The 57671-nt window shown below is 36.4% G+C and carries 56 protein-coding genes, 1 pseudogene and 1 riboswitch (2 of these 58 cut by a window edge); of the genes and pseudogenes, 40 read left to right on the top strand and 17 right to left on the bottom strand.

The window, feature by feature from the left end:
• From AC1PU0_RS13725 to AC1PU0_RS13685, 9 genes are all read right to left on the bottom strand, one after another.
• A protein-coding gene (locus AC1PU0_RS13725) for an ISL3 family transposase (protein WP_479998486.1) crosses the window boundary here: on the bottom strand, positions 1-859 show its 5' portion. It extends 419 nt beyond the left edge of the window; only the first 859 of its 1278 coding nucleotides appear in the window; it begins with the start codon at positions 857-859; the stop codon falls past the left edge of the window.
• Between the two features lie 266 nt (positions 860-1125).
• Positions 1126-2172 (bottom strand): type 2 isopentenyl-diphosphate Delta-isomerase, encoded by a 1047-nt coding sequence (gene fni, locus AC1PU0_RS13720; RefSeq protein ID WP_206837854.1) that lies wholly within the window; start codon positions 2170-2172, stop codon positions 1126-1128.
• Entirely contained in the window at positions 2156-3253 is a 1098-nt protein-coding gene (locus tag AC1PU0_RS13715) for a phosphomevalonate kinase (RefSeq protein WP_206850614.1), read from the bottom strand. The genes fni and AC1PU0_RS13715 overlap by 17 nt, the downstream gene beginning before the upstream one ends.
• A complete protein-coding gene (gene mvaD / locus AC1PU0_RS13710) occupies positions 3250-4248 on the bottom strand; it encodes a diphosphomevalonate decarboxylase (protein ID WP_069653827.1) in 999 nt (332 codons plus the stop codon). Before mvaD ends, AC1PU0_RS13715 begins: the two co-directional genes overlap by 4 nt.
• Complete coding sequence (mvk, locus tag AC1PU0_RS13705; protein ID WP_111248552.1) at positions 4248-5192, bottom strand: mevalonate kinase; 945 nt, start codon at positions 5190-5192, stop codon at positions 4248-4250. The genes mvaD and mvk overlap by 1 nt, the downstream gene beginning before the upstream one ends.
• A 16-nt stretch (positions 5193-5208) precedes the next feature.
• Entirely contained in the window at positions 5209-6567 is a 1359-nt protein-coding gene (locus tag AC1PU0_RS13700) for a tripartite tricarboxylate transporter permease (RefSeq protein ID WP_206850615.1), read from the bottom strand.
• Entirely contained in the window at positions 6567-6794 is a 228-nt protein-coding gene (locus AC1PU0_RS13695; protein WP_069653824.1) for a hypothetical protein, read from the bottom strand. The genes AC1PU0_RS13700 and AC1PU0_RS13695 overlap by 1 nt, the downstream gene beginning before the upstream one ends.
• 207 nt (positions 6795-7001) lie before the next feature.
• Positions 7002-7637, bottom strand: coding sequence for a pentapeptide repeat-containing protein (locus AC1PU0_RS13690; protein ID WP_069653823.1), 636 nt, complete (start codon positions 7635-7637; stop codon positions 7002-7004).
• Between the two features lie 40 nt (positions 7638-7677).
• Positions 7678-8736 carry an FUSC family protein gene (locus tag AC1PU0_RS13685; RefSeq protein WP_069653822.1) on the bottom strand — a complete coding sequence of 353 codons (1059 nt, stop codon included), beginning with the start codon at positions 8734-8736 and terminating at the stop codon, positions 7678-7680.
• Positions 8737-9065: 329 nt separating this feature from the next.
• On the opposite strand from AC1PU0_RS13685, the gene AC1PU0_RS13680 reads away from it, so the two are divergent.
• Positions 9066-10742 carry a peptide ABC transporter substrate-binding protein gene (locus AC1PU0_RS13680; RefSeq protein ID WP_206850616.1) on the top strand — a complete coding sequence of 559 codons (1677 nt, stop codon included), beginning with the start codon at positions 9066-9068 and terminating at the stop codon, positions 10740-10742.
• Positions 10743-10968: 226 nt separating this feature from the next.
• Here the strand turns inward: AC1PU0_RS13680 and AC1PU0_RS13675 are convergent, their stop codons facing one another.
• A complete protein-coding gene (locus tag AC1PU0_RS13675) occupies positions 10969-11316 on the bottom strand; it encodes a DUF3899 domain-containing protein (RefSeq protein WP_069653820.1) in 348 nt (115 codons plus the stop codon).
• 81 nt (positions 11317-11397) lie between these two features.
• Here AC1PU0_RS13675 and opp1B point away from each other — a divergent pair, with 81 nt between their 5' ends.
• The 13 genes from opp1B to psiE all read left to right on the top strand — a co-directional run bounded on the left by opp1B (position 11398) and on the right by psiE (position 22987).
• On the top strand, positions 11398-12339 hold the full coding sequence (opp1B, locus tag AC1PU0_RS13670; protein WP_069646331.1) for an oligopeptide ABC transporter permease Opp1B: 942 nt from the start codon (positions 11398-11400) through the stop codon (positions 12337-12339).
• A complete protein-coding gene (gene opp3C / locus AC1PU0_RS13665; RefSeq protein WP_206850618.1) occupies positions 12339-13391 on the top strand; it encodes an oligopeptide ABC transporter permease in 1053 nt (350 codons plus the stop codon). Before opp1B ends, opp3C begins: the two co-directional genes overlap by 1 nt.
• Before the next feature lie 5 nt (positions 13392-13396).
• On the top strand, positions 13397-14458 hold the full coding sequence (opp1D, locus tag AC1PU0_RS13660) for an oligopeptide ABC transporter ATP-binding protein Opp1D (protein ID WP_010771135.1): 1062 nt from the start codon (positions 13397-13399) through the stop codon (positions 14456-14458).
• Positions 14458-15417, top strand: a complete 960-nt coding sequence (locus AC1PU0_RS13655; protein ID WP_206850622.1) for an ABC transporter ATP-binding protein — start codon at positions 14458-14460, stop codon at positions 15415-15417. The genes opp1D and AC1PU0_RS13655 overlap by 1 nt, the downstream gene beginning before the upstream one ends.
• 241 nt (positions 15418-15658) lie before the next feature.
• Entirely contained in the window at positions 15659-16783 is a 1125-nt protein-coding gene (locus tag AC1PU0_RS13650) for an RNA-guided endonuclease TnpB family protein (RefSeq protein ID WP_206850623.1), read from the top strand.
• 272 nt (positions 16784-17055) lie between these two features.
• Positions 17056-17841: a Cof-type HAD-IIB family hydrolase gene (locus AC1PU0_RS13645; protein ID WP_206850624.1), complete on the top strand. Its 786-nt coding sequence runs from the start codon at positions 17056-17058 to the stop codon at positions 17839-17841.
• Positions 17842-17855: 14 nt separating this feature from the next.
• Complete coding sequence (locus tag AC1PU0_RS13640) at positions 17856-18656, top strand: Cof-type HAD-IIB family hydrolase (RefSeq protein WP_069653815.1); 801 nt, start codon at positions 17856-17858, stop codon at positions 18654-18656.
• 312 nt (positions 18657-18968) lie between these two features.
• Positions 18969-19490 carry a translation initiation factor IF-3 gene (infC, locus tag AC1PU0_RS13635; RefSeq protein ID WP_206850625.1) on the top strand — a complete coding sequence of 174 codons (522 nt, stop codon included), beginning with the start codon at positions 18969-18971 and terminating at the stop codon, positions 19488-19490.
• A 111-nt stretch (positions 19491-19601) separates the two neighbouring features.
• Complete coding sequence (gene rpmI, locus AC1PU0_RS13630) at positions 19602-19802, top strand: 50S ribosomal protein L35 (protein WP_010762697.1); 201 nt, start codon at positions 19602-19604, stop codon at positions 19800-19802.
• A 222-nt stretch (positions 19803-20024) separates the two neighbouring features.
• On the top strand, positions 20025-20384 hold the full coding sequence (gene rplT, locus AC1PU0_RS13625) for a 50S ribosomal protein L20 (RefSeq protein WP_069653814.1): 360 nt from the start codon (positions 20025-20027) through the stop codon (positions 20382-20384).
• 156 nt (positions 20385-20540) lie between these two features.
• The gene (locus AC1PU0_RS13620) at positions 20541-21263 is read left to right on the top strand and encodes a hypothetical protein (RefSeq protein ID WP_069653813.1); all 723 of its coding nucleotides are present in this window, start codon (positions 20541-20543) and stop codon (positions 21261-21263) included.
• 100 nt (positions 21264-21363) lie between these two features.
• Positions 21364-22032 carry a CPBP family intramembrane glutamic endopeptidase gene (locus tag AC1PU0_RS13615; RefSeq protein WP_206850626.1) on the top strand — a complete coding sequence of 223 codons (669 nt, stop codon included), beginning with the start codon at positions 21364-21366 and terminating at the stop codon, positions 22030-22032.
• 502 nt (positions 22033-22534) lie between these two features.
• Positions 22535-22987, top strand: a complete 453-nt coding sequence (gene psiE / locus AC1PU0_RS13610; RefSeq protein WP_069653811.1) for a phosphate-starvation-inducible protein PsiE — start codon at positions 22535-22537, stop codon at positions 22985-22987.
• 52 nt (positions 22988-23039) lie between these two features.
• Here the strand turns inward: psiE and AC1PU0_RS13605 are convergent, their stop codons facing one another.
• A complete protein-coding gene (locus AC1PU0_RS13605; RefSeq protein ID WP_206850627.1) occupies positions 23040-24086 on the bottom strand; it encodes a YeiH family protein in 1047 nt (348 codons plus the stop codon).
• Between the two features lie 106 nt (positions 24087-24192).
• On the opposite strand from AC1PU0_RS13605, the gene AC1PU0_RS13600 reads away from it, so the two are divergent.
• The 4 genes from AC1PU0_RS13600 (at position 24193) to AC1PU0_RS13585 (ending at position 26586) form a co-directional block, all read left to right on the top strand.
• On the top strand, positions 24193-25011 hold the full coding sequence (locus AC1PU0_RS13600; RefSeq protein ID WP_206850628.1) for a LysR family transcriptional regulator: 819 nt from the start codon (positions 24193-24195) through the stop codon (positions 25009-25011).
• Positions 25012-25202: 191 nt separating this feature from the next.
• Positions 25203-25559: a DUF7006 family protein gene (locus tag AC1PU0_RS13595; RefSeq protein ID WP_206850629.1), complete on the top strand. Its 357-nt coding sequence runs from the start codon at positions 25203-25205 to the stop codon at positions 25557-25559.
• Between the two features lie 224 nt (positions 25560-25783).
• A complete protein-coding gene (locus AC1PU0_RS13590; RefSeq protein WP_206838671.1) occupies positions 25784-26272 on the top strand; it encodes a MepB family protein in 489 nt (162 codons plus the stop codon).
• A gap of 29 nt (positions 26273-26301) precedes the next feature.
• On the top strand, positions 26302-26586 hold the full coding sequence (locus AC1PU0_RS13585; RefSeq protein ID WP_069654397.1) for a putative quinol monooxygenase: 285 nt from the start codon (positions 26302-26304) through the stop codon (positions 26584-26586).
• Positions 26587-27378: 792 nt separating this feature from the next.
• Here AC1PU0_RS13585 and AC1PU0_RS13580 read toward each other — a convergent pair.
• Positions 27379-27708, bottom strand: coding sequence for a nucleotide pyrophosphohydrolase (locus AC1PU0_RS13580; RefSeq protein WP_069654398.1), 330 nt, complete (start codon positions 27706-27708; stop codon positions 27379-27381).
• A gap of 164 nt (positions 27709-27872) precedes the next feature.
• Between AC1PU0_RS13580 and AC1PU0_RS13575 the strand changes: the two genes are divergently transcribed.
• The 9 genes and pseudogenes from AC1PU0_RS13575 (at position 27873) to AC1PU0_RS13535 (ending at position 38198) form a co-directional block, all read left to right on the top strand.
• Positions 27873-28079, top strand: coding sequence for a hypothetical protein (locus AC1PU0_RS13575; protein ID WP_206850645.1), 207 nt, complete (start codon positions 27873-27875; stop codon positions 28077-28079).
• Positions 28080-28211: 132 nt separating this feature from the next.
• A complete protein-coding gene (gene sapR, locus AC1PU0_RS13570; protein ID WP_069654400.1) occupies positions 28212-28886 on the top strand; it encodes a two-component system response regulator SapR in 675 nt (224 codons plus the stop codon).
• A 14-nt stretch (positions 28887-28900) separates the two neighbouring features.
• Positions 28901-29926 carry a two-component system sensor histidine kinase SapS gene (sapS, locus tag AC1PU0_RS13565; protein ID WP_069654401.1) on the top strand — a complete coding sequence of 342 codons (1026 nt, stop codon included), beginning with the start codon at positions 28901-28903 and terminating at the stop codon, positions 29924-29926.
• 285 nt (positions 29927-30211) lie between these two features.
• Positions 30212-30370, top strand: a complete 159-nt coding sequence (locus AC1PU0_RS13560; protein WP_340689597.1) for a GRP family sugar transporter — start codon at positions 30212-30214, stop codon at positions 30368-30370.
• 83 nt (positions 30371-30453) lie between these two features.
• Entirely contained in the window at positions 30454-31842 is a 1389-nt protein-coding gene (locus tag AC1PU0_RS13555; protein ID WP_206850630.1) for an amino acid permease, read from the top strand.
• A gap of 132 nt (positions 31843-31974) precedes the next feature.
• The gene (fumC, locus tag AC1PU0_RS13550; RefSeq protein WP_206850632.1) at positions 31975-33339 is read left to right on the top strand and encodes a class II fumarate hydratase; all 1365 of its coding nucleotides are present in this window, start codon (positions 31975-31977) and stop codon (positions 33337-33339) included.
• A gap of 32 nt (positions 33340-33371) precedes the next feature.
• Positions 33372-34543, top strand: a pseudogene (locus tag AC1PU0_RS13545) (NAD(P)-dependent malic enzyme).
• Positions 34544-34710: 167 nt separating this feature from the next.
• Positions 34711-36720 (top strand): methionine--tRNA ligase, encoded by a 2010-nt coding sequence (gene metG, locus AC1PU0_RS13540; protein WP_206835732.1) that lies wholly within the window; start codon positions 34711-34713, stop codon positions 36718-36720.
• Positions 36721-36953: 233 nt separating this feature from the next.
• Complete coding sequence (locus tag AC1PU0_RS13535) at positions 36954-38198, top strand: hypothetical protein (RefSeq protein WP_206850635.1); 1245 nt, start codon at positions 36954-36956, stop codon at positions 38196-38198.
• Positions 38199-38397: 199 nt separating this feature from the next.
• Here AC1PU0_RS13535 and AC1PU0_RS13530 read toward each other — a convergent pair whose 3' ends face one another.
• Entirely contained in the window at positions 38398-38988 is a 591-nt protein-coding gene (locus AC1PU0_RS13530) for a hypothetical protein (RefSeq protein WP_111248666.1), read from the bottom strand.
• Positions 38989-39120: 132 nt separating this feature from the next.
• Positions 39121-41295: a HelD family protein gene (locus tag AC1PU0_RS13525; protein WP_206850637.1), complete on the bottom strand. Its 2175-nt coding sequence runs from the start codon at positions 41293-41295 to the stop codon at positions 39121-39123.
• 152 nt (positions 41296-41447) lie between these two features.
• On the opposite strand from AC1PU0_RS13525, the gene AC1PU0_RS13520 reads away from it, so the two are divergent.
• The 10 genes from AC1PU0_RS13520 to AC1PU0_RS13475 all read left to right on the top strand — a co-directional run bounded on the left by AC1PU0_RS13520 (position 41448) and on the right by AC1PU0_RS13475 (position 51199).
• Positions 41448-42218 (top strand): TatD family hydrolase, encoded by a 771-nt coding sequence (locus tag AC1PU0_RS13520; RefSeq protein ID WP_206850640.1) that lies wholly within the window; start codon positions 41448-41450, stop codon positions 42216-42218.
• Complete coding sequence (gene rnmV / locus AC1PU0_RS13515) at positions 42215-42811, top strand: ribonuclease M5 (RefSeq protein ID WP_206850641.1); 597 nt, start codon at positions 42215-42217, stop codon at positions 42809-42811. The genes AC1PU0_RS13520 and rnmV overlap by 4 nt, the downstream gene beginning before the upstream one ends.
• Positions 42808-43689 carry a 16S rRNA (adenine(1518)-N(6)/adenine(1519)-N(6))-dimethyltransferase RsmA gene (gene rsmA, locus AC1PU0_RS13510; protein ID WP_206850643.1) on the top strand — a complete coding sequence of 294 codons (882 nt, stop codon included), beginning with the start codon at positions 42808-42810 and terminating at the stop codon, positions 43687-43689. Before rnmV ends, rsmA begins: the two co-directional genes overlap by 4 nt.
• A gap of 230 nt (positions 43690-43919) precedes the next feature.
• Entirely contained in the window at positions 43920-44450 is a 531-nt protein-coding gene (locus tag AC1PU0_RS13505; protein ID WP_479998306.1) for a transposase, read from the top strand.
• Positions 44357-45331, top strand: a complete 975-nt coding sequence (locus tag AC1PU0_RS13500; protein ID WP_479998485.1) for an IS3 family transposase — start codon at positions 44357-44359, stop codon at positions 45329-45331. The genes AC1PU0_RS13505 and AC1PU0_RS13500 overlap by 94 nt, the downstream gene beginning before the upstream one ends.
• A gap of 334 nt (positions 45332-45665) precedes the next feature.
• Positions 45666-46862 (top strand): M20 metallopeptidase family protein, encoded by a 1197-nt coding sequence (locus tag AC1PU0_RS13495; protein ID WP_206835746.1) that lies wholly within the window; start codon positions 45666-45668, stop codon positions 46860-46862.
• Between the two features lie 40 nt (positions 46863-46902).
• Entirely contained in the window at positions 46903-48567 is a 1665-nt protein-coding gene (locus tag AC1PU0_RS13490) for a formate--tetrahydrofolate ligase (protein ID WP_206849626.1), read from the top strand.
• 443 nt (positions 48568-49010) lie between these two features.
• Positions 49011-49637: a hypothetical protein gene (locus AC1PU0_RS13485; RefSeq protein ID WP_206835751.1), complete on the top strand. Its 627-nt coding sequence runs from the start codon at positions 49011-49013 to the stop codon at positions 49635-49637.
• A 177-nt stretch (positions 49638-49814) separates the two neighbouring features.
• Positions 49815-50003: a hypothetical protein gene (locus AC1PU0_RS13480; RefSeq protein WP_479998484.1), complete on the top strand. Its 189-nt coding sequence runs from the start codon at positions 49815-49817 to the stop codon at positions 50001-50003.
• Entirely contained in the window at positions 49985-51199 is a 1215-nt protein-coding gene (locus AC1PU0_RS13475) for a hypothetical protein (RefSeq protein WP_479998483.1), read from the top strand. The genes AC1PU0_RS13480 and AC1PU0_RS13475 overlap by 19 nt, the downstream gene beginning before the upstream one ends.
• Positions 51200-51272: 73 nt before the next feature.
• Here AC1PU0_RS13475 and AC1PU0_RS13470 read toward each other — a convergent pair whose 3' ends face one another.
• Positions 51273-52382, bottom strand: coding sequence for an ABC transporter ATP-binding protein (locus tag AC1PU0_RS13470; RefSeq protein WP_206849628.1), 1110 nt, complete (start codon positions 52380-52382; stop codon positions 51273-51275).
• Between the two features lie 186 nt (positions 52383-52568).
• Here AC1PU0_RS13470 and mgsA point away from each other — a divergent pair, with 186 nt between their 5' ends.
• Positions 52569-52991, top strand: coding sequence for a methylglyoxal synthase (gene mgsA / locus AC1PU0_RS13465; protein WP_069654448.1), 423 nt, complete (start codon positions 52569-52571; stop codon positions 52989-52991).
• Positions 52992-53064: 73 nt separating this feature from the next.
• Positions 53065-53200, top strand: a riboswitch (THF riboswitch).
• A gap of 161 nt (positions 53201-53361) precedes the next feature.
• A complete protein-coding gene (locus AC1PU0_RS13460) occupies positions 53362-53898 on the top strand; it encodes a folate family ECF transporter S component (RefSeq protein ID WP_083241783.1) in 537 nt (178 codons plus the stop codon).
• 65 nt (positions 53899-53963) lie between these two features.
• Here AC1PU0_RS13460 and AC1PU0_RS13455 read toward each other — a convergent pair whose 3' ends face one another.
• Both AC1PU0_RS13455 and AC1PU0_RS13450 read right to left on the bottom strand, forming a co-directional pair.
• Positions 53964-55727, bottom strand: a complete 1764-nt coding sequence (locus tag AC1PU0_RS13455; protein WP_206849629.1) for an ABC transporter ATP-binding protein — start codon at positions 55725-55727, stop codon at positions 53964-53966.
• On the bottom strand, positions 55724-57448 hold the full coding sequence (locus tag AC1PU0_RS13450) for an ABC transporter ATP-binding protein (RefSeq protein ID WP_206849630.1): 1725 nt from the start codon (positions 57446-57448) through the stop codon (positions 55724-55726). The genes AC1PU0_RS13455 and AC1PU0_RS13450 overlap by 4 nt, the downstream gene beginning before the upstream one ends.
• A gap of 198 nt (positions 57449-57646) precedes the next feature.
• Here AC1PU0_RS13450 and AC1PU0_RS13445 point away from each other — a divergent pair, with 198 nt between their 5' ends.
• On the top strand, positions 57647-57671 hold the beginning of the coding sequence (locus AC1PU0_RS13445) for a putative ABC transporter permease (protein ID WP_206849631.1). Its footprint extends 821 nt past the window's final position; 25 of the gene's 846 nt are visible here — the first part of the coding sequence; it begins with the start codon at positions 57647-57649; the stop codon falls past the right edge of the window.

Here is a 57671-nt window from a genome sequence, read left to right as displayed (position 1 = left end):
TCAATAGTAGCTTCCAATAGCGTTTTAAACGACGGTATTGTTTTGGTTCAGAACTTTTCAAACGGTTCATCGTTTGAATTCGCAGTTGGTTCAACGTACGATTCATTTGTTGGACGATATGAAAGCGATCCGTCACTAATTGAGCATTCGGAAAGACCGTTCGAAGAAGTTGATGGTAACTAGCGTTCATATCGGTTACGAGATACGCTACATGTAACCGAGCTTCACGTGTAAAGCGCATGAAATGAGCGGTCAATTTGTGTAATCGTCTATCTTCCAGCACTTCTAACAACTGATTCCGTTCTCCATCCACACAAATAAAGCTCATACTTCCTTGGCAAGATTTCATGGATTTAAATTCATCGATACATAGAATTTTAGGGAGGAAGTTCCAGTTTGTTCGATAATTTTTTGATAGTCTCTCCATCATTCTAAGGACTGTTATGTCTGAAACAAAGTGTTTTTGAGCAATCAATTTTCTTGAAACATTCTTTTTCAAGTCAAGCATAATTTGGTATTGAAGCTGTTTAGATAAGTGATGATGTTCTTCAATCAGCTCTGTATGAGCGTGGAAAGTAGCACCGCATTCATGACAAAGAAAACGTGTCCGTTTTAGTTCTAATAGAGTGAAGCGCTCATTAAATACAGGCAATTGAGCTGTTGTTGTATGACTGCCATTTTTGATGATTTGTCCATGATTGAGGCTCCCACATTTCTCGCAATGAGCAGGTGAATAAATCAGCTTGGCTTTAATCACTTGAGCTTGCACTCCTTTTACTGGTCTTTGTTCCAGCCAATTTTCTTCAAACCGGAGGTTTTTGTCTGTAAGTCCGAGCAATAATCTGGTATTTTTATCCATAGGGAACAACCTTTCTGATGATTTGTGGTTTTTGTCGATTTCATTTTATCAGTTAGTTGTTCCTTTTTTGTATTTAAATGCTCAAAAAAGTGCTGGTAGAAAATCTTTTTTGATTTCCACCAACACAATATATTATAGAGCCAATGAAATTGGGGGGCTAGATAATGACGGTAAGAGAAGCGTATGAAAAAGGAGTGGATTTCTCCACTCCTTAAACGTCTAACTTTTGGGGACACTACATAGAGTGTAAACTCAGTATGTTTTTTTTATCTACTTCTCTTAGCAAATGGCTGATAAGCAATGCCACGGCTTTCACACCACCGAATGATCTCACTAGAAAAAATAATATCTGTTGTTGTAAGGTCAGTTGTTGTTTGTTTCCCAAGTAAGGTATATAACATTTTAAGTTCATCTTCCCATTGTTGGATAAGCTCAATCGTTTCTTCAAGACCATGTGTCATCAGCTGATTTAAAATAGTTCCAGCTACACCAACACTTTTTGCACCTAAACTAAGTGATTTAATGATATCCAACGATTGTCGGGCACCACCAGAAGCTAAAACAGTAAGGTCACGTTGCCAATTTATCGATTCTAAGAGTGAGAGAACTGTTGACTGTCCCCAATCTGTCAAAAAGCCAAGTTCTCGTTTTTTGCGACGGGCATTTTCAATTTGTGTAAAACTAGTGCCGCCTTGACCACTGACGTCAACAGCTTTTACACCGCGCCAAACCAATTGTTCAATGGTTTCACTACTCATGCCAAAACCAACTTCTTTAACAATGACTGGAACAGACAAGTGAGAAACAATATCTTCAATGTTATCTAGCCAACCATGAAAATCACGATCCCCCTCAGGCATTACTAACTCTTGAGGGAGATTTACATGAATTTGCAATCCGTTAGCTTGAAAAAGATCAACAGCTCTTTTGGCTTCTTCTAAAGAAAGTCCAGCGCCGATATTTGCTAAAAGTACACCGTTTGGATTTTCCTTGCGTATGATTTGATAAGTGTCTGCCAAATCAGGATTTTTTAAGGCAGCATTCACCGATCCTGTCGCTACCAGGATTCCCGTTTCTTTCGCGATAATGCCTAGTTGCTGGTTGATTTCTTTTGCGCGGTCACTACCGCCTGTCATAGCATTGATGTAAAATGGTTGCTTGAAGGAGAAATCAAGAAAAGATGTTGAGATATCAACGTCATCCATCGCTATTTCTGCAAAAGAATGATGAACAAAACGGATTTGATCAAAGTCGTTTGTTTTGTCTTTATGAAAGGCTTTCGCTAAAGAGATATGTTCATCTTTTCGATTCATTTTTTTCCTTCTTTCCGTAAAAATATACATGTAATGGTAACGGAGTAATGCCTTCTTTCTCCCAAGAACTCATCAAAGGTAAAATACCTGATTTTTGCTTAAATAAGACAATTCCACAGTCACCACCACCTGCACCAGATGATTTAGCTGCACCGCCATAGGTTTGTGCTAAATTACATAGTTTTTTAAGAGCAGGGGTTTCGATCGTAACTCCTGTGATCGAGGTTAATTGTTGGAGTAATTTTCGGTTTTTTCGTATTTGCGCTTGAATCAATGAGATATTTTCTGAAGTAAAGCCTGTAATCATTGTTTCAACACACGTTTTACTGTCATCTAAAAATCGTTGGTATGCTATTTCTTGTACTTCTTTTGACTGGTTGACTTGATCAACTAAATCAGAAGTAGAAGCAGGGCTGCCAGTCCAGCCGATCAATAGACGTAATTTTTTAGGAACAGTCAAAGGTTGGATCATTAATTTTGGCCATGTTGTTTGGAGTAATGTGGTCAGCGTTTGCTTTTGAGCTTGTTCGTTGACCCATTGATGATCAAACGTTGAAAAAGCAATCCAACCGCCATAGCAGCTTGCTGCAATATCTCCACAAGAACCATTTCCTTGAACTTCTAAATGAGCCAGTGCAGAGAGTTTGAATATTTCTTCTTCGTTCAATTCTAAACTATAAAACAGACTCAGAGCTTTTACAGTTGCGACTGTTACAGCACCGCTCGAGCCTAATCCATATTTACGTCCGTTTGAATTGTCTAACTCACTAGTGACTTTCAAGTGGTAAAAAGATAATTCTTTGTGTTGTTCTTGTGCATATTTTTCAGTTAAGCGAATTGCTGCAAGTACATAATGAAAGGGATTTTCCCGAATATCTAGAACCAGTTCATTGTTTCTTCTCGTCCAACGAACAGGTAGTGAACTAAACTGAGCTGATTGGATACTGCCGACGTTTTCTGCTGTTTCGAGAGTAACAGTTACAAATTGATCCACTGCAACGATGATTGCCGGATGTCCAGGTTCAACAACGGCATATTCACCAGCAATAAATAGCTTGCCTGGTGTGGAAACTTCTATCATAATTCTTCCGACCTTTCTATAGGAATCATTTCTATTCCTGGTCCTGCGTATGCGGCAATTAGCTGATGTTCAGCAAAATGCTTTCCTAAAAATTCTTTTAACGCAGATAAATTTTTCTTTTCTACTAAAATCTTCACATTCGGCCCAGCGTCCATTGTGAAGTAACAAGGTAGACCTTCTTTTCTGGCTAAACGCACTAACTGCATGACGTTTAAGCTTTCAGGTGACCAATAAGTAAAAGGAGGTACGGCAGCTAAGGTGGTTCCGTGCATGCGTAAGCCGTTTGCTTCAGTGACTTGACCAAGCTTATTAAAATCTTTTTCGGTGATTGCTTGTTTGGCTGTAGCCAAATCTGTTTCGACATTTTCTAACCAACCAGGATAAAAGCTTGATGTTTCTACCGTTCGTTTCATACCATCACGACTGGAAATATCTTTTATACCATCATCGACTAAAACGAAAAGCATTGCTAAATCATCTTCCCATTTATCAGAAGGAATAACGTGTGCAAAGGATGTCTGATCAGAATCCCCTTTTTGCCACTCAGCAAATCCGCCGAAAATACTACGACAGGCTGAGCCAGAGCCGAGTCTAGCTAAGCGGGACAATTCTGTTTCGGTCAATTGTAAATTCAACGCTTCACTACAGGCACCAGCCAGAGCGGCTAACCCACTAGCAGATGAAGCTAAACCAGCAGCTGTCGGAACAAAGTTTTGGCTGTCAACTTTTGCAAATAAAGTCAACTGTTGTTTTTGACGAATAAGGTCTAAGAATTTAGAAATTTTGGCTGTTTGTTTTAAATCTTGTTTTTTTCCATCTAAAAAGAAAACATCCTCAGTTAATGTTTCATCAAAAGATACGCTAGTTTCGGTATAAAATGCATCCAATGTTAAAGATAGACTGCTGTTCATAGGTAGTATTAAGCGCTCATCTTTTTTTCCCCAATATTTTATCAACGCTATATTCGTATAAGCTCGTGCTTTTCCAGCATACATTAATTTTTCACTCCTAATGATTGAATCCAAGTGGCTTTTGCACCTGCTGCTTCTATTGCTGTAGCAATTTTTACCGCTTGCTCTTTAGAATCTGCTAAGGCAATCATACAACCGCCCCGACCACCGCCGGTTAATTTTGCCCCTAAGGCGCCATTTTCCCGAGCCGTAACGACTAATTGATCTAATTGGTCATTGCTAACGGTCAATGCTTTAAGCTGAACTTGTGCTTGATTCATGATTTTGCCTAATAAATAAACATCATCTGTTAAAATAGCTTGTTTTGCAAGCTTAGTCAAGTGGCCTAACTCAGTAATATGTTGTGAAACGCGTTGTTTATTTTGCTCAAAAAGATGTGCAACGTCACTTACAGCAGCTCTGGTTTGCCCTTTGATGCCAGTATCAGCCACTATTAAATAAGCATTAGAAACATTCATTGGAAACGATTCTATTGGTTGACCTTTTATGAAAAATAGCGAATCGTTTCCACTAGTTGCCGCTGCATCAATGCCACTAGGATTGCCATGGGCAATTTTTTCCGCCCGATTGACTAATGGAAGTAGCTCTGATTGGGTGCAAGGCATGTCAAAATAATCAAATAATGCTCGAACGATAGAAACGGCCGCAGCAGCACTTGAACCCATTCCACGTTCTGCTGGAATGGTACTGGTAATAGTGATTTTAAACGTTTCCTTTTCTTTGTGAAGTACATTCAAGGTTTGCTTGATAACTTCTTTGACACTCTTTAGCTGAGGAGGTACTTCTGACAATTCTCCGCAAAAATAATGACAATCTACTAACATATTGGTATCAGGTTCAACTTTTGTTGAAATATACGTTTCTTGAAAGGGAAAAGCAATTGCAGGTTCACCGTAAACAACAGAATGTTCACCCATTAAAATAATTTTCCCAGAAGCTCGTCCATGACCAGTTTTTTCTTTCTTCATTCTAATAACAGTCCTTTTATTTAAATATCAAATGCGTGGTGATCCAAGGCGCAGCATAAAGAATCATAAATTGAACACCGTAATTAACGCCCATTTTATTAAGAGTACCACAAACGATTCCTACCAGCAAAACACCAAAAATATTGATCAATCCGGCATCCATATAAGCCAATAATAAAATAAATCCAATAAATAAACCTAATATTGCTTCATGCGGAATCTTTTTTAAGACAAATACGGTCATCTGACGAGCGTATTTCATTGCTATAAAATAAGTTACGACAGAGGCAAGGATTCCAGCGAATAAAATAGCAAAAACAAATTCACTTGTACTCAATAAATGATGAAGATTATGCTCTAATGTAAAAACGGGTGGCGCGTTGAACAGGGCATTGGCGGGTCCAACAGCTACCGGTGATAAAGGAATTCCTAAAGCGATCAATGGAATGATCAAACCTGATAGATATGTGGCATGAGACAAAGCACTCATTGAGGTAATCGCCATACTGGCTTTTTTTACTGGATCTTTTTCTTTATTTGATACAGCTTCACCAAACAAAATCGTTAGCCCAACAGGACTTAAAAAAAACAGAAAATTTGATAGTAATGATACAATAGCGCTCGTTCCAGCTTCTTTTTTTGTGATCGTTCCAGAAGGATTGAGTAACGTTTGCTTTTCATCTACCTCGTTCAGCTTGATTTTATTCTGTTCATGTCGAGGCAAGGAATCCCGATTTTGTTTGTTTAATAACCCTAACAATGAAACAAGTAATGGCCCAATTGTGATTCCAAGAAAGAAGGAAACTGTCACATTTTTTTCTTGTGGAACTGCTCCGAGTCCCCAATACAAATAGCGCAGACCTTGGAAGAGCAATCCAAGTGGAATGATACTGATCAACGCTAATAGCTTATTTTTCCCGATCAAAGATAAAAAGACTGCACCAAAAACAAACAGTAATGGAGCATATTCCTTAACCGAATCTGAAAAAGGAGCTAAGATGTTGGCTAAAAGTAAACTTACAGGTATTGCAACTGCAGTTCCGATGATGGAACCTGTCGCCATTTTTTTAATACTGGTGGCTGCCATACCACGTTCTTTTAAATACAGTGCATGCTCGATCATTGGCGTGGATAACACACCACCGGGCAAACCGACCAGTGCCGTCGGGATTGCATTCATTAAATTTAAAGTAATAATGGCAGCTATAAAAAACGTTAGAACGACGATAGGCTGAACGCCAGCTAAAACGACTGCTAAAGTGACTGGCATCAAAACAGACGTCTCATCTGTTCCTGGTACAAATCCAATGAATGTATATAAAATAATTGCGCCCAAAACGGCTAGTAGCATTTGAAAGATTAGCCCTGCATCCATTAGTTGTCTTCCTCCTCGATAACTATTCGTTTAGGAGTAATTAAAAAAGTACTGATCATAAAGCCAAGGACAGCTCCACCTAGGCCGAAGAATAATTGTTTTGTTGTATCTTGTGTAGGAGCTAGAAAAAAGCCTCCCATCGTTGTTACACTGCAAATGCCAATGGCTATAATCAAATCTTTTAAATCAACTAGGTCACCCCAAAGCTCGATAAGATTCTTTTTCATTTAAAAGCCCTCCAATGTAGTGAGGTTGGGACAGAAGCATTTTACAGATTCAGTGTCCCAGTCACTCTGTTAGTTTACCAAAAAAATATATGAAGTGAAATTGTTAGTTTCTGTCTAAGTAAAAAATTAATATCTCAGTAATAACTGCAAGCAAAAAAGAAAGCTTAGAGCTAAAACCTCAAGCTCGGCTCCAACCTTTCTTCTTATTTATTCTTTAATAACTAACCCTAATCCTGCAGCAATCGTAATCGCTTGTTCTTGCGTAACCTTTAATCCTCGAAGTAGCTCTTGAGAGAAGGCAATCTTTTCAAAAGTACTTTTGGTAAGGTCAAGACCGGCCAATTTCGTATGGAACCAATTACTTCCAGTCAGTGAACAGTTATCTAAAAGGAGATTACTCCAAGTCACCTCAACAAATTCAGTATCCTTTAGACTTGTTTGATGAAATTGAACCACTTTTTGATTTGTCGCACTAAAAGAAACATAATCAGCTAAGCAATCTTCAAAAAAACAATCCCGTAAATAACTCTCAGCAAAATTTGTTCCCGTTAACTTACACTGACGGAAATGAACTTGATGAAAACTAGCTCCGATCCATTCCGTATTAGAAAGATCACAATGATCAAAAATCACATTACTACAGTCAAAACGTTCAAGGTGATTTCGATTCATCGTTATTTTATCAAAACGGCATTCTCTAAAAACTAAATTACGCACATCCTGATAACTAAGGTCTTGGTCTTTTAATACTAAGCCTTCAATAACGAGCTCATCATCTAAAGAAATAAAATCAGTCTCAGTCAGCTGAGGCAAAAGAGGTGCAACAGGCTTTTTGATTTTCATAAATATAACCTCCAAATTTTTTATGATAAAGTGGGCCACATTATTCTGTTTCTTTATCTAAATTTTCATCTAATTGATACGCACGATTATAAAATTTTAAACAAGTCGTTAATACAAATGCACCCAAAAGACCTAAGAGACTACCTAAAACAATCCCGATTAAGCGATAATTCAGCAGACTCACCAAATATTGATGGCGAGCTAAATTTGCTAATAGTAAAGACATTGGCGTTGTAAAAAAGTTTGCGATCGCGTAATTTCGTCTAATAAAAAATTCTACCGTTAAAAAGAAAAAGCAAATTAGAAAAATGGTTTCTAATGAAGTAAATGAAATACTCAATAAAAGTGCTGCAATCAATAAACCAATCATTGTACCAAAAATTCTTTGAACATTACGATGCATGACAGCTCGTAAATTATCACCTTGTAAAACAGCAGCACATGAAACAACCATCCAATACGCATTAGTTAAATGCAGGGACTGGCTGATATAGGTCGCTAAAAATAAAATAGCGGCATAATGTAGAGCATCTAAAAGTGCTGCAGGGTCGGTGTAAAGACGTTCTTGTAATGAGATGGTCTTCTCTGGCTCCACCGTTTCTCCTTCAACAAAATACAAGAGAACAGCCACAACAAGAGAGGTCAAAACACCTAATAAAACATAACTCATCATGGTCGGAACTTTTTCCAAAGGAATCTTTGTTCCACTGCCCATTGCGGTTACCATGACAATAAAAAAAGCCCCCGGCTTAGCAATTCGGTATAATCTAAAAATGATTCGAGCCAAAAATGCCATCAAAGCAATAACGATTGGGATAATCCAAGGAATATGAGTACTAAGAACGCCTACTAGATTTCCAAAAAGTAAAAATGCGCCAATGGAACTCAAACGAATGAGTAGATTTTTCAAAGGTAGTGTTTGATAATAAAGAAAAGTAAAAATCCCCAGTGAGCCAAAACTACCGATTAGTAAATTATTTGAAAAATAACCGATGAATAAAGGCACTGCCATACAAATACCTGCACCAATCAAGCGAAAAGGTGCTTTTTGAGGTTTGTGAAACGTAGTTAGTTCTTTGAAGAAAGATGAATGGTGCATCTAATCACTCCTTACTATTTATTGTGAACTATTGAAACTAATTTTTTAAACAATACTATTGAACCAAAAAGTATTTGCTTCTACTATGGTATGTTTCTTCCTATACTAATCTAACATACTTTTTTGTAAGAAGACAATCGCTTTTTAAACTTGTTTCTAAGAAATTACTTCTAATGATGATATAATTTAATGATGTGAGTATTAAGAAAAAATAAGATTATTCTTGATTTTTTAATTTAAAAATTGTAAACTATACCTCAACACAATAAATAATTATTAAATTCTGATTTTTCAGAAAATATTTAGGGTCATTTAGGGAGGAAAAAAGAATGAAGTTAAAGAAGTCATTTGCTTTTGGATTCATCACTTTATTTAGTTTAACATTAGCAGCATGCGGTAACGGCGGAGCAAAAACAGACGATTCAGGCAGCTCAAAAGCAGCCGACGGTAAACCAAGCGGAGAGCAAATTTTCCGTGTCAATGTTTTACAAGAAATGCCAAGTGCCGATTTATCATTAGCGACAGACGTTATCAGCTTTACTGCACTAAACAATGTATACGAAGGTATATATCGTTTGAATTTAGATAATAAACCAGAACCTGCCGGAGCTAGTGAAGAAGCAGAGATCAGTGAGGATGGTACTACTTATAAAATCAAACTAAATGAAAAAGCGAAATGGTCAGACGGCAAACCCGTAAAAGCAGAAGACTATGTCTATGGGTGGCAACGTACGGTTGATCCAGCGACAGCTTCAGAGTATGCTTACCTTTACGAATCTGTAAAAAATGGTGCAGATATCGCAGCAGGTAAAAAAGACAAAGCTGAATTAGGAATCAAAGCGACAGGTGATTATGAATTAGAAATTACCTTAGAAAAAGCAACTCCTTATTTTGATTATCTATTAGCCTTCCCGTCATTCTTCCCGCAAAGAAAAGATATCGTGGAAAAATATGGTAAAGACTATGCTTCAAATAGTGATAACTCAGTCTATAATGGTCCGTTTGTATTAGATGGTTTTGATGGAGCAGGAACAGATACTGAATGGTCATATAAGAAAAATAAAGAATATTGGGATGTAGATTCTGTAAAATTAGACGAAGTAAAAACGAATGTTGTGAAAGAAGCACCAACTTCATATAACTTATTCCAAGACGGACAAGCAGATGATGTAACCTTGACTGGTGAATTAGCACAACAAGCTGCCAATGATCCAGCTCTTGTGATCCAAAAAGAAGCATCGACTCAATATATGGAATTAAATCAAATCGACGAAAATTCACCTTATAGAAATGAAAACTTAAGAAAAGCGATTTCTTATTCAATCGATCGTAAATCTCTCGTTGAACAAATCTTAGGTGATGGTTCAGTAGAACCTAAAGGCTTAGTTCCAGCAGATATGTCTAAGTCTCCAGATGGAAAAGAAGACTTCACTGATGCAGCGGAAGATAAAATTGCTTATGATAAAGAAAAAGCAAAAGAACATTGGGAAAAAGCGAAGAAAGAATTGGGTATCAAAACATTAGATATCGACATCTTATCTTCTGATGCAGATTCTTCTAAGAAAACAGTCGAATATATTCAAGGTGCAATTCAAGATAGCTTAGAAGGGACAAAAGTAACGGTAAGCCCTGTACCATTTGCCGTTCGTTTAGACCGTTCTAACAAAGGTGACTTTAAAGCCGTTATCGGTGGCTGGGGAGCTGACTATGTAGATTCAAGTAGTTTCTTAGATTTATTCCAAACGGGGGTTCCTTATAACCGTGGCCACTATAGCAATGCTGACTACGATAAAGCAGTCAAAGCAGCGGCAACAACCAATGCTAATGATCCTGAAAAACGTTGGGAGAACTTAGTAGATGCAGAGAAAATAATCATGGGCGACATGGGTGTGATTCCTCTTTACCAAAAAGCTGAAGCTCACTTACGTGCTGAAAAAGTGAAAGATGTTGGTTTCCATCCAGCAGGTGCGCAATACGATTACAAATGGACATACATTTCAGAATAATCTGAACTAGTTTTTAATAGTAAAAGTGACCGATACAGAAGCAAACAACTCCAACGAACCGAATGGTTTAAGGGAATAAAAAGAAATTCACGAAAATTGGGTTTCCAATTTTCGTGAATTTCAACTTATTTCTAAAGGAGCTGCTTCTGTTTCGCCATTTATTCAGATTTTGAGCAAGTTAGCAAAAATCAGAGAATTTTATATTTCTCTCTCTTGCTATCTTTGCTTATAAAAAGTAAAATAATAAAGAAACAACAGCGACAATCAGTAAAATACCCCCAGTTTCAAGCCAGTAAAGCTGATGTGCTTTACCGATTTCTGAAAATGGAATGAATTCTTTCGGCTCATTTTTCTTTCTAAAACGAAAATGCATTTTCATAAAACGTTGGAAATTATCAAAAAATCCTGAGGACATGATCCATAAGGCTAACCCGATAATCAGAAAGAATAACGAAACGATGAAAAAGGTATCTGATACAGAAAGGATAGTCAGTGACTGTTTTATCAATAGGTAAGTAAAAATACCGATGCTTGAGACCGCTGAGGTAATCAAGGGCCATTTTAAATTTTTCATGTGCTCATCCTTACTTAATTTTCTATCCTTACTTTATCGAAAAAAGCTGATGAAGTCAAAATAATCTCGGAGGTGTCATTCTTGAACAGTTTTGGAAAATATTTTCTTAAACGGGTCTTTTTTATGATCATCACATTGTGGCTGATCGCAACGATTACTTTTTTCTTGATGCAATTATTACCAGGTACTCCTTATACCAACCAAGAAAAACTTAGTCCAGAAACAATTGCTATGTTGAATAAGCAATCCGGTTTAGATAAACCTGTGATCGTTCAATATGGAATTTACTTAAAAAATCTTCTAGTTGGTGACTTTGGTATTTCATTCCAATTCAAAAACCAACCAGTAGCAAAACTTTTAGCAGGTCGTATTGGACCGTCAGTACAATTAGGTGCACAAGCAATCGTTTTTGGTACACTAGTTGGTATTTTATTAGGGATCATTGCGGCAATGCGCCAAAATACATGGGTTGATACATTGGCTACTTTAATGGCTATCTTAGGTCGTTCGATTCCGAACTTCGTCTTTGCCGTATTGTTACAATATATCTTTGCTATGAAATTAAAAGTGTTACCAATCGCAATGTGGAACGGTTTTGCTTATACGATTTTGCCGACAATAGCTTTAGCTATGAGTCCGATGGCCGATTCCGCCAGGTTTATACGAACGGAAATGGTTGAAGTTTTACATAGTGACTATGTAGAGTTAGCGCGTGCTAAAGGCTTGAGCCGTTGGCAAGTTGCCGTTAGGCACGGACTTAGAAACAGTTTGATCCCATTGATTACATTGTTAGGACCATTAGCAGTTGGTTTGATGACAGGATCATTAGTTGTAGAAAATATTTTTGCCATCCCGGGTATTGGGGAGCAATTCGTAAAATCAATCATGACCAATGACTATCCAACGATTATGGCCGTAACGATTTTATATTCTGCATTATTAGTATTTGTAATCTTAATTGTTGATTTACTTTATGGATTGATTGATCCAAGAATTCGTGTTTCAGGAGGTGCCAAAGGTTAATGGAAATAGTTGACTTGAACAATGTCCCAGATAAAATTAAAGAAATACCGACAGATGAATTCCAACCTTTGGATACATCAACAACAAAGGAACGTGAACGAATCGCAACGCCGTCACTAAGTTTTTTACAAGATTCTTGGCGTCGTTTGAAAAAGAATAAAGCGGCTGTAATTTCCTTGATCCTTTTGGGAATTATCATCTTTATCTCAATTATCACTATCTGGATTTCGCCTCATGACCCAACACAACAAAATGTAGCATATATCAATTTACCACCACGTATTCCGTTTTTAGATAGTATTAATGGATTTAACGGTACAGCAAATGTTGCGGGTAAAATGGTAGATAAGTATGCACAAGCCAATGTTCCTGATAACGTGAATTTCTATCTTGGAACAGATGGCCTAGGTCGTGATGTATTGAGTCGTTTATTTATGGGAACTCGTATCTCATTGTTGATCGCGTTTATCGCGGCATTACTTGATATTACGATCGGTGTAACATATGGTTTGATTTCAGGTTTATTAGGTGGACGTGTCGATACAGTGATGCAACGTATCTTAGAAGTTCTTTCTGGAATTCCTAACCTTGTTGTGATGATTTTGATGCTGACTGTTTTTGATCCAGGTATTTTATCAATCGTGTTAGCGATGGTGATTACCAACTGGATTTCAATGGCCAGAATCGTGCGGGCTCAGACCTTGAAATTAAAAGATCAAGAATTTGTTTTAGCTGCCCAAACGTTAGGAGAATCTCGTTTAAAGATTGCTATTAAACATATTTTACCGAATATCTCAAGCGTGATCATCGTTCAAATGATGTTCAGTATCCCGTCGGCCATTTTCTTCGAAGCGTTTCTAAGTTTCATCGGTTTAGGATTAAGACCGCCGACCGCTTCACTTGGAACATTATTAAATGAAGGATATAAAACGTTCCGTTTCCTTCCATATTTGATGTGGATTCCTGCCGTAACTTTGTCAGTCGTAATGATTTGCTTCAACTTGTTAGCTGACGGACTACGTGATGCCTTCGATCCTAAGATGAAAGAGTAGAGTGAATGACTATGGAAAAAGTATTAGAAGTAAAAGACTTACAGATTTCTTTTGATACGTTTGCTGGAAAAGTAAATGCTATTCGTGGTGTGAGCTTTGAGCTGTTCAAAGGAGAAACTCTTGCAATCGTAGGAGAATCTGGTAGTGGGAAATCAGTAACTACTAGAAGTATCATGCGATTGTTGAGCAGCAATGCAAATATCGACAATGGAGAAATTCTGTTTAAAGGTGAAGATATCGTACACAAGACGGAAAAACAAATGCAAACCATTCGTGGGAAAGAAATTGCTATGATTTTCCAAGATCCAATGACATCATTGGACCCAACAATGCCGATCGGCAAACAAGTAGCTGAATCGTTGATCAAACACAATAAAGTATCGAAAAAAGAAGGTCTGGATCAAGCACTAGAATTACTAAAATTAGTAGGGATTCCAAACGCTGAAAAACGTTTGAAAAATTATCCGCACCAATTTTCAGGCGGGCAACGCCAACGTATCGTGATCGCGATTGCGTTGATCTGTTACCCAGAAGTTCTAATTGCTGATGAGCCAACAACAGCTTTGGACGTTACGATTCAAGCGCAAATTTTAGAATTATTAAAAGATCTACAGCAAAAAATCAGCACATCAATCATCTTTATCACACATGATTTAGGTGTTGTAGCGAACGTTGCGGATCGTGTAGCAGTTATGTATGGTGGACGTTTAGTAGAAGTGGGAACGTCAGAAGAAATCTTCTATAATCCACAACATCCATACACATGGGGACTACTTGGCTCAATGCCAACAATGGAAGGAACCGAAGATAAGTTATATGCAATTCCTGGTTCACCTCCAGATCTGTTAGATCCACCAAAAGGAGATGCTTTCTATCCGCGTAACGAGTTTGCGATGAAAATCGATGCAGAAGAAGCACCACCCTATTTTGAAGTATCACCAACTCATAAAGCTGCAACGTGGTTATTAGCACCGCAAGCACCAAAAATCACCCCTCCAGCTGAAATTGTAAGACGTTGGGCGATTTATGCTGAACGCCATAATACGACTGCAGGAGGCGTTAAATAATGAGTGAAAAAAGAAAAGTACTTTTAGATGTTAAAGGACTAAAACAATATTTTAACGTTGGACGCCCTGACGAAGTTAGAGCTGTTGACGATATCAGTTTCCATATCTACGAAGGTGAGACGTTCGGTTTAGTTGGAGAATCTGGTAGTGGTAAATCAACAACTGGTCGTAGTGTGATTCGTTTATACGATCCAACGGATGGCGAAATCGTTTTTAACGGTGACGATATCAGTAAAATTCGTTCGAAGACAGCGATGCAAGCATTTCGTCGTGAAGTTCAAATGATCTTCCAAGATCCGTATGCTTCATTGAACCCAAGAATGAAAGTTAACGATATTATTGCTGAGGGAATCGACATCAACCATTTAGCTAAAGATACAGCTGAACGTGAAGCAAAAGTCAACGAGTTGTTAAAAGTCGTTGGGCTTGACCCGAGTCATGGCACACGTTATCCACATGAATTTTCAGGTGGTCAGCGTCAACGTATCGGGATTGCTAGAGCGTTGGCTGTTGATCCACGCTTTATCATTTGTGACGAGCCAATTTCTGCGTTGGATGTGTCGATCCAAGCACAAGTTGTCAATTTATTACAAGACTTACAAAAAGATGCTGGGTTGACGTATTTGTTTATTGCCCATGATTTATCAATGGTAAAACATATCAGTGACCGTATCGGTGTTATGCATAGTGGTAAATTATTGGAAATGGGTTCTAGTGATGATGTATATAACTTTGGTGTACATCCGTATACTGAAAGTTTACTGTCAGCTATTCCACTACCAGACCCAGATTATGAACGTACACGTAAACGTATTGTGTATAAACCACAACCAGAAGATAACAAAGAACGTAAACTAAGAGAAATCACACCAGAGCATTATGTTTATTGCTCTGAAGATGAAGTCGAAGTGTATCGTAAAAAAATTGAAGAGAAAAAAGCTAAAGCAAATCACGAATAATCGTATTGAACAAGAAAGACTAGCTAAGAAAAGAATTCTTTTTCTTAGCTAGAATTTTTAAACCTAAGATGAATGAATCATTTTTCTTTGTGACACAATCATTTTAAAGTAGCTTTAGGGGCTGGCTTCTCGAAAAAAAATAACCTAAGAGTGAGACGAAAAGTGTCACAATCTTAGCTTCCTATTTTTCAGTCGAAGGTGAACAAGCTCATTCAGCTTTTATTGGTAGGGTGGTATTCTAATGAAGGTATTAAAGGCGTATAAATATAGACTTTACCCTACGTTACTACAAGAAGAATTCATCAAAAAAACATTTTCTTGTGTTCGACTTGTGCATAATCTTTTATTACAGGAAAGAATTCAGCTTTATAAGGAGTTGAAGAAAAATCCTGATTTAAAAGTAAAGTTACCCACTCCTGCTCATTATAAAAAAGAGCATCCTTGTTTAAGGGAAGTGGATAGTTTAGCATTATCAAATGCGCAGGTTTACTTGGATCGAGCATTTAAAAAATTTCATAGAGAGAAATCAGTGGGATTTCCTAAGCTAAAACAAAAGAAGAACGCTGTCAGATCTTACACAACGAACAATCAAAATGGAACGATTAAAATTATTGACGATAAATATTTGAAAGTGCCTAAATTGAAGTCGTTGATTAAAATGAGAATGCATCGTCCAGTAATAGGGAAAATAAAATCAGCAACAATTTCTTTGACCCCTAGCAATAAGTATTTTGTTTCTATTCTTTGTGAAGAGGAGATTCCTAGAATTGATAAGACGTATTCAGCAATCGGGATAACATTAGGAGCTTCGGAATTTGTTGTATTATCTAATGGTAGACGTATCGATAATGATAAATTTACGAAAGAATTTGAACAGCGGATCACTAGAGAAGAAAGAAAACTAAAACGGCGAAAAGAAATTGCTAAATTAAAAGGAACAGAATTATCTCGGCAAAAAAATTATCAAAAGCAAAAGCTAAAAGTAGCGAAAATGCGAGAAAAGTTAACGAATCAACGAATCGATTTTCTGAACAAAATCACAACAGAAATTGTTAAGAAATATGATTTGATCTGTATTGAAGACATTCAGCAAGCAGATTTTTTCAGAAATTCTAAATTACAACGTGGATTTTCAGATGTTTCGTGGGCGTTATTTGTCTCAAAACTCGAATATAAAGCAACATGGTATAATAAAAGGATGATCAAAGTTTCAGCATGCGGGAAATGTTCGGAACATTCAGATAATAATCCGGTGAGTCAGATATTTATGCAAGATATCGATGAGAAAACAGGACGGCATGATCCTGAGACGGCTGCTAGTATTCAAGTGTTGATGCAAGGATTAAAGGAAATAATGACTTATTAAAAAAGTAAAAAACTGTAGGGACTACAGGGCTAGCCTAGGGTATATAAGATAGATATAACGTTTAGTCGATTATTTATCTTTTTCTAGGAAATTTCTAACTTCATAGAAATAGTTCACTAATTATAAGTGTATGGAAAATAAAAACTCGAACTTTATTCTCTTTGTTTTGACAAGCATTTGTTTGAACAAAATAGAATAAAGTTTTTTTACGCTATGGGCTAAAAAGTATAGTACAATATTAAGTAAGAAAAGATATGAAAAAGAGGGAAGTTATGAACCACTACAAAGCACTTGTTTTTTTTGATTTAGATGGAACATTATTGGATGCTGATTCTGAAATTTCTAAAGAAAATCACCAAGCTATCTTAACATTAAAGAAAAACGATATCTTGCCTTTGATTGCAAGCGGTCGTTCTCCAAAGGAAATCAACCAAATCACAAAAGGAACACCAATTGATTCTTTTGTAAGCTTAAACGGACAGTATAATGTTGTTGAAAATAAGGTTGTCTCCAAACATGTAATACCTTTGAAGCTGATTAAAGAATTAATGCGATTTTCTGAATCATTCGGTCATTCCTTGGCCTGTTATACAGAAACTGAATATGCTACACATTATTTGACTGAAAGTATGGAAAAATTATATCAATTGGATCATGCACCATTACCACAGATTGCACCAGACTTTTATAAGGAACATGAAATCTATATGCTTTATCTTTTTTCAGAGGAAGTCGCCAAAGATGTATTATATCAAGAAAAATTCTCCGATATATTCACCTTTTTCAGAGATAGTCCTTATTCCTTGGCGGTCGTGTTAAAAGGGCAGTCAAAAAAAGCTGGTATCAAAGAAGTGATCAAAACATTGGATTTAGACGGTGTCCCAACCTATGCATTTGGAGATGGAAATAATGATATAGGGATGTTTGAAGCCGTGGATACGGCCATTGCGATGGATAATGCTTCGGCACATGTAAAAAGTCACGCTGATTACATTACCAAGTCTCATATAAAGGATGGTATTCGTTTGGGATTAAAACAGTTTAAATTATTAGACTGAAAGGAAGTAAAATAATGACAGTGAAAATGATTGCAGTAGACATGGATGGAACGTTTTTGAATAGTCAACAAGAGTACGACCGAGAAAAATTTAGTCAATTATATCAAAGAATGAAACAACAAAAGGTTCGTTTTGTGATAGCTAGTGGCAATCAATACTATCAACTAAAATCATTTTTTCCAGAAGTAGAGAACGAATTGGCGTTTGTAGCTGAAAATGGCGCATATGTTATTAGTGAGGGTGCAGAACTATTCACGGGTGAAATCGATCCAGAGCTAGTTCATGACGTGCTGACTATTTTAGCGGCGTTCACAGAAGGGCATACGATTCTTTGTGGAAAAAACAGCGCTTATGTTGCTGAAAATGAACCTGAGTCCTTTATTGAACATGGTCGGAAATACTATCATCGCTTAAAAAAAGTGCCTAATCTATTTGAGGTAAAAGAGGACACTTTGTTTAAATTCGCTTTGAGTTTTCCTGTAGAACAAGTATCAGAAGTTCTTGAACAGTTACATGATACATTAGGAGAGAAAGTGATTCCTATTTCTAGCGGGCATGGTGATGTCGATTTGATCATTCCGGGCATCCATAAAGCACATGGGTTGATGAAGCTACAAGAAGTTTGGGGCATAAAAAATCACGAAGTTGCCGCTTTTGGCGATAGCGGTAATGATCTGGAAATGTTGAAGCATGCCGGATTTAGCTATGCGATGAGTAATGGACAACCAAAAGTCAAAGCTGTCGCTAAAGAAATCATTTTATCCAATGACGAAAATGGTGTATTGACTAAAATAGAAGAATTACTTGGAAATTAGAGTGTAAAAGATTAAGACAGAAGTCTACTTTTCAATCCTCAAAGGTTTCTGTCTTAATTAGAAAAAAGAATTGACAAGGTTTTGAAAATATCGTATACTATTAGAGTTGAGAAATGAAAGCAGAAGCACCCGCTTCTCGCCTTAGCTGACAGTGTCACTGGGCTGGATATAGGATTGTTTATATCAATCGATATAAGTCCGAAAATCGCGGGATCTGTATACAGAGCCTGTTTTTTATTGTATTTTTTAGAATAACAGACTCTTGGAAAAAGAGTTTCAGTATTGATTTTCTCTTAATAAACTTGGAGGTGAATGACCATAGCAAAGGATATGATGGTGAACGACGGCATTCGTGCACGCGAGTTACGTTTGATCGGACAAGATGGCGAACAATTAGGGGTAAAAACAAAAGTGGAAGCATTACAAATTGCTGAAACAGCTAATCTAGATTTAGTTCTAGTAGCACCTACTGCAAAACCGCCTGTTGCGCGAATTATGGATTACGGTAAATTCCGTTTCGAAACGCAAAAGAAAGAGCGTGAAGCTCGTAAGAAACAAAAAGTGATCAACGTAAAAGAAGTTCGTTTAAGTCCAACAATTGACGTAAATGACTTCAATACAAAACTTCGTAATGCACGTAAATTCATAGAAAAAGGCGACAAAGTAAAAGCGTCGATCCGTTTCAAAGGCCGTGCCATTACCCACAAAGAAATTGGTCAGAAAGTTCTTGATCGCTTAGCGGAAGAAACTGCAGACATTGCTACAGTGGAACAAAAAGCGAAAATGGACGGACGCAGCATGTTCCTAACGCTGGCACCGAAGAATGAAAATTAAGCTAATAAGCTGATAACTAGTTAATCAAATTTTTTTAGGATGCTAGTTCAACTTTTTCAACTAATTTAGTTGAACTGTATGCGAAATGAAAATGTAGGAGGAAAATTAGTCATGCCAAAACAAAAAACACACCGCGGATCAGCAAAACGTTTCAAACGTACTGGTAACGGCGGGTTAAAAAGATTCCGTGCGTTTACAAGTCACCGTTTCCACGGTAAAACAAAAAAACAACGTCGTCAATTGCGTAAAGCAGGAATGGTTTCATCAGGCGATTTCAAACGTATTCGTCAACAATTAGCAAGAATGAAGTAAAAAAAGCGTAGGGGACTCAATCAGGCATCGAGTAAATTAGGAAATTTTTTTAAAGATGCTTTTTATCTTTAAAAAGAATTTATCTATTTATCGAGAGGCCTAGTCCACGAAGCTAGATTAGTGAAAAAGCTTGCTGAATTTGAGAAAGTTGAAATAATTCATGCAACAACTTAGCAATTAAAATAACTCATAGAGATAACAGATATTTAGGAGGAATTAACCATGGCACGTGTTAAAGGTGGCGTAGTAAGCCGTAAACGTCGTAAAAAGATCCTTAAGTTAGCGAAAGGCTATTACGGATCAAAACATACTTTATTTAGAACAGCAAAAGAACAAGTAATGAAATCTTATAGTTATGCATACAGAGATCGTCGTCAAAAGAAACGTGATTTCCGTAAATTATGGATCGCTCGTATCAATGCAGCGGCTCGTATGAATGGCTTGAGCTATTCTAAATTAATGCACGGTTTGAAATTGGCAGAGATTGATATCAACCGCAAAATGTTAGCTGAATTAGCAGTGAATGATGCAGCAGCATTTACAGCATTAGCTGAACAAGCTAAAGGTGCTTTAGCTAAATAATGACTGAATAAAAGTGTTCCTTTCGTATGAAAGGGGCATTTTTTTTAATAGAAAGTTATGATTTATTATTTTGATTATTTTTTACATTTTTATTCTACTAAATGCTATAATTATTTTGATTAATCCAAAAATAATAAATAGAAAGCAGGTTTTTAAGTGAAAAAGAAGATGTTTGTGGTAGTTGTTCTTATTTTGGGTGTTTTATTTTCATTTGGGGTGAAAACAGAAGCAGCCTCAATCAATGATCTAAGATTTGGTTCGCATGTTCAAGATTATGGTGATACTGGTTTTAGTAGAGATAAACGTTTGAGAACAATAAGTGAGATGGGGCCATATGGAACAGGAAGTGGTTCTACTCGAGAATCTAAAAGAATGGAAGCGATGTTCATTCGAGGAACAAGTGACATCATGATCAACACACATATTGAAAATATTGGTTGGTTATCTGAAAAATTGACGGCAAAAGAGAAGAGTGCAGGTATTTCTAAACGTACTATCAAAGGCCGTAATACAACGATTTACTACCAAACAGGCCGTGGTGGGACTGCAGGAGGTGCATTGAGAGTAGAAGCAGTAGAGTTTACCTTGAAAGGTAGCATGGCGCAACAATACGATATGTATTATTGTGTTCACGCACAAGATTATGGTTGGTTAGGTTGGTCAAGAGCTAAAATAAAAACGGAAGACAGTAAATCAACAGCACATAAAGCAGGGACAGCGGGTGTTGCAAAGCGCCTTGAAGCCTACAAAGTCGTACTTGTACCAAAAGGCTCACCAGCTCCACGAAACTTTAGTGGACAGAAGAACTATCAATATGTAGCAAAAGACTCATTAGGTCGAGTTTATGCTTATAAAGACGGTAAGCGAGTCGCTAAATAACTGAATTAACTATTACATCCAAGCTCGTTTTACTCTGTAACTGTAGTCTGGTAAGATAAAAGTGGTATAAAGAAGGTTTTTATAAAAGGAGAGTAATGCGATGGTGTATGTAAAAAATTTTTTTATTTTAGTTGGTTTATTTCTAGTAAGTCAAATTAGTATGATGGCATTTGGTATAGCCAAAGAACTTTCCCAAGGAATGGGAGAGACAAATTTGTCTTTGGTTGCATCGATTATGCTGATAATTATAGTTATTGGCAATATCTGGGTGTTGATATTTTTAGGAAAGAAACTGGGTTTTTTTAACTTGAAATTGGATTTTTTCACTAAGAGAAATGTTGGAATTATTTTAGGTGGTTTTATTTTAGCTCGAGTAATCGCTATTGGAGGAACCTTTTTATTAAATACTCAGGGAACAGAATCAACAGCAAATGATGCAGCGATTCAGACTATGTTTTCAGGAGAAAATCCTTTATTGATTATATTATTGATTGGAATCTCAGCACCTATTATGGAAGAAATTGTTTTTAGAGGTGGAATTATTGGGTTTTGGTTAGGGAAATTTCCAATACTTGGTATTGCAGTGAGTTCTATTTTATTCGGTTTAATGCATGGTCCTACGAATTTGATTAGTTTTTTATTGTACGGTTTGGTAGGTTTGATTCTTTCTGTGGCTTATTACAAAACACAACGTTTAGAGATCAGTATATCTATCCACTTTTTAAATAACATAATTGCCGCAATCGCGATGGCTTTTGGGTTGATTTAGTATAACAGAATAAATAAAAAAGGGTTCGGGACAAAAGTAAACATCATTTTGATGTGCACCCTAAATGCGAATAAACGGTTTGAGCAGAAGGAATCCCTTCTTATTTCTCGGGATTAAACGCTTCTGTCTAAGCCTCTTTTTTAGAGTGTGGGACAAGATAGTAAAAGAATCATGATCAAACTATTGCGACTATAGTTTCATTTTTCATCTAGACTTTTTACTATGATTCTTGCGGAAAAAGAGGCTAAGTAACTGATATGCGTGCGTTTATTCCAGATTTAGATTTTTACATCATCGAGAAAAAATGTTATATTATTCTTATAATCAAATAGTTGTAGGAATCTTTAAAGAGAGTGATGCAACTGCATTATATTGTTTAACCTTATAGGCTAGCGCGTTTCGAGAAAAAGATAAAATTTGACAAAGTACTACATTCTGATTTTACTACTTTTCAGTCGGAGCAAGTCTGGCTTGGTACGCTTTTAAATTTAGGAGGAAAAAAATGAAAGAGGAACAGAGATTTGGAATCATGAAGAAATATGTCAATTGGGTATTGGATGTTGTTCTAGGAGTACTTGCCCTACTTATTTTGATTTTCATGATTCGTCAATTGATTGATATTGGAACATTTATCAACAAACCTATGACACCTAAAAACTTATCGATCGTGATGCAAGAAGTTGTGGCATTTTTCATGTTATTTGAGTTTATTATGATGGTGATCCGCTATATTCAAGAAGGACATCATATTCCGATCAGATATTTGATTTTAATTTGTATTACGGCCATTTTAAGACAGTTAATGGTATTACATGGCGATGCAGTTCAAACTTTATTATTATCTGTATCGATTTTGTCACTCGTTATTGTATTGTTTGTACTTAATTTAAGTGGCAATAAATCCTATGTTGGGTTTAAGCCTCATGCAAATGAGAGTCAAAAAACAGAGAACTAAAAGTAGAAAAGGTCACTCAATGAAATGTTGAGTGACTTTTTCTACTTTTAAATTAAATTCTTAATAAAGAAATCAAGACGATAGCCAAAAACACTTGAATAACACCAACTGATAATCCATAAATCAAGAATCGTTTCCCTTCTTTGAAGAATTTTTGGAAATCCAAACGCAAACCTATAGCGGCTAGAGCAGTGATTTCAAACCAACCGCTAAAGAAATGAGCTGTTGCACTAAATTGTGTGGGCAAATGAACTAAACTATTGAATATACAAAATAAAACAAATCCTACAACGTACCATGGTAAAGCAGATTTTTTTTGCTTAGGCGTTGTTTCTATTGTGGCAGAAGACTCAGATTTTTGTTGTTTAAATCTACCGAACCAGTAAACAACGACTACTAGCATCATAATACGCATGATTTTAAAGAGCATAGCAAGCTCTACAACTTGTCCATTGACCATGCTGGCACTTGCTACAACCTGTCCTACAGACTGTAAGATACCACCAATCAAGGCGCTTTTAGTTAAAATATCACTACCATAAATAAGCGAGCCAATAATTGGTAACAGCAACATCAAGATTGTTCCTAGCAAATTGACCAATGTAATGATCTGGCCTTTTTCTTCTTCTTTTGCATGAATAGCAGGGGTAATCGAAGCAATTGCAGATGAGCCACAGACCGCATTTCCACCAGCCATCAATAAGGACATATTATCTGAAAACTGCATCTTTTTACCAAGTAGATAAGAAGCAACAATCGTTATACTCATTTGTAAAAGAACAAAAAGAGCGCCAGAAATACCTATTTGAGCAATAGTTTGAAAAGTAACAGTTGCACCTAATAACACAACTGAAAATTCTAATAGCTTACCTTCTGCTATTTTTGTTCCTTTTTCCAAAACAGGCTGTTTCAAAAAAGTATTTCCTAGCAAAATCCCTAATAAAATTGCAATCGTCGCAGCACCTAAAGTTGGCAACCAAATTGCTGAAATTTTACTAATAACTGCCACAACAAAAGCTGTAACTAGTCCAGGGAAAATGGCGATACTTTTTGTTAAATAAGAATCTTTTTTATTGTTATTTTCCACTAAATCATTCATCTTCTTTCTTTGTCTATCTATAAATCCAGTATAACGAAAAAATTTGCATTTGAGAAATAAATAGTTAAAATGATATCTATAATAAAAACAAATGGAAAGGGTCTCTATGTTTAAATTACTGAAAACGTTTCGTGCTGTGTATGAAACAAAAAATTTTTCAAAAGCAGCAGAACGGCTATTTATTTCTCAACCAGCTGTTTCTAACCAGATTAAACAGTTAGAAGAAGAATTGGACATTCAGCTATTTGATCGAAATGGACGGCAAGAAATTAGTACCACAAAACAAGCGGATATTTTGTACCATCATTTGCTTAATTTATCAGATGACTGGGAAGATACGCTACAAGCGTTAGGCACACAAGCGACTCCTAGAGAAACGTGTAAGATCGTTGCTTCGAATACCTTTGCGGTTTATTATTTGCCAGAATTGATGGCACAGTTGATACCAGAATTTCCCCATGTCTCATTTGTTTTAGAAATGGAAAATTCAGAAGAAGTATTAGATAAAATCGAGAAGCACCAAGCTCATTTTGGCTTCATAGAGAAGCCGTTAATAACTGGAACAATCATCCGTGAAGAGATTTTAGCTGATGAATTGGTTCACGCGGGTGATTCTTCTGAAGCATTATGGTTGGTTCGAGAAAAAAATTCCGGTGTTTTTCATTATACTGAACGCTATTTTTTAGAACATAATATAACGCCTCAAACAATGATCGTGAAAAATAATGAAATGATTGTCAGATGTTTAGAGAGAGGAGTCGGACAATCGATTCTCTCAAAAAGAGCGTTAACGGAAAAGATAAAGTGGCATTCTTTAAGCCAAGAGTATCAGAGAATTTTCTATTTTATAAAAGGTCAACATATCGAATCTATTCAGTTGCGTGAAATCGACTTGTTTATTACTAGCTATTATCGAAAAAAGTAAAGGACAAAATAGTAAAATAGTTAGATAATTACTAAAATATTATTATTTATGCGAATAAAATAAACGTTTTAATGGAAAAAAGAAGGTTCCTTGTGCTATCTTAAGGAGAGTTATTCAATGGTGAAAATGAACGAATGAAGCATTTTCTAGGCTAAGATTATTGAAATGCTTATAAGATAGGAGGAAATAAGGTGGATTCATTTATATGGAACATTCAATTAAAGGAATATATTGCAAAAGTAGATCAAACAATCGATATCGATCAAGAATTTATCAATTATTATCATAGTTTAGCGACAGAAGCAAATCAACTAGTTGAGACAATAAATGCTGCAACATTGGCTGCGACATTACCAAAATTGATGGCTATAGATGAGAAATGTACATTGGTCATTTTTTATATCTTTAACGGATATGCATTGGAAAATGATACAGCGCTTGATACAATCCAGTTAATTGAACAAGAATATAAGAAAACACATAGAGAAAAATATATTTTTGATATGCCCGAATACGAAACATGGTCTATTTCCCAAAGAATTATTTAATAGATAGGTGTATTTTTACATAGGATCTCGAAAAAGAGGAATAAGTGAACTATTGAGGTCTGTTATGAAAACAGCACGACTATGAAACGATTGTAGTTGTGCTTTTTTTCTGTTGTTCCTTGTTTTAAATCTTTATTTTCAGTAATACCGCATGATACAATAAAATAGTCACTATAGAAGTATTACTCAAAGGAAATTTTGAAGAAAGTAGAGGAAAAATTGTGATGAAATCCATGGATTATCTATCAAGTATTGTCCAAGAAATCAGTGATATTCCTTTAAAAGATTTCAAAATGGAAGAACAAAATAAAGAATATGAAGGGGCGACATTCGTCTTGGGAAATCAATCATTTCGAAGTAGAATGGCAAAATTGACGCCCAAAAAGCAGGGATATTTTGTCGTATTTTGGGAAAAAGACGAAGCAAATAAAAATAAATCGTATGATTTTGTTTCTGCACCCGATAAATTGATCATCACAATAGTTGATCAAGACAAACGAGGACAATTTGTATTTCCAAAAGAGATGTTAGCAGAGAAAAGGATCTTGAGGAACGGAGAACACAAAGGCAAGATGGCATTACGCGTCTATCCTGATTGGGTAACAGGATTGAGCAAAACAGCCACGAGGACGCAACGATGGCAAAGTCCATTCTTTATTGATCTAACGACCACGCACGACTTGAAACGGCTGGAAAAGTTATATTTAGATTAGAGCCTGAGAAATGAGAAGGGAGCAAACGTTTGATTACAATCAATGTATTTTTGCAAGTAAAACCAGAAAAAAGAACGGATTATTTAGCTTTTATAGCTGAACTCGTCAAGGCATCACAACAAGATGAAGGCTGTTTATTTTACAACCATTTTGAAAAGGTGGATCACCCAAATCAATTTATTATTGTAGAAAATTGGCAAGATACGTCTGCAGTAGAAAAACACAATGAAACACCGCATTTGAAAAAATTCTTAAAAGAAGCAGCATTTTATTTAGAAAAAGAAGCGATAATAAAAGTGAGTCAATCAGGATAGCTAAAATAAAAAAACTGAAAATAAGCAATAACGCTTATTTTCAGCTCTAATAGTCATCAATAAAGAAAATACAAACAATGATATTCATATAAAAGGAAGTATTGAAAAAGGTTACGTTAGTTTTTAATCATTGTTTTTTCTTAAAGAATACTTGGGAGTAGTAATTTGACTATTATTTTTAAGAATCGTTGTTTACTCTTTAAATCATCCAGGAGAATGGGTAAAGGCTGGTTGGGATCAGCGTTCAATTTTAGTCAATGGTTGGTTGACTATTAAATATTATGATCTAAAAAGTAAACAAACGGTTCTTTTAGATAGAAACGAATACACAAAAAAATGGCGTCGGACACATATCCAACGCCATTGTAAGCTCGATAAATAAGCATAAACATCTCCATAGCAGAAAAAACTAGCATAAACCTCTAGAAATTTCTGTCAAAATTGAGTAAAATGGAAGATGTCAATGTATAAATATTGGCTTAAGCAACTTGATTGGTCAGGTGTTCACTGACTATTCAGGGCTTCATGATTTAGTTGGTAGCTAAATTGTGAAGTGCTTTTTTTTATCCTATTCGTTTCTATCTAAGTTCCATTTTATAGGAAAACCCTTTTAGGGTCAATAAAGGGTTTGAAAAAAATTACATGAGTAACCAAATTATTGCTTTTTATGGTGTAAAATATCTCTTTCACTAAGTGTATTCTAATAACCTAAGTTCATTTTACGCTAAATAGACAATATAAATGAATTACATTTAACCGATTCAAAATAATGATTGTATAAATTTTAAGGCTCTATCGAGAGTTTGAAGAATCATTGATTGCTTGATTCGGATTAGCAGGATACTTTAACGCATTTTTTTTCATTTTTTCACGGATAATTTGTGGTACATCTAATTCTAAATCAGAAGCCAACATGAGTGAGTAAATAAGCACATCAGCTAATTCTTCTTGGATATTTTCGAAAGTTGCCGCAACAGCTTCTTCGCTAGAACACCATTGGAAGTTCTCTAACAACTCAGATGCTTCTAAGGAAATGGAAATCGCCAAGCTTTTTGGTGTGTTATAAGGGCGCCAATTCCGTTCATCTCGAAATGCATTAATTTCTGTAATTAAATCGTTCATGTGTATTCTCCTAACATCTTTATTTCTCGTTTATTCTACCATAGAAATAATTTTTGATGTTTGACGGTTATAAAGAAACAGTTCTTTTCTTTAAAAAATACTTCGATTGACGTAAAATGAAAGGGAATAGAAAAATACGGCAATCATGGCGAGGATAAAAAATGTTGATTGAACTGATTATAGTACTGACCGTTTTTACCTATGGCAGTAATTTTATTTTATATCTGATTCTTAGAACAAAAGAAAAAATTCAAGGAATCGAAAAACTCTCGATCTTTTTTGGAGTAAATATGACGATTTTACTTTTAGATGGGGTCTTTTTATTTGTTGGTAAAACAATTGCAAATAATAGCGTGGCTGTTTTGGAGTAAGCTTTGAAAGAGTGAAGAGAGAATTTAGCATTGGTTTGTTCTTTTTTAATGAAAACTCGGCTAAAAGTCCTATATGAATGACTCAGAATTTTTGATAAGGTACAATAGAAAGAAACAAGTGGAGGGTAAATGATGGCAAAAATCATGATTATAGAAGATGAAACAACGATTCGCCAGTTGATTAGCGAAGAGTTGCAAAAGTGGCAATTCGATACATTTGGGACGACAGACTTTAATAATGTTTTAGAAGATTTTCAGCGTGAAGATCCTCAATTGGTATTATTGGACATTAATCTTCCCGTTTTTGATGGCTACTATTGGTGTCAAAAAATCCGTGAAATTTCTAAAATTCCAATTATTTTTATTTCTAGTCGAAATACGAACATGGATATGATCATGGCAATGAATATGGGCGCAGATGATTTTGTCACCAAACCATTTCAAATCGATGTGTTGATTGCTAAAATCAATGCACTTTTACGCCGTTCATATAATTATTCTGAAGTAGGCAGTGAAATCATGTCTCATAATGGTATTACATTGAATGTTGATAATGGCAGTATGGAAATCAATGGCGAAGTGATTGATTTAAGTAAGAATGAATATCGACTGTTGTATATTTTGATCAAAAAACACGGGAAAATTTTAACGAGAGAGAAATTGTTGCGCGCCTTGTGGGAAGATGAGCGGTTCGTTGATGATAATACCTTGACTGTTAATATCAATCGTTTGAGGAAAAAAATTGAACAAGCAGGTCTTGAAGGATATATCGAGACAAAAGTGGGACAAGGCTACATCGTACCATAGAATAGGAGAAGAAAATGACAATTGGTAAGTATTTAAAGGATCATTGGCTTCTGTTGATTGGCTGGCTATTTTTTATTGGCGTGACGTGTTTTATTTTGTGGTTATCTCCAGATATGGTCGTGAATCCATCAGTAATTGGTTATTTGGTATTATTACAAGGTTTATTTTTACTCCTGTTTATGACAATCGATTATTCATTAAAAAAACGCTGGTGGTGTTCGTTGGATATTTCAAAACAGCCGCCTTCGTTGGAGCATTATTTAAGTGAAGCCTCAAAGTCAGAAGAAATATTAGTCCAAAACTACATTAATGGCTTGTTAGTGGAACATCAGCAAATCATGCAGCAAGCAATCAATAATCAACAGGACCAAAAAGATTATATCGACTCGTGGGTACATGAAATCAAGGTTCCTTTGGCTGCGGTTAATTTGATTTTACAATCGATCGAGGATGATGTTCCTGAAAAGAAATATTATTTAGTCGAAAATGAGTTAAGCAAAATCGATGAGTATGTGGAACAAGTTCTTTATTATGCTCGATTGGACAGTTTTTCTAGGGATTACTTGATTCAAGAATATTCATTAAAAGAAATCGTTCAATCGGTGATCCGGACACAGGGGAATTATTTTATTCAAAAGAATTTGCGTTTTTCAATAGAAGGAAATGACCAAATGATCCTGACGGATGCAAAGTGGGTTGCCTTTATTTTCAAACAATTAGTCAGCAATGCAATCAAATATACACCTGCTGGTGGGGAAATCGTCGTGACATTGTCGCGTACTAAAGATGGTGCGTGGTTATCATTAAAAGATACTGGAATTGGTATTCCAAAAGAAGATCAGCGCCGTATTTTTGACAAAGGTTTTACTGGAGAAAATGGTCGGACGAGTGAGCAACATTCAACTGGGTTAGGGTTATACTTGGCGAAAAGTTTAGCAGATAAGTTAGGTCATCATTTGATGATGGAATCAGTTGAAGGTGAAGGAACAACGATGAAGTTGTTGTTTCCGTTTTTGAGTTATTTTAATGAGAGAAGATAATAGGCGTGTTGAGAAATAATTGGTTTATTTCTCAACATTATTTTTTTTAATGAGAGAGACCCTATCGATTTTTTTCTGTATTATAGTTGGAGACCGGGACATCACTCTATGAGTTACGACCCAGCCTCAAGGAATCCGAATAAACGGTGAGAGCAGAAGCAACTCCTTCGTTCGTGAATTTCTTCTTATTTTTTGGAGTTAAACACGTCTGTCCTAACTTATTTTTTATAGGAGTATATCATGGAAATAATAGTGTCTTTGATCCCGCTATTTGCTTAGGGCAGTATTGGTCTTATAAGCGGTAAAATGGGGGTCATCCTCTTAACTTTAAGTAGAATCTATTTACTCGGTGAACGCAAGTCTAAAAAAGAAATGAGATCTGTCATAATTGGTTGCTTATTTGTTATTTTAGGTGGTATTCTTTTAGAGGATATGAAAGTGTAAATGTCCTATTTACGCTTATTTTTATGTAAAACTTTTGCACTTATTATGACTAGAAAATGGATTGATTTATTGGAGGAAAAGAAATGTCGATGTTTCGAAAAAAAGAGCTGACAGCCGTTTCAAGTGAGCCGAGTTCAATGAAAAAAGATTTAAAGACAATCGATTTGATCATGCTTGGGATCGGTGCCATTGTTGGAACAGGAATTTTTGTCGTGACAGGAGTTGCTGCTGAACAATATGCTGGACCTGCATTGTCACTTTCGTTTTTGGTAGCAGCAGGAGCAATTGTTTTATCAGGTTTATGTTATGCAGAGTTTGCTTCAAGAATTCCCGCAATTGGCGGTCCTTATGCGTATATGTATGTTGTATTTGGGGAGTTGGTCGCTTGGATGACGGGGTGGCTAGTGATTTGTGAATTCTTTCTAGCAGTTTCTTCAGTCGCTTCGGGTTGGTCTGGTTATGTACATGGCTTTTTGAATAGTCTTGGGATCAATGTGCCTAAAGCCTTAAGTGGCGCATACAATCCGGCGAAGGGTACGTATGTTGACTTGATTGCAATGTTGGTGCTTTTAGCTGTTATGTTCTGGGTTTCTTTAGAAACAAAAACGGCTTTACGTTTAAATAATGTGATGGTTTTTGTTAAGTTTGGTATCATTGCACTTTTTGTAGCTGTCGGTATTTTCTATGTGAAACCCAACAATTGGCAACCGTTTATGCCTTTTGGTTTTTCTGGAGTCGTCAGCGGTGCCGCGGTTGTTTTCTTTGCTTTTTTAGGGTTTGATGCAGTAAGTATGACAGCAGAAGAAGTTAAAAATCCACAAAAAGATATCCCTAGAGGAATTATTGGCTCGATTAGCATAGCCACCGTTTTATATGTGATTGTGACATTGATTTTAACGGGAATTGTCCCATTTGATGCATTAGGTGTGAAAGATCCAGTCGCCTTTGCTATGCGTTTTGTCCAACGTGACGGTGTGGCAGGAGTCATTTCTGTTGGCGCGATTCTAACACTTTTAACGGTGACAATCTCAATGATGTATAGTCTAGCAAGAATTATTTATGCAATCAGTAAAGATGGTTTATTGCCTAAATTTATGAGCAAGATCGATGAAAAAAATCGTACACCCAAAAATGCAACCTATGTAGCGGGCGTGTGTACAATGATTTTTGCGGGAGTCGTTCCGATGGAGCTATTGGCTGAGCTAACGAATATTGTGACGTTAATGTACTTGATCGTGATGGCGATGGGAATTATTCGTTTGAGAAAAGTAGCTGGAGATCCTAAACCAGGAGAATTTAAAATTCCGTTTGTTCCATTTGTTCCAATTTTATTGATCATCGTTAGTATTGGTTTGATGGTACAATTACAAGCAGCAACTTGGAAAGCTTTTGCAATAGCGCTGGTTTTAGGGTTTGTTATCTATTTTGCGTATGGGTATAAGCATAGTAATGAAGGGAAAATCAAAAATTAAACGTAAAATCAGTAATCGAAAGGATTGCTGATTTTTTTCTGTCTTTTTCCTGAATCAAGGATTTAGACTGTAAATCACGATTCGTTTCCAGTATAGTGATAGTAAATAGTGAAAAAGGAGAGGATCATACGCATGACCTATCGTATTGAACGGGATTCAATGGGAGAAATTCAAGTGCCGAAAATGGCACTTTGGGGAGCGCAAACCGAGCGCAGCCGCCAAAATTTTAATATAGGTATAGAAAAAATGCCGATAGCTCTTATTCATGCGCTAGCATTGGTAAAAAAGAATGCGGCTAAGGCAAATGAAGCAAGTGGAAAGTTGGATACGACAATTAGTCAAGCAATCCAACAAGCAGCAGATGCAATCATTAATGGTGAGGTAGATGAGCAATTTCCGCTATCTTTATGGCAGACTGGTAGTGGGACTCAAACAAATATGAATGTTAACGAAGTCATTGCTCATTTAGCGGCTAAAGCGGATGTGATGGTTCATCCTAATGATCATGTCAATATGTCCCAAAGTTCAAATGATGTTTTTCCAACAGCGATTCATGTAGCCGCTGTTCAGTTGATGGAACAGCAGTTATTCCCAGTGATGAAACAACTGATTCAAACATTAAAAAAACTGGAAAGCGAAAATGAAAAAATTGTAAAAATAGGAAGAACTCATTTACAAGATGCAACGCCGGTGACATTTTCTCAAGAAATCAGTGGTTGGCGTTCTGGTTTTGAACACAGTTACCAGATGCTAGATTTGACGTTATTTGAACTGAAACAATTGGCGCTTGGAGGCACAGCAGTGGGAACTGGGCTAAATGCATCAAAAGAATATATCGAACGATTTTTTAAGTCTTTGAATGAAGAGACAAATAATCAATTTATAGAAAATCCTAATAAATTTCATGGATTAGCAAGCAAAGATGCTGTTGTTTTTACATCAGGAGCATTAAAGGCGCTCGCAACTAATGCGATGAAAATGGCTAATGATATTCGCTGGATGGCGAGCGGACCAAGGAGTGGTTTAGGAGAAATCTCAATTCCTGCAAATGAACCGGGTAGTTCGATTATGCCAGGGAAAATCAATCCAACGCAATGTGAAGCCTTGACCATGATAACAATTCAAGTCATGGGAAATGATACAACGATTGGCATTGGTGCTTCACAAGGGAACTTTGAATTAAATGTCTATATGCCGGTAATAGCGTATAATTTGATTCAAAGTATTGAATTGCTAGCTGATGGATTGCGTTCGTTTGAGCAAAATTGCTTGGTGGGCATTAAAGCGAATCAGGAAAACATGACAGCATATGTGGAACAATCGTTGATGCTTGTAACAGCTTTAAATCCTCATATCGGTTATGATAATGGCGCAAAAATCGCTAAAAAAGCTTTTGAAGAAAATACAACGCTAAAACAGGCTGCTTTAACTTCTGGCTTAGTGACAGAAGAAGAATATAATCGTTGGGTCAAACTAGAACAGATGCTAGGAAAATAAATAACGTTCATTTGGAAAGGAATTGGAAAATTATGGTAGATATTTACGAAGAAGCATTAAAAGCACACGCTCAGTGGCGTGGGAAAATCGATATTCAGTCAAAAGTTGAGGTAAAAACGAAAAAGGATTTATCTTTAGCCTATACACCAGGTGTAGCTGAACCTTGTAGACAAATTCATAAAAATCCAAATTCGGTCTATGACTATACTTGGAAGGGCAATACGGTAGCCGTGGTGACGGATGGTACAGCAGTTCTTGGGTTAGGGGATATAGGGCCTAAGGCAGCTTTACCTGTTATGGAAGGCAAAGCATTATTATTCAAAGAATTTGCAGGAATTGATGCAATTCCGATTTGTTTAGATACGAAAGAGCCGAAAGAAATCATCAACATCATCAAAGCAATGGCACCAACCTTTGGCGGGATCAACCTGGAAGATATTTCTGCTCCTCGCTGTGTAGAAATCGAACGTACGTTAATAGAGGAACTAGATATTCCAGTCTTTCATGACGATCAGCATGGCACCGCAATCGTAACGATTGCAGCATTGATTAATGCATTGAAAATTGTAAATAAAAAAGTCGATGAAATCAAAGTTGTTGTATCTGGAACCGGTGCTGCTGGCAGTGCAATCATAAAAATGTTGCATCATTTTGGAGTAAAAAAGATTATTGCGTTCAATATTGATGGCGCATTGTCTAAGACAATGGATAGACCAATGAATTTTTTAGAAAAAGAAATGGTAGAAATCACGAATCATGAAAACTTCAATGGTTCTTTAGAAGAGGCGATGGCAGGAGCAGATGTTTTTATTGGTGTTTCCGCACCTAAATTGGTTTCAAAAGAAATGGTTGCTTCAATGAATAGGGGAGCTATCGTATTTCCAATGGCTAATCCAGAATCAGAAATTGCCTATCAAGACGCAATTGATGCTGGAGCGGCTGTCGTCGGAACGGGCCGTTCAGATCATCCGAATCAAATCAATAATGTTTTAGCTTTTCCTGGTTTGTTTAAAGGAGCCTTTGTAGCAAATGCAACAAAAATCACTGAAAATATGAAGTTAGCAGCACAAAAGCAATTGCCGAAATCATTCCAGACTCAGAGCTTACGAGTGAGTATATTATTCCATCATCTTTCAACAAAGAGTTAGTGGATGTTATTATTCGAGAAGTCGCTGAAGCTGCTATACAAGATGGTGTTATATGAGCTTAAACAAAAAGGCAATTCGAAGTTTCCATCAGTTTTTTTAAGGTGAAGCTGGTGGAACTTTTTTTATATAGAGAAAATAAAAGGATTTCTAGTTCAATAAAGCCAAATGTGGTATACTACTTAGGAGTAAATTCAAGAGAATGCTAGAAGGAGGATGTTTCTACATGTCAGAAAAAGAAACATTTTATATCACCACCCCGATTTATTATCCAAGCGGACAACTACATATTGGCAATTCATATACAACAATTGCCTGCGATGCGATGGCCCGATACAAACGCTTGATGGGCTATGACGTATTTTACTTAACAGGTGTGGATGAGCATGGACAAAAAATTGAAAATAAAGCCTCGGAATTAGGTGTTACACCAAAAGAATACGTCGATAAAATGGCGGCAGATGTTCAAAAGCTATGGAAAACACTTGATATCAGCTACGATAAATTCATCCGTACAACAGATGATTACCATAAAAAAGCGGTTCAACAAATTTTTGATCGTTTATTAGAGCAAGGTGATATCTATCTTGGCGAATACGAAGGTTGGTATTCGGTTTCAGATGAAGAATACTTTACTGAAACACAATTAGCAGAAGTCTATCGTGATGAAGATGGTAAAGTAATCGGTGGGAAAGCACCGAGCGGACATGAGGTAGAATTAGTTAAAGAGGAATCCTATTTCTTCCGTATGAGTAAATATGCGGATCGTTTATTAGCGTATTACAATGAACATCCAGAATTTATTCAACCTGAATCACGTAAAAATGAAATGATCAACAACTTCATCAAACCAGGTTTAGAAGACTTAGCGGTGTCACGTACGACATTTTCATGGGGGATTCCTTTATCCAATGATCCAAAACATGTAGTTTACGTTTGGATCGATGCGTTGTCAAATTATATCACCGCATTAGGTTATGGCTCCGATGATGACAGCTTATTTAAAAAATATTGGCCAGCAGATGTCCATATGGTCGGAAAAGAAATTGTCCGTTTCCATACGATTTATTGGCCTATTATGTTGATGGCCTTAGATTTACCATTACCTAAGAAAATTTTCGGTCACGGCTGGTTATTGATGAAGGACGGTAAAATGTCTAAATCTAAAGGCAATGTCGTGTATCCAGAAATCTTAGTGGATCGTTACGGCCTAGATGCATTACGTTATTATTTATTGCGCGCGATTCCTTTTGGTAGTGATGGTGTCTTTACACCAGAAGATTTCGTTTCACGTTTGAATTATGATTTGGCGAATGATTTAGGAAATTTATTAAACCGTACGATTGCTATGATCAATAAATATTGTGGTGGGCATGTCCCAGCGTATGCCTCAAAAGTTACGCCATTTGACAGTGAGTTATCTACAACTGCGGCGAATGTGATTGGTAAATATCATGAAGCCATGGAAAAAATGGAATTTAATACAGCAATTGCTGAAGTTTGGACATTAGTTTCGCGTGCCAATAAATACATTGATGAAACACAACCTTGGGTTTTAGCGAAAGATGAAGAGAAGAAAAATGAATTGGATAGCGTGATGGTTCATTTAGCTGAAAGCTTGCGCATCGTGGCTATTCTTTTACAGCCCGTCATGACGGAAACCCCAGCAAAAATCTTTGAACAATTAGGATTAGATCCTGAAACAATGAATATGGAAGCAATTCATTTTGGTGAATTTCCAACAGAAATCAAAGTGATCGCAAAAGGAACCCCGATTTTCCCGCGCTTGGAAATTGATACGGAAGTTCTTTACATTCAAAAGAAAATGACTCAAAATACTCAAACAACGACAGAAGAAATCAAATGGGATCCAGAAGAAACCGAACTTGTTTCAACAAAAGAAAAGGAAATCAAGTATGAAGATTTTGATAAAGTTGAGTTAAAAGTAGCTGAAGTCATTGATTGTAAAAAAGTCAAAGGCGCAGACAAATTATTGCAGTTCCGTTTAGATGCAGGAGATGGACAAGATCGTCAAATCCTCTCTGGTGTTGCAGAATTTTATCCAGATCCAAGTGCTTTGATTGGAAAAAAAGTCGTAATCGTAGCGAACTTAAAACCAAGAAAAATGCGAGGACAGATTAGTCAAGGTATGATTCTTTCCGCTGAATCGCCAGAAGGCAAACTGCAAATCGTTGATGCACCAAAAGAAATGCCAAATGGAGCAGTAATTGCGTAAAAAAGTTTAAATATAAACGGTCCACAGGCGGTATCCTTAGTCATAGGGATTACCAAAACTGTGGTCGTTTTTTTTCTGAAAAAAGAAATAAATGCACATAACTTTAAAAAATAATGAATCGATTATGTGAACAATTTGAAGAATATGATAATAAATTATATCAAAAAGATATCATTTATTGTATCATTATTTTGTACCAAAAAAATTGAGTAAGAAAATAAGGAGAATGTTTGATGAAAATGAAGAAGTACATGTTGGGGATCATTACAGGAGTCGTAATCTTTTTATTAGCAGCTTGTGGATCAGATCCAAGAAAAGAGTTTACCAAAGAGCTGTTTAATACCAAGAGCGATGCATACAACGCCGCGAGTTTTAAGATGAAAATGAAAGATTTGACATACGATGGTGATGATGGCGGAGCCTACGTAAAAATGATCGCCAGTCAGTTAAAAGATATGAGTATTGATGGAAAGTATGCGATCGATGATAAAAAAGATACGATGGAAATGGAAATCACAGCGAATCTATTTGGCGAAAAAATACCATTCCAATTTGTTGGGAACAAAGATAAATACTACATGTCTACTAGTTTTGTCTCGGGTATGCTAGATTTGGCAAATTCATTTAACTATCCAGTTGAGCTTAGCAAAAGTGAGTTGAACAAACTAAAGGGGAAATATATTGATATTGCTGAGGCTGGTGAGACGCTTACTTCAGGTGAACTGGATAAAAAAACAGACTCGCTTAAGAATAAGACCTTCACCAATGCAGAAAATTCTAAAATGGGTCGAGAAATGAAAAAACTGATCGAAAGCTTCGACAAAAAATCATTTAAAAAAGACAAAGATAGCGTGACACATACGTTTACAAAAAAAGAAATCATCCAAATGTTAGAAAAAATCGATGAAGTTGCAAAAGAAGATAAAGAGTACCAAAAATCAAGTGATGCAAAAGATGTGAAAGAGGCTATCAAGTCATTAAAAAATGATTTAGATAAATTGGACATTAAAGTCAGCATCAATCATAAGACTAAAGCGTTTGATATGGAAATGTCTATGGCAGCTGCTGATAAGGATGATGCTAAAATGAGTATTGTTATGACCGTTTCTGTTACTCCTCAAAAAAATGACCAAAACATCAAGATGCCAACTAAGAAGGAAGTCATCAGTCAAGATGAATTAAAGGATATTTTATCGACTATCACTGGTGTTGGCTCAGATGAATCTGACATGGATTCTGACTTAGATCTAGAGGATGATTCGATCAATTATGATGATTTGAAAGATAATCCGGAGATTCAAAAATTGATGGACGAAGAATTAAATGAAATGCTCAAACAAATTGAAGCCAATCCAGGCATTATAACAGAAGAAAATGCCAATGAATTGCGTGAAGGTGTGAAAGATATTTTCAACGAAGAGCAAATGAAAAAATTAAATGATGTGTTAGAGCAAGCTTTGAATGCTGGAACCGTTTAAAATAAAATTAGTAAATAACCATGGTGAAATTGCCCAAGGAAATTAGATTAAGTTACCATACAAAGGAGGCTGGGACAGAAGCGTTTAATCCCGAGAAATAAGAAGGGATTGCTTCTGCTCCCACCGATTATTCGCATTTAGGGTGTGATACAAAAGTGATTTTTACTTTTGTGTCACACCCTTTTTTGATGATAGACTACTAAAATCTTAATTTTTTATTTGATTTAATTCTGCGGAAACGAGTCGGTAAAAGCATGATCAATAGCGCATAAGGCACGCTGATGATCGACCAAGTCAAGGTTCGGCTCAAACTGTTGTTTTTGTACAACCAATTAAGTAAAAAATGTAGTCCTAATAGACTAAATGCAACAAACATCAAAACCAAATACTTCGGTTCATCTTTACTGATGGCTCGGAAGATTCCACCGATTAGAGGGACTAAATAAAAATAAGCACTCGTTAATGATATCCGCCAACTTTTTGCGATAGTTCCAAGATTTATCAAAAAAAATACAAGAGAAAGCACGAGGCCTAATGGTGGGAAAAACGCGATTAAAACTGAATAAATAGCGCCCCATAAAAGCATCAATGGTCCCTTCACAACAGCTGCGATAGCTATAAAAATTGCTATCAAAAGAAATTGTTGTGTCATCGTCCCATAAGCTAAGAGACCAAAGAGAATCAGTAATAACCAATGCCAAATGGTATTGACCTGAGGTTTCCGTTGAATTGATACGTTCTCTTGAATCGTTGATTTTAAAAAGTCAGATTCTTCAAAGAAATTTTTCAAAACACACACACTCCTATCAAATTGAAAATCAGACTGGAGATAAGTTTACTGCTGAATAGGTAAAAAAACATCGGGCTAAAGTCGGTATTTTAGCTCGATATTTTTAAGAATTCATTAAATAGCATGGATTGATTACTTAAACGAAAATAACTCAGAAATCTCCCCAATGTAAGGTAGAAAGATCTGCTTCATTCCCCGAGAAATCGCTGTATAAAGAGTTTTCTTCTCTCTGTCCGTTGTCCCATAATGAGCTGCTGAAGGATTATGAATGATCACATTATCAAATTCAAGCCCTTTCGCCATATCAATGGAAAGAACTTGTGTCTCAATAGCATTATTTTTTTGTAGAAGTTGTTGTTTCAATAAGGCTGCTTCAGCCGCTGTTTTGGTAATTACCACAGTATCTTCCACCGTTGCCAATGAATCCAAAATAGAACTAAGTGTATCTAGATAACTCGCTTCATCTTCACACGAAATAAATGTCGGTTTTTCGCCATCTTTTCGGATAGAAACAATCTTGAGTTTCTCATGATTTGTCACTAACGTTTGGAAGAGCTGTGTGATTTCTTTACTTGAACGATAGCTATTCAATAATTGATACGAGGTAACAGAACGATTGGAAGCAGATAATAACTCTTTCAAATCAATAAAACTGATTGAGGTATTAAAAATCGCCTGATTTTCATCTCCAGCTAAAGTAAAGTTCGCTTGTGGGAACAATTTAAGCAATAAAAGTACTTGTGCTTCAGTATAATCCTGTACTTCATCTACCAAAATAAACGCCATTTGTCGATTGGATAAATCTTCAATAAACTTATCTTTGAGCAGTAATAAAATCACCACTTCATCTGCAGTATAAGCTTTTGTCACTCGTTTGTAGGAATCGTGTTGATACGTTTGGTACAGTGCTTCAAAAAGTAACCAGTGATCAAACCACGCAAAATCAGCAATCGAATCCACTACTTTGCGGTATTTTTGTTGCAATCGTTGAAGAGCAAACTCCGCTAATTGTTCCTCATCTTCTTCGGTAAAAGTTGTGTCGAAATAGCGTAATTGTTCCGCTTCAGTCAAGTCTTGCATCTGATCGATCATTTGTTTAGATTTTGATTGCTTAATCAAATAACGATGCCACAAACTTGACAGTTTTTCTTTTGTTGCTGAAAGTCGATCTCTGATTGATAAATTTGTTGGGGTTTCTTGATAAAGACTAAAAATCAGTTCGGCAGAAAATATAGGTTTGCGTTTGAATACAATCGGCTGAAACAACGATTGTTGAATAAGAGATGCATCTTGGAAATCTTGAATGAATGACACAAATTTTTGTGACTGAAGGACTCTTTGTTGAGCATTGACCTCTTCATCTGTTATTCGTTTAAAGTAGTCTGATTCACTTTCAACCGGTGCTTTTTCACGAAAAGTAAATTTAAGAAATTGCAACAACGTCAAATTCAATGGATTACGCTCACCTAAATTCGGCAATACCTGAGAAATATAATCGATAAATGTTGAATTAGGAGAGAGCAGTAAAATATCGTCGGCAGTAATTTTGGTCCGATGATTATAAAGTAAATAAGCAATTCGTTGCATGATTGCAGAGGTTTTCCCACTGCCGGCAATGCCATTGACCAAAAGCAAGGGATGGCTTTCATCACGGATGATCTCATTTTGTTCTTGTTGAATCGTAGTCGTAATATCCTTCATATATTGAGAAGAATCCGCTTCAAGTGTATGAAGTAAAATATCATCCTGAATCGCAAGGCTGGTATCAAAAAAGTTGATCAAACGATCTTCCTCAAGAATCAATTGTCTTTTCAAATTTAAAATAACAGGAATTTCATTGTTGCTGACATGATAATTGCTGTCGCCTAAAACATTATTGTAAAAAAGAGAAGCAATCGGTGAACGCCAGTCGTAAATTCGTGATTCTCCATCCAAATTGGTAAAATCATTCATGCCGATATAAAAAACGTCACGATCCGCACCATCATCTAAAAAAGTCACATCGATTTTTCCAAAATAAGGGACTTGAAGTAGGCGTCCGACTTTTTCTAATTGTTTAGCCGCAGTTGCCTGCTGCAAATTCAATTGATCGATTTCTCTATTTTTCATTTCCATTACGGCAAATGTCTCTAAGTTATCAGAATAACTGTCGAAATTTAGTTTAGTATCACCGCTAAATTGGTCTAATACTGATTGTCCTGTCATATTAACATCATCAATAGCGGTTTGATAGACCTCTTTTGCTTGGGTCAATTCCTCGTAAACTTGGTGCAGATGCTGGGTTTCTTGTGTACGCTCGTTTGACATATTGGTTCCTCCTGACATAAATTGCCGTGACCGAATAGTATAAGCTATTTTATTGAATAAAGCAATTATATAAAGCTAATAATTTATCGGTGCTGTCCATTCAGATTTTAGTTAAAATGTGATAAAGTATAGAAGATAGAGGAGGGGTTTACGTGATTTTTGATTCTCATACCCATTTAAATGCAGAACAATTTAATGAAGATATTCCAGAAACCATTCAACATGCGAAAGAATTAGGTGTAACGGAGATGGCGGTGGTTGGTTTTGATACACCAACAATCGAAAAATCTTTAGAACTTAGTCAACAATATAAAGAAATCCAAAGTATTATTGGTTGGCATCCAACCGAAGCTGGCAGCTATACGCCAGAAATCGAAAAAAAACTGCAGCAATTGTTAACAACACCAAAAGTAGTAGCCCTTGGCGAAATCGGCTTAGATTATTATTGGATGGAAGATCCAAAAGAAGTACAAGATCGTGTGTTTCGTCGTCAAATCGCGATCGCTAAAGAGATGAATCTACCAATCAGTATCCATACAAGAGATGCGATGGAAGATACGTATAAGATTTTAAAAGAAGAAGATATTCGAGATATTGGTGGAATCATGCACAGTTTTAGTGGAGATCCTGAATGGATGGCAAAATTTTTAGAGATGGGGATGTATATATCTTTAAGTGGTGTTGTAACGTTCAAGAAAGCATTAGAAGTGCAAGAGGTCGCTAAAGCAGTTCCGTTAGATCGTTTATTAGTTGAAACAGATGCACCGTATTTAGCACCTGTACCCTATCGAGGCAAACGCAATGAACCAGGCTATACTCGTTATGTAGTGGAAAAAATCGCAGAACTGCGAGAAGTTTCCTTTGATGAAATAGCCAGACAAACAACAAATAATGCTCATCGTTTATTCAGGTTAGCCGAATGACGGACAAGTTAAGAATTGAAGAAATTATTGTCGTTGAAGGGAAAGACGATACGAGACGAATCCAAGAAGTTGTGGATGCAGATACGATCGAAACGATCGGTTCAGCAATCAATGAGGATATTTTAGAACAAATTGAACATGCACAAGAAACACGCGGTGTGATCATTTTCACTGATCCAGATTTTTCAGGTGAAAAAATTCGTAAAACAATCATGGAAGTTGTGCCTGATGCCAAGCATGCGTTTCTCTCTCGCCAGCTTGCTGCACCTAAAAAAAGAGGGAATAGTTTAGGGGTGGAACATGCTGATGATGAAGCAATTTTAGAAGCATTGGAAAAAATTGTGACACCTGTCAATGAAGCAGATGATTATCAAGAGATCCCTAGACAAACGCTGATCGAATATGGTTTAATAGCTGGGGCTCATGCGAAAGAACGTCGAGAAAAATTAGGAGACGAATTGCGCATTGGCTATACAAACAGTAAACAATTAACGAAACGCTTAAAAATGTTCCGTATCACAGAAAAAGAATTAATAGGCGTGATGAATAAAATAAACGTATTACCTAGTGAAAAATCGGAGGAATCAATTTGACAGAATATAAAGAAATAGCCACACCTTCAAGAACCAAAGAAATATTGAAGAAACATGGCTTTTCATTCAAAAAAAGTTTAGGTCAAAATTTTTTAACAGAACCGAATATCTTACGTAAAATCGTCGAGACTGCAGGAATCGATACACAAACCAATGTGGTAGAAGTAGGTCCTGGAATCGGGGCCTTAACAGAACAGCTAGCCAAAAATGCTGCACACGTTTTAGCATTTGAAATCGATGATCGCTTGATTCCTGTTTTAGAAGACACGATGAGTCCTTATCAAAATGTCACAGTTGTCCACAATGATGTCCTGAAAGCAGATTTAGTAGGAACAACGAAAGAAGTTTTTGAACAAGAACTTCCTATCAAAGTCGTTGCTAATTTACCATACTATATTACGACACCAATCATGATGCACTTTTTAGAATCTGATTTAGCTGTACAAGAAATGATCGTCATGATGCAAAAAGAAGTCGCAGATCGCATCTCTGCTAAACCAGAAACAAAAGCATATGGCTCGTTATCGATTGCTGTTCAGTACTTTATGGAAGCAAGTATCGCATTTATTGTACCGAAAACTGTATTTATTCCGCAACCAAATGTTGATTCTGCCATCATCAAATTAATCAAACGAGATAAACCAGCTGTCGAAGTAACCAATGAAAAAGAATTTTTTAAATTGACAAAAGCATCATTCCAATTGCGCCGTAAAACATTATGGAACAACCTGATTCATTTTTACGGAAAAGATGATGAAACAAAAGCGTGGTTGACTAAGAGTTTAACAGAAGCAGAAATCGATTCTTCACGTCGCGGAGAGACCTTGTCATTAGTTGAGTTTGGCCGTTTAAGTAATACGTTGGAAAAAAATCGTTAAAAGAATAGTGTAAAAAGTGGGGTGAGAACAGTCAATGGGTTTTCTTACCTCACTTTTTTGTTTAACTCAGTAAGAATCATTAAAAAGAACATTATTTTTTTCGACTGGGATGGGTGTGGGAAAAAAGTAAACATCACACCCTAAATGCGACTAAACGGTGGGATTAAATGCTTCTGATGTGACCCCCAAAAGTTGTACGTGAAAAATACAATTTTTGGAGGTTATTTTTTATGAGTTATTATGAGGTAGAATTCAAATTAAAGCTAGTGAAAGAGTACCTAGAAGGCCCTCTGGGAGGACGAGCCTTGGCTAAAAAATACGGACTCCCATCAAATGCCTTAATTTACAATTGGAAACACTCCTATCAATTATTTGGGAAAGAAGGGCTCAAAAGACACCGTTCACTGACAAAATATACTAGTGAATTTAAGCGAGATGTATTACACTTTATAGAAACGACAGGTGCTTCTTTCGGTGAAGCAGCAAGACAATTCAAGCTGCCTAATGGGTCGATGATTTCTCGTTGGCAAAAGAAATACATCGCTGGTGGTCAAACGGCTCTGTCTAATCAAAAAGGGAGACCCAAAAAAAGGATGAATAAACCAACAAAAAAACAGCAAGAAACAAGCAAACTATCTCGTGAAAAGGAATTAGAGCGTGAGAATGAATGTTTGCGAATCGAGGTCGAGTATTTAAAAAAGCTACGGACTTTCCAACAAACTATTATGGCGAAGCGAAAAGACGAGTTCAAACCAGAATAGCCATAGAACTTATTGGAAAGTATCGTCAAGATCACGTATTACAAGCGATTAAGCTACCGCGTTCTACCTTCAATTACTGGAAAAAACAGATAATGAGCGAAGAAAAAATGACTCACCTAGAGAAATTGATTCAAACAATTTTTGAAGAGAATGATCGCAATTATGGCTATCGTCGAATCAAACTGGCTTTAGTGAATATGGGCTATCAAATCAATCATAAGAAAATCCGACGAATTATGAAGAAATATAACATAGTATGTATAAGCTTTACTCGTCGTTCAAGAAGGTATCGATCTTACAAAGGTTTAGTGGGAACCTTGGCAAAGAACAAGGTGAATCGTCGCTTTTTTAGCACGATGCCAAAACAAAAAATCTTTACAGATATTTCAGAATTCCACTATACTGAACGAAATTCCGAAGGAATTAAACTAAAAAGAAAAGCCTATCTCAGTCCTTTTCTTGATGGTTTTAATGGAGAAATCATTGCCTATCAATTTCAGCAAAAACCAACGTTGGATTGTGTATTGATTCCTTTAAAAACAGCCATTAAAGAAAGTAAAAAGACCAACTTTCGAACAACAATCCATTCCGATCAAGGGTGGCATTACCAAAATCAACAGTATGTTAGACAATTGAAGCAAGCAAAGTTATACCAGAGTATGTCACGAAAAGGAAATTGTTTGGACAATGCATTGATGGAAAATTTCTTTGGTCTAATGAAACAAGAAATGTATTATGGTCGTAGTTTTTCTAGCTTTGAGGAATTAAACCGAGCAGTTACAAATTATATTGATTATTACAATCATCATCGGATAAAAGCAAAATTGACTGGTATGAGTCCGGTTCAATACCGAATTCATACCAGTCGAATGACAAGTTAATCTACGTACAACTTTTAGGGCGCACATCATTCTGTCCACAGCTCCTGTGCTTTACAGATTCAAAAAAGTGAAGGATCATGACGATTCTCTGCCTGCTTAAATTCAACGTGTAGACGAAGTAATACCAGCAAGACCTCCGATTGTTCGATACGATATTGAAAATAGTGATAAAAAATAGTTCAATCCTAAAAAAAATAATAGAAATAGGTAAAAAAGTCTGAAATATTTGGTACTATAAGAGGAGAAGTTTCTTATCTGTTCAATTTGATTGTAGCAGTGGATTATACACAGGGATTAAGAACCACTTAATTTTAAAAGAAAAGGAGAAAAAATAATGCTAACAGAAAAACAAAAACGTTTCGCCGATAGCTTAGAAGAAGAGCTGATTCACATTAGACGACATCTTCATCAAAATCCAGAAATTGGCATGGAATTGCCGAACACTGTCGCTTTTGTAAAAGAGAAATTAACAGAATATGGCTATGAACCAGAAGCTTGCGGAGAGTCAGGTGTCACGGTAGTTGCAGGCAAAAAGAGTGGGAAAACATTCTTATTACGTGGTGATATGGATGCATTACCTATCCAAGAATTGACTGATTTGCCTTTTAAATCGGAAAATGGCTATATGCATGCATGCGGTCATGATATGCATACAACAATGCTCCTTGGAGCCGCTAAGTTATTAAAAGAATTTGAAGATGAGCTAGAAGGTCAAGTGAAATTACTATTTCAACCAGGGGAAGAAATTCTTTCAGGCTCAAAAGAGTGTATCAAAAATCATGTACTGGAAAATCCTAAAGTAGACGCTGGAATGATGATTCATGTTTTCCCGTTTAAAGGATTTAAGGCAGGACAAATCATGCCAACACCAGCAGGGACATTTATGGCTAGTGCGGATTGGTTTGAAATCAACATTAAAGGTCGAGGCGGACATGGGTCACAACCAGAGACTGCGATCGATCCAATCAACGTAGCCGTTCATATTTACACAGCCTTACAAGAACTTTCAGCAAGAGAAATTGGGTCAGAAGAACGCTTTGTTCTGACAATTGGTGAATTTACTGGAGGTACGCCGGGTGCGTCAAATATTATTCCAGAAACAACGGTAATGAAAGGAACTCTTAGAACCTTAAAAGAAGAGGTTCGTGAGCAGGTCAAAGAACGAATGACCGTTATGGCTGAGAATATTGCTAAGGCGTTTCGTGCTGAAGCAGAAGTTGTTTTCACTAATGGCTGTACGCCGAATGTGAATGATCCAGATTTAACGATCTTTGCCAAAGAAACGCTGATTGAAACTTTTGGGACGGATCGGATCGTAGCTATTCCGACATCAACACCGCTTATGGGCAGTGAGGATTTTGGTGAAATCAGTCAATTGATTCCAACAACGACTGTTTTATTAGTCGCATCTGAAGAAAATATCAATCTTCATAATCCAGCGATTGTTTTTGATGAATCTGTTTTAGTTGAAGGGGCGAAAGTCTACACAGATACAGCAATGTCTTGGCTAAAAAAAGGACAAAATTCATAATATTTTTATATGGAATAGCTTATGAACTGGAGGGATAGAAGTGGTTAAATCAGATATTGAAATTGCACAAGAAGCAACAATGCTGCCTATTGCGAAAGTAGCAGAAAAAATTGGTTTAAATGAAGAACAATTTGAGTCTTATGGAAAATATAAAGCAAAAATCGAAGTTGAAAAAATCGACGCAACTAAAGAAGGAAAAGTGATCCTGGTTACAGCCATCACGCCAACACCGGCTGGTGAAGGAAAAACAACGACCGTTGTCGGATTAGGTGATGCGTTGAATCGAATTGGAAAAAATACGATCATTGCATTAAGAGAACCTTCTTTGGGCCCAGTTTTTGGGATAAAAGGAGGAGCTGCTGGTGGTGGTTATGCTCAAGTTGTGCCAATGGAAGATATCAACCTTCATTTTACAGGGGATTTTCATGCAATTGGAGCAGCAAATAACTTGTTAGCAGCAATCATTGATAATCACATTTTTCAAGGAAATGAACTAGGCATTGATAATCGCCGAATCACTTGGAAACGAGCAGTTGATATGAATGATCGACAATTAAGACAGATTGTAGATGGTTTAGGTGCTCGCGTTAATGGTGTTCCTAGAGAAGATGGGTTTGAAATCACTGTTGCATCAGAAATCATGGCTATTTTGTGTTTGTCCAATGATATTGAAGACTTAAAAGAAAACCTAGCGAATATCATTATTGGCTACACATACGATAATCAACCAGTTACAGCGAAAGAATTGAATGCGCAAGGTGCAATGACCGCTTTACTGAAAGATGCAATCAAACCTAATTTAGTTCAAACCTTAGAAAATAATCCAGCCTTGATCCATGGTGGGCCATTTGCGAATATCGCTCACGGGTGTAATAGTGTGATCGCAACCAAGACGGCTAGAAAATTAGCTGATTACGTAGTGACAGAAGGGGGCTTTGGTGCTGATTTAGGTGCGGAAAAATTTATCGATATCAAATGCCGAAAATCTGGTATTCGACCTTCAGCCGTTGTTGTCGTGGCAACAGTTCGCGCACTAAAAATGCATGGTGGTGTTTCAAAAGATCAGCTTGGGGTTGAAAATGTAGCTGCATTAACAAAAGGCTTACCGAATCTTTTAAAACACATCGAAAATACAACAACCGTTTTTGGTCTACCAACCGTTGTTGCTATTAATAAATTCCCAACGGATACCGAGGCAGAATTGAATCTTGTCAAAGAAGAATGTCAAAAACGTAATGTAAATGTGGTTCTTTCAGATGTCTGGGAACATGGCGGTGCTGGTGGTGAAGAGTTAGCGAGAGAAGTCGTTCGTTTAGCAGATCAAGACAATCACTTTTCATTTGCTTATCCAGATGAACTACCAATTAAAGAAAAAATTAGTGCGATTGTAGAAAAAATATATGGTGGAAATGCAGTTCGTTATGAACCAATTGCTGAAAGAGAAATTGCCAAACTAGAAAAATTAGGGTTTGCTCATCTGCCAATTTGTATGGCGAAGACTCAATATTCACTTTCAGATGATCAAACGAAATTGGGGAGACCAACTGGTTTTACGATAACAATCAGTAATATCAAGATATCAGCGGGTGCTGGCTTTATCGTTGCTTACACAGGAACAGTGATGACCATGCCAGGATTACCGAAAAAAGCGGCTTATGAAAAAATCGATGTTGATTCTAGTGGAAAGATAATTGGCCTATTTTAAAGTAAAATCAAACACAATAGAAGAAAATAACAGCGGGGACAGAAGCGTTTAATCTCGAGAAATAAGAAAGAATTCACGAAAATTGTTTTTTTAGTTTTGGTGACCAAGTAGGTACTGTGGGACATCATCTCGTTCCTTGTTGTGCTTTACAGCAATTTCAGCTTATTTCCGAAGCCTTCAAATCTTAGTGCTTTAGCACTTAGAATTTGATGTGATCGAAGCGAAGCGTAGTGATTGCTTCTGCTCCCGTTGTTTAGTCGTATTTAGGGTGTGATACAAAAGTGATGTTTACTTTTGTATCACACTCTATTTCATATTTTAAGAAGTAAAACGCAAGATAAATCATCTTTCGTTAAATTGAATAGCAGATGTGTCTTGACACGCACCTTTTTCTCCCTTAAAATAAAGATTATTATATATGTCAAGACACATCGGAGGAGAGCATGAAAAAGAATTCAGTTAGACAGTTGACGATATCAGCTTTACTCGTTGCAATGGGCATCATTATTCCTATGGTTATGCCAAGAATCACGATAGGGCCAGCTTCATTTACTTTAGCTAGTCATGTACCAGTATTTTTAGCGATGTTTTTTTCACCAGGAGTGGCAGTTGCTGTTAGTTTAGGTACTGGCTTTGGTTTCTTTCTGTCAGCAACACCAATCATAGCAGTAAGAGCACTTTCTCATTTACTTTTTGCTCTTATCGGTGCGATGTATTTACAAAAACATCCGACAATCGTTTTAACTAAAAATAAATTTAGTTTATTTAACGGTCGCTTTCAACTGTTTAACTTTGTGATTGGCTTAATACATTCAGCTGCAGAATTAGCTGTAGTTAGTGCTTTTTATACGATGGGAAATATGCCGGAAACGTATTACACACAAGGATATATGTACTCGATCTTTTTGTTGATGGGCATCGGTGGACTAATTCATAGTTTGGTCGACTACAACATTGCGTATTTTGTGGCAAATGCATTAAGCAAACAATTTGATATTCCAGTATTTAGTCAGGCTAAAAAACTGGAACAAGTAAAAATAACGATTCTTCCCCAAGAGACTAGGATATGACCTAACAAGTTGTATCCTTTTTTATAAAAAAACCGTTTTTTCAACATATAAAGGATGATAGATACTTGATTTATATGGATATCCGATCATTTGATAAAGAATATTCGATTTTATTCCTAAAGTTATTTATTTATTCCTCGAAATGCACTATACTATCTAGTTGATAGGAGGGATTTTTTGGAAAATAAATATGAAAAATTTAATTTGATATTATCAATTATTGGGTTGATTGGTAGTTTTGTTTTTGCGTTATTTGAAAAACAAACGATTGCACTTATTGCACTTGTGTTAGGTCTGATTTGTTTTTATGGTTGGATCCAGTTTAAAGGGTTTACTGGAAGAAAAAAATGGGGGCTGCTCCTTTAGGAGGCGCAGTATTATTAATGGGGACGAGTGCTTATATTTTATTTGGTAGCTTAGAGCCAGAGCTTGCCCAAAAAAAGGATAGCACAATCAACAGTTCGACAGTCAGCATCAAAGATACAACAACTTCTTCAAAAGAGTCGTCAGTGAAAACCCACTATACTCAAAATCAATTGCCGGATGGTTGGCAGCCGATAGTCGATTTTTCTGTACATAATCAGATAAAAATCACAGATACAGGTCATTTGACGATCGATTTTCGTTTTCAAAATAAAAGCATTTCTGGAAAAGTATTGTCCGAAACATCTGGAAAAGAAATTACAACATTTAATCTTTATGAAAGTAACGGTGTGCCCACAGTCGAATCGCTTAATTTAGATTTAGCGGCCGATACCTATAGTATTGTTTTAACCGAAAATCAAACGTATCAGGAAAAAGAACAAGAAGAAAAAATGGAATGGAAAGCAACATTTGTGTCATTTGAATCGAATGAAAAAGAACCAAATAATGATATGGAATCAGCGATTGTACTGAAAAATGGGAATGAAATAAGCGCTAATTTTACACAAGAAGATGAATTAGATTATTATAAATTTTTAGCAGAAAATGCTGGTACACTAAAAGTTACCACGACAATGTATATGGGTGCAGTTGATTTTGCTTTGCTCGACCAAGATGGAAAAGAAATCAAAACAAATAATTTTTATGATTCTGAAGCATCAATGAAAGAACCAAAAACAGAAGAATTAATGTTTGATTTAGAAGCAGGAACATACTATGTCCGCTACAAAAAAAAGGATACTGGCAAATATGAAATTAAATTAGATTTTACGATTAGTAATAGTGTATTAAAAACAAAAAATGATACCTTAGAGAAATCCTTGGAAGTCAATTCTGGTGATACAAAAAATATGTTTTTCTCAATGCAAGATGATTGTCACTATTTCAAAATCACTGCTGCACAATCAGGGAAATTGAAGGTTCGGGTTTCCGCTAATTTTCAATCAATGGAATTGGAAATTATTAATGCGGCAGATAAACTAACTGTCAAAAAGGAAAATCTATATCTAAACGGATCAGAAAAAGAAGTGAAATCAGAAGAATTAGAGTATGATTTAGATGCAGGAACTTATTATATCAAATGCAAACGTAATTCGAGTAGCACAGGAAACTATGAGATAGCCATTAATTGGTTATAAAATAAGAGTGTAAGGAAGATGTCAGAGAAACATTTGATTTTTTCCTTACACCCTTTTCACTTTTTTGAACGATTTAAGGCAATTTAATCACTTGTTCAGTTTCTGGATCGAAGAAGTGAGCTTTGTTGATATTGAATGCTAAGTCGACCATTTCTTCTGGTTTATGAAAATCACGCGCATCTACTTTTGAAATAAACTCTGTATCACCTAATCTTGTATAGAGCATTGTTTCAGCACCTAATAATTCAGACACCACGACTTCAGAACGAACGACAGCATTGTTCATTGTATCTAAGGCAACCTGTTCGCTGTGAATATCTTCAGGTCTAATGCCAAAGATAACAGTTTTACCTTCATAGCCTTTTTCAACTAATAATTTATTTTTTCCTTCCGGAATTATAAGTTCTAATCCGTGGCCGTCACGTATGACGCCATTAGTTAAGGTTACCGTAAAGAAGTTCATGGCAGGTGATCCGATAAAGCCAGCAACAAAGACATTATTTGGTGTATTGTAGACTTCTTTTGGTGTTCCGATTTGTTGAATAAATCCGTCTTTCATAATGACGATACGATCGGCCATAGTCATAGCTTCTGTTTGGTCATGGGTAACGTAAACGGTCGTTGTTTCTAGTCGACGGTGTAATTTGGCGATTTCGGCTCGCATGGCTACGCGTAATTTTGCATCTAAGTTAGATAAAGGCTCGTCCATTAAAAATACTTTCGCATCCCGAACGATTGCTCGACCCAAAGCGACACGTTGACGTTGTCCGCCAGATAAAGCAGCTGGTTTACGATGTAAATAATCAGTCAACCCTAAAATTTCTCCGGCGTTTTCAACACGCTTTTTAATTTCCGCTTTATCATATTTACGTAGTTTTAAGCCAAAGGCCATATTGTCAAAGACAGTCATATGAGGATATAAGGCATAGTTTTGGAACACCATTGCGATATCACGATCTTTTGGCGCAACATCGTTCATTACGTTTCCACCAATAGAAAGTTCACCTTCAGTGATATCTTCAAGTCCTGCAATCATTCGCAACGTAGTTGATTTACCACAGCCTGAAGGGCCTACAAAAACAATAAATTCGCGGTCTGCAATTTCTAAGTTAAAATCTGTTACAGAGTAATTTTCTGCATGATCATATTTTTTATAGACATGTTTTAACGCCATTTCTACCATTCTCGTCACTCTTTTCTCTTTTTATTGTATCCTTAGTATAAATGAAAGCGCTATACATTCTCAACGTAAGGTTGCACAAGAAAGAGTCAATTTCTTCGTCAAAGTGACAAAGTAGCAATCATTCCTTTAACTCTATATTGGAAGATTTTGTTATAATAAGAAAAAGACTGAATTGAGGGATAACGAATGAAAATTGCATTGATAGCACACGATCGAAAGAAAGAATTAATGGTCAAATTGACTTTAGCGTATCAACCAATACTAAAAGAACACGAATTATTTGCGACTGGAACGACTGGCTTGAAAATTTCTGAAGCTACTGGGTTGCCTGTTCATCGTTTTAAATCTGGACCATTAGGTGGAGATCAACAAATCGGAGCAATGATTTCAGAAGATAAATTAGACATGGTCATTTTTTTGCGAGATCCATTAGCAGCACAACCTCACGAACCAGACGTAACAGCACTGATTCGTTTGAGTGATGTTTATGAAATTCCTTTGGCAACCAACATCGGTACGGCAGAGATTTTATTAAGAGGCTTACAAGCAGGTTTTGCGGACTTTAGAAATGTCGTTCATGCATTAGACAATAAACCATTGTCTTTCTAATGATGTTTCGTCTAAGTTAGTTGCAGCAAGGTAGGGAATATGTTATATTTCGTTTAGGCTTAGGCCTAAATAAAACAGAGTAGGAAATAAAGCGTTAAGTGCTGAAAGGATGGGATGTTGCCTTTCGGACGAAGAATAGATGAGAGTAGTGAAATAGCTAGACCAGTTCGTTTTACTTTTCTATGGTATAGTTGCACGAACCATCTCTTTAGGAAAATAGATAAAGTATCAGTGAAACAAAAAGCGTTTCAATACTACTTTCCTAATTTTCAAAAGAGACGACCAGTTCGTTTCACTTTTCTATATTCGCGGTTTTGTTTTCGCATTCGCTGCATATTTTGTGTAGCAGCTCTTAGAGGAGATGCTAGAAATGAAGAAAAGAAAAATTGATACACGAACCATTACGCTGATGAGTTTACTGATTGCGTTAATGGTGGTTTTTACACGGTTTATTTCGTTTGAAACACAGTTTTTACGAGTTAGTTTGACCTTTATTCCGGAATCACTGATGGCCATTCTGTTTGGACCGTTTTGGACAGGGATCGGCAGTGCTATAGCGGATACGGTCGGCATGTTATTATTTCCTAAAGGTCCTTATTTTCCTGGGTTTACCCTGAATGCATTTATTTCTGGTGCGATTTATGGATTCTTTTATTACAAGAAGGAATTAACATGGAAGCGAGTAATCATGGCGACATTATCTGTTACGTTGATTATTCACATGTTTTTAACGCCTTTGTGGCTTGGTTTGATGTACGGTGTGAATATTTCCAACCTTGCTTGGTGGGCACCTAGAATCGTGAAGAATATTATCTTTTTCCCGATACAAGTAGTAGCCACTTACTATTTAGGAAATAAAATTCCTTATAAACAACTTTTGAATAGATCATTGACCAATTTAAAATAAAAAAAGAACCCTCAACTTTCCAACATCCCAAGGAAGTTTGAGGGTTTTTTCTTTAATAAAAAGAATCACAATTGATTTTTAAATTGCGCTTCATACAAGGCGTGATAATAACCATCTGTTTTATTGATCAACTCATCGTGACTACCAATCTCAACCACAGAACCTTGCTCCATGACTAAAATTTTATCTGCATTTTTAATAGTAGAAAGTCGGTGAGCAATCACAAAACTTGTGCGGCCATCCATCATTTGTAAGAAGGCATCTTGTATATTTTTTTCGGTCAAAGTATCAACAGAGCTAGTCGCTTCGTCTAAAATCAGCATCGGTGGATCACTGATCATCGTTCTAGCAATCGTCATCAGTTGTCGTTGTCCTTCGGAAATTTTGATGCCACTGGCACCGATCAGAGTATCTAATCCTTCAGGTAAGCGAGTGACAAAATCAAAAATATAAGCTTTTTTCATCGCAACTTCAATTTGAGCCTCGGTTGCTTTAGGATTTCCATAAGTCAGATTATCACGGATCGTGCTATCAAATAACCAAGTATCTTGCAAAACCATCCCAAAGCTTTTACGCAAACTATCTCTTGTCACTTGCGTGATTGTATGACTATCAATCAAAATTTGTCCATGATCTACTTCGTAAAAACGCATCAATAAATTAACCAAGGTTGATTTGCCAGCACCTGTTTTTCCTACAATAGCAATTGTTTCACCAGGAAATGCAGTTAAATTAAAATCTTGGATCAATGGTTTTGAGGGGGTATAAGCAAAATCTACATGTTCAAATACGACTTTGCCTGTAACATCATTTAGGACAAGTGCATGTTCACCATCTGGTTTTTCTTCAGGTTGACTGATAATGTCAAATGTACGATCTAATCCGGCCAATGCAGTTTGAATTTGAGTAGTGATTCCTGACAACTCAATAAACGGTTTAGAAAACTGACTTGAATAAATGGTAAAACTAGAGATTATACCAATCGTAATTGCTTGATTCCCACTTAATAACAGCAAGCCACCAACAAGACCAATCGATAGATAGGCTAGATGATCAATAAAACGGGAAAGTGGGTTTGTGAGTGAAGACGAGAACTGTGCTTTTTGCCCGCGTACATACAAATCTTGATTCAAGGATTCAAAACGTTGTTGGGCAACATTTTCTTGTTGAAATGCTTTGACGATTTTTTGATTGCCAACCATTTCAGAAACGTAACCAGAAATTTCACCCACGATTTTTTGCTGAGCAGAAAAGTTTTTCTGAGACGATTTTGCAACGATCCAATTGACTAGAAAAATAATTGGTGTAGCAATCAGAACAACAGCTGTAAGGAGTGGACTTAGTTTGAGCATAAAGAAAAATGCAATGATTACTACAGAAAGCCCTGAAAATAATTGGTTAAAAACAGCTGAGCAGGCGACAGATATGTTATCCATATCATTTGTAAAACGACTAACAATATTTCCGTGAGATGTTTGATCATAATAAGTTAAAGGTAGACGATTTAAATGAGCAAAAGCATCTTTTCGTAGTTCTGCCACTGAGAGGTAAGACACGCGATTACCTAAACGTTGGATCAGCCATTGACTGATCACTGTAATGACCAAAATCCCAGCTAACATAGCAAGTAATCCCAAGAGAATCGTAAAATCAACATTGCCTTTTCCAATCATTGTATCTACAGATTTCCCCATGTAATAAGTCATCAAAACGGTGGTTAATCCACTAAGAATTCCTAGAACAACTGCCGCAATCATTTCCTTAGGGTATCGGAGTAAATAGGGCATGAAACGATTAAATGAATTTGTCGTTGTTTTTTTGGTTGTCATTCGTTCGTTTCCTCCTCTTGTGAAGCGACGATTTCTTGATAAGCTTTAGATTGACGTAATAATTCTTCGTGGGTTCCTAGCCCAACTTGTTGACCACTAGCTAATACTAAAATTTGATCTGCTTGTTGAATCGAACTGATTCGCTGTGAAATGATAATAAGCGTCGTTTCCTTTAAATCTCTTCGTAATGCAGTACGTAAATTTAAATCCGTTTGATAGTCTAAGGCACTCAACGAATCATCTAAAATCAAAACGTCCGGTTTATGAATCAAAGCACGTGCAATGGTTAAGCGTTGTTTTTGGCCACCGGAAAAATTTTTCCCACCTTCGTATACTTTTGTATCTAAACCATCACTTAAGTTTTCAACAAAATCCTTGCATTGAGCGGTTTCTAATGCTTGCCAACATTCTTCATCGGTCGCATTTTCTTTCCCCCATTGAAGGTTTTCGCGAATTGTACCTGTAAATAATACCGCAGTTTGTGGTGTGATCGCGATTTTTTTGCGTAGTTTTTCTATAGACCAATCACGAACGTTGATTCCATCAACAAATAAATTTCCTTCACTAGTATCATAAAAGCGAGGAATCAATTGAGTCAAGGTACTCTTTCCGCCACCAGTCGGTCCTGTAATACCCAGAATTGAATTTTTAGGAATTTTTAATGAAATATCTCTCAAAGCCAATCCAGCAGTTGGTTGGTAACGGAAAGAAACATGATCAAAGACGATTTCTTTTGTGTTACCATCAGACGAAAGACCGTGCTGTGTTGCTTGAATGCTTGGCTCAACAGCTAATACTTCCTGAACTCTTGATGCAGAAGCTGAAGCACGCGTAAAAATGATAACTAAATTTGAAACAACAATCAATGCAAGCAACATCTGATTCATATAATTGATCAAAGCCAACACTTCACCTTGCTGTAATCCACCGATTTCGACTTTGATTCCACCAAGATAGAGCAAAGCTAAAATGCCGAGGTTCATTACTAAAGTAGTAGCAGGAGTCAACAATGCCGAGATATTCGAAACACGAATATAGATTGAAGAAAGATCATCCGTCACCTCATTGACATGTTTTTCTTCTGTTTGTTTTCTGGCAAAGGCCCGAATGACTCGAACGCCACTTAGATTTTGGCTGATTTGTCGATTTAACAGATCTAGTTTTTCTTGAACTTTTTTATACAAAGGCACAGTTGTTTTGATAATAAAATAAAGAATAAGGCAAAAAATTGGCAACATCAGTAGGAAAATAAGGCCCATCTGTACATTGATATAAAAAGCCATGATAACGGAACCGATACTGAGAAAAGGAGCTCGAATCACGAGGCGGATCAGCATCGCCAAAGCAAGCTGTAGCTGATTAATATCATTTGTCATCCGTGTAATCAAGGTATCTGTTCCAAAACTGTTTAATTCAGCGTGGGAAAGCTGGTTGATCTTTTTCATCAATTGATTTCTCAATTCTGTTCCAAATCCTTGTGAAGCAATAGAAGAATAGTATTGACAGATCATTACACAGACTAATCCAATGACGGACATCAACAGCATCCAACCTGCCATTTGGATCACATAACTTCGGTCATTATTTCGAATACCTTGATCGACTAAACGAGCCATAAATAATGGTAAAACTAACTCAAAACAAGCTTCTAGAAACTTAAAAAATGGGCCTAGAATGATTTGCTTGCGGTATTTTTTCGCATAGATGAGTAAACTGAACATGGTTTTCCTCCTAAATTTAAAAGTGTAACGGGCTCGTCCAGTCTGATAGAAAACTGAACGAATAAATAGAAAGCACTGAACAAAAATAATTTTTCTCTTCTATTGTATATCAATTGCTACTGAGAATAAAGTTGCTCGCATTAACCCATGGTTATTTGTTACAATAACGAATAAATGCTAATTTAAAGGAGAAGACACATGAATGAATTTATTAAGATCGTTT

It is taken from the genome of Enterococcus sp. XAF26B05_ASV22 (assembly GCF_056727285.1).
This window is presented reverse-complemented; position numbering and strand designations above follow the sequence as displayed.

Coding starts and splice junctions, on each gene's coding strand:
- fumC (WP_206850632.1), top strand. CDS start 31,975: ATGACCTATCGTATTGAACGGGATTCAATGGGAGAAATTCAAGTGCCG.
- AC1PU0_RS13470 (WP_206849628.1), bottom strand. CDS start 52,382: ATGGTAGAAATGGCGTTAAAACATGTCTATAAAAAATATGATCATGCA.
- AC1PU0_RS13590 (WP_206838671.1), top strand. CDS start 25,784: ATGAAATCCATGGATTATCTATCAAGTATTGTCCAAGAAATCAGTGAT.
- AC1PU0_RS13645 (WP_206850624.1), top strand. CDS start 17,056: ATGAACCACTACAAAGCACTTGTTTTTTTTGATTTAGATGGAACATTA.
- fni (WP_206837854.1), bottom strand. CDS start 2,172: ATGAATCGAAAAGATGAACATATCTCTTTAGCGAAAGCCTTTCATAAA.
- AC1PU0_RS13605 (WP_206850627.1), bottom strand. CDS start 24,086: ATGAATGATTTAGTGGAAAATAACAATAAAAAAGATTCTTATTTAACA.
- AC1PU0_RS13505 (WP_479998306.1), top strand. CDS start 43,920: ATGAGTTATTATGAGGTAGAATTCAAATTAAAGCTAGTGAAAGAGTAC.
- metG (WP_206835732.1), top strand. CDS start 34,711: ATGTCAGAAAAAGAAACATTTTATATCACCACCCCGATTTATTATCCA.
- sapR (WP_069654400.1), top strand. CDS start 28,212: ATGGCAAAAATCATGATTATAGAAGATGAAACAACGATTCGCCAGTTG.
- AC1PU0_RS13455 (WP_206849629.1), bottom strand. CDS start 55,727: ATGACAACCAAAAAAACAACGACAAATTCATTTAATCGTTTCATGCCC.
- AC1PU0_RS13460 (WP_083241783.1), top strand. CDS start 53,362: ATGAAGAAAAGAAAAATTGATACACGAACCATTACGCTGATGAGTTTA.
- AC1PU0_RS13580 (WP_069654398.1), bottom strand. CDS start 27,708: ATGAACGATTTAATTACAGAAATTAATGCATTTCGAGATGAACGGAAT.
- AC1PU0_RS13555 (WP_206850630.1), top strand. CDS start 30,454: ATGTCGATGTTTCGAAAAAAAGAGCTGACAGCCGTTTCAAGTGAGCCG.
- AC1PU0_RS13600 (WP_206850628.1), top strand. CDS start 24,193: ATGTTTAAATTACTGAAAACGTTTCGTGCTGTGTATGAAACAAAAAAT.
- AC1PU0_RS13685 (WP_069653822.1), bottom strand. CDS start 8,736: ATGCACCATTCATCTTTCTTCAAAGAACTAACTACGTTTCACAAACCT.
- opp1D (WP_010771135.1), top strand. CDS start 13,397: ATGACTATGGAAAAAGTATTAGAAGTAAAAGACTTACAGATTTCTTTT.
- AC1PU0_RS13680 (WP_206850616.1), top strand. CDS start 9,066: ATGAAGTTAAAGAAGTCATTTGCTTTTGGATTCATCACTTTATTTAGT.
- opp3C (WP_206850618.1), top strand. CDS start 12,339: ATGGAAATAGTTGACTTGAACAATGTCCCAGATAAAATTAAAGAAATA.
- mvaD (WP_069653827.1), bottom strand. CDS start 4,248: ATGTATGCTGGAAAAGCACGAGCTTATACGAATATAGCGTTGATAAAA.
- AC1PU0_RS13690 (WP_069653823.1), bottom strand. CDS start 7,637: ATGAAAATCAAAAAGCCTGTTGCACCTCTTTTGCCTCAGCTGACTGAG.
- AC1PU0_RS13485 (WP_206835751.1), top strand. CDS start 49,011: ATGAAAAAGAATTCAGTTAGACAGTTGACGATATCAGCTTTACTCGTT.
- AC1PU0_RS13615 (WP_206850626.1), top strand. CDS start 21,364: ATGGTGTATGTAAAAAATTTTTTTATTTTAGTTGGTTTATTTCTAGTA.
- AC1PU0_RS13655 (WP_206850622.1), top strand. CDS start 14,458: ATGAGTGAAAAAAGAAAAGTACTTTTAGATGTTAAAGGACTAAAACAA.
- rnmV (WP_206850641.1), top strand. CDS start 42,215: ATGACGGACAAGTTAAGAATTGAAGAAATTATTGTCGTTGAAGGGAAA.
- rpmI (WP_010762697.1), top strand. CDS start 19,602: ATGCCAAAACAAAAAACACACCGCGGATCAGCAAAACGTTTCAAACGT.
- AC1PU0_RS13650 (WP_206850623.1), top strand. CDS start 15,659: ATGAAGGTATTAAAGGCGTATAAATATAGACTTTACCCTACGTTACTA.
- AC1PU0_RS13640 (WP_069653815.1), top strand. CDS start 17,856: ATGACAGTGAAAATGATTGCAGTAGACATGGATGGAACGTTTTTGAAT.
- mvk (WP_111248552.1), bottom strand. CDS start 5,192: ATGAAGAAAGAAAAAACTGGTCATGGACGAGCTTCTGGGAAAATTATT.
- infC (WP_206850625.1), top strand. CDS start 18,969: ATGACCATAGCAAAGGATATGATGGTGAACGACGGCATTCGTGCACGC.
- AC1PU0_RS13695 (WP_069653824.1), bottom strand. CDS start 6,794: ATGAAAAAGAATCTTATCGAGCTTTGGGGTGACCTAGTTGATTTAAAA.
- AC1PU0_RS13535 (WP_206850635.1), top strand. CDS start 36,954: ATGAAAATGAAGAAGTACATGTTGGGGATCATTACAGGAGTCGTAATC.
- psiE (WP_069653811.1), top strand. CDS start 22,535: ATGAAAGAGGAACAGAGATTTGGAATCATGAAGAAATATGTCAATTGG.
- AC1PU0_RS13525 (WP_206850637.1), bottom strand. CDS start 41,295: ATGTCAAACGAGCGTACACAAGAAACCCAGCATCTGCACCAAGTTTAC.
- AC1PU0_RS13475 (WP_479998483.1), top strand. CDS start 49,985: ATGGGGGCTGCTCCTTTAGGAGGCGCAGTATTATTAATGGGGACGAGT.
- AC1PU0_RS13700 (WP_206850615.1), bottom strand. CDS start 6,567: ATGGATGCAGGGCTAATCTTTCAAATGCTACTAGCCGTTTTGGGCGCA.
- AC1PU0_RS13495 (WP_206835746.1), top strand. CDS start 45,666: ATGCTAACAGAAAAACAAAAACGTTTCGCCGATAGCTTAGAAGAAGAG.
- mgsA (WP_069654448.1), top strand. CDS start 52,569: ATGAAAATTGCATTGATAGCACACGATCGAAAGAAAGAATTAATGGTC.
- sapS (WP_069654401.1), top strand. CDS start 28,901: ATGACAATTGGTAAGTATTTAAAGGATCATTGGCTTCTGTTGATTGGC.
- AC1PU0_RS13675 (WP_069653820.1), bottom strand. CDS start 11,316: ATGAAAAATTTAAAATGGCCCTTGATTACCTCAGCGGTCTCAAGCATC.
- AC1PU0_RS13500 (WP_479998485.1), top strand. CDS start 44,357: ATGTTTGCGAATCGAGGTCGAGTATTTAAAAAAGCTACGGACTTTCCA.
- AC1PU0_RS13450 (WP_206849630.1), bottom strand. CDS start 57,448: ATGTTCAGTTTACTCATCTATGCGAAAAAATACCGCAAGCAAATCATT.
- AC1PU0_RS13715 (WP_206850614.1), bottom strand. CDS start 3,253: ATGATAGAAGTTTCCACACCAGGCAAGCTATTTATTGCTGGTGAATAT.
- rplT (WP_069653814.1), top strand. CDS start 20,025: ATGGCACGTGTTAAAGGTGGCGTAGTAAGCCGTAAACGTCGTAAAAAG.